This is a genomic window from Variovorax sp. GW821-FHT06D12, assembly GCF_059419205.1.
In genome coordinates, this window is sequence record NZ_JBWKRI010000010.1 from 110,551 (window position 1) to 168,221 (window position 57,671).

Genomic DNA, 57,671 nt, shown 5'->3' on the forward strand with positions numbered 1-57,671 from the left:
GACACCGTCGTGAGGTCGTCGAGTGTGAAGCTGCCGCTGAGCGAGGGGCTGGCGTTGGTGTAGGTGAAGTCGGCGCGAATCGTCGCCCTGTTGTTCGAGCCCAGCGGTGCCGTGGCGGGAATGAACTCCTGCACGATCACGCAGACCTTGCCCGCGAAGGCCACGGGCGTGGCCGCCGCGCTCGGCGGGTACAGCTGCGCCGCGCCGGGCTGCAGGCTGCCGGTGCAACCCACATCCGCGAAGACCTTCGTCGTCCAGCCGGTGATGGCCGGCGTGGCCGTCTCGCTCGCCACGCTGAAGCGCACCTGCCCTGCCGTGCCGGCCGTGAAGGTGTGGGCGTAGGTCACGGTGCTGCCCGGCAGGCCGGTCTTGGCGCCGTCGGTCGCGAAGGCGCTGTTGTCGACGTCGCCGAAGTTCAGGTTGGCATGGCCCGTGCCGTTCCAGCTGAAGGCGATGCGGTCGGGCGTGCCGGTGCGCGTGTAGGTGTAGGTGCCACCGGCCGCGGCCACCGCGGAGCCCGAGGGCAGCGCGACGTTGCCCACCGAGGCGCCGGTCGACACGCGCGTGCCGGGGTTGGTTTCTTCCACGCACATCGCCGAGCCCGTGGCCGTGCCGGCCGGCACGCTGAGGCTGTAGGCACCCGACGCGTCCGTGAGCGCGCTCGCGTACACGGCGGCGCCGCAGTTGGTCAGCCGCACGCTCACGCCCGACAGCGGGCCCTCGCCGCCGTTGACGATGCCGTCGTTGGCCGTGCCGCTGCCCACGCCGTTGTCCAGGAACACGCGGCCGCTCACGATGGCCGCGAGCGTGTTGGTGAAGGTACAGACCACCGCCGTGCCGTTCGTCAGTCCGGCCGCGGGCAGCGTGACGGTGCCCGCCACCAGGTCGACCGCCGCCGTCGCCCCGCCCGCCAGGCCCGTGCAGGTCGCGCCCGAGAACGCGAAGCCGCCGGGCATCGAGGCCGCGACTTCGGTCAGCACCGTCTGGGTGTTGGCCGTGGTGAGCGTCTTGATCGTGCCCACCACCGTCGAGCCCGACACCGAGACGTTGATGCTGTCCGAGCCGAAGCCGTTGGTGCCGCTGAACGCGAAGGTGCCCGTGCCGCCCAGCGCCTGCTTGCGGATCTGCACCGTCGGCAGGCGGTTGTTGCTGTAGGTACAGACGATGGCCTTGCCGGCGTCGCCCGCGCCGATCACCAGCGTGTTGCTGGCCTGGCCGTTGGTGCCGCTCAGTGCGTTGGCCGTGGCGCCGCCGTCGGCGGTACACGACAGCACGGTCGTGTAGTTGGCCAGCGTGCCGGTGGGCATCGTTTCCGCCGGGAAGGTGATGGTGTTGCCCACGGCCGCCACCACCGCCGCGCCGCTGTTGCCGGCCGTGGGTGCGGTCGCGGTGAACGCGGCCGTGTTGTTGGTCGCGCCCGTGGTCGCGCCGATGCTGGCGACGTTGCCCGCTTCGCTGTTCGCGCCCCAGGCCTTGCGCACCTGCAGGGTGACCGTCTTCTTCGCGTTGGTGTAGGTACAGACGATGGCCTTGCCGGCATCGCCCGCGGCAATCGCCAGCGTGTTGCTCGCCTGGCCGTTGGTGCCGCTCAGCGGGTTGGTGGTGGCGCCGCCGTCGGCGGTACACGCGAGCACGGTGCTGTAGTTCGCGAGCGAGCCCGTGGTCATCGTCTCGGCCGGCAGCGTGAGCGTGCCGCCGACGACCATCGACACCGCCGCGCCGCTGTTGCCGGCGGTGGGCGCGGTCGCGGTGAATGCCGCCGTGTTGCTGCTGCCGCCCGAGGTGGCGCCGATGCTGGCCACGTCACCGTTCGTGCTGTCCGCGCTCCAGGCCTTACGCAGCTGCACCGTCACGGTCTTGGGCGTGTTGGTGTAGGTACAGACGATGGCCTTGCCGGCGTCGCCCGCGCCGACCAGCAGCGTGTTGCTGTTCTGCCCGTTGGTACCGCTGAGCGCGTTGGCCGTGACGCCGCCGCCGGCCGTACAGGCCAGCACCGTGGTGTAGTTGGCGAGCGTGCCCGGCGCCATCGTCTCGGCCGGCAGCGTGATCGTGTTGCCGGCCTGCACGGTCACGGCCGTGCCGCTGTTGGCGCCCGTGGGCGCCGTCGCGGTGAAGGCCGTGGTGTTGCTCGATCCGCCCGCGCTCGCGCCGATGCTCGCGACGTTGCCGGCGATGCTGTTCGCGCCCCAGGCCTTGGTGATCTGCAGCGTCGCCGTCTTCGGCGTGTTGGTGTAGGTACAGACGATGGCCTTGCCCGCGTCGCCCGCGCCGACCACCAGCGTGTTGCTGGCCTGGCCGTTGGTGCCGCTCAGCGTGTTGGCCGTGGCGCCGGCATCGGCGGTACACGACAGCACGGTGGTGTAGTTGGCCAGCGTGCCCGTGGTCATCGTCTCGGCCGGGAAGGTGAGCGTGTCGCCCGCGGCCACCGACACCGCGGTGCCGCTGGTGCCCGCCGTCGGCGCCGTCGCCGTGAACGCGGCGGTGTTGTTCGCGCCGCCCGTGGTCGCGCCGATGCTCGCCACGTTGCCCGTGGTGCTGCCGGCGCTCCAGGCCTTGGACAGTTGCAGCGTCGCGGTCCTGCGCGTGTTGGTGTAGGCGCAGTTCACCGCGCTGTCCGACGGCATGGTGAAGGTGCGGCTCAGGCCGCTGCCGCTCACCGTCACCGCGCTGCCGTCCGACACCTTGGTACAGGCCAGCGTCGTGGTGTAGTTGGTCGCGTTGCCGGTGGTGAAGGCCTCGGCCAGCGTCACGGTGGCGCCGCTGGCCGCGGTGGCCGTGGCGTTGGTGGTGGTGGCCGGCGCGGTCGACGTGCCGGCGGTCGCGCCCGTCACTTCGGCGGCGCTGCCGCTGACCGTCAGGTTGACCTTGTCGCCGGCGATGGCGCCGCTCCAGCTCTTGGACAAGGTCACCGCCGCCGTCTTGCGCGTGTTGGCGTAGGTACAGACGATGGCCGTGTCGGCCGTGCCCACTGTCAGCGTGTTGCCCGACAGGCCGCTGGTGCCGGTGCAGCTCAGCGCGCTCGTGTAGTTGGCGGCGCTGCCGGTGGTGAAGCTCTCGGCCAGCGTGATGACGCTGCCCACGGGCACGGCCTGCGCAGCGCCGGTGTCGGTCTCGGCGGCCGTGTTGGCCACCGAGGCCAGCGCCGTGAGGCCCGTGCCGGTGACGCTCACCGCGTCGTTGACGATCGCGCCCGACCAGGTCTTGGCCAGCGCGACGGTCGCCGTCTTCGCGGTGTTGGTGATCTCGCAAATGATCGGCAGGCCCGCATCGGCGTTGCCCAGGGTCAGCAGGTTGCCGCTGAGCGAGCCGCCGCCGGTGCAGCTCCAGGCACTGGCGGTGTACGAGCCGGCGTTGGTGCCGAACGGCGTCTCCGACAGGGTCACGGTGTCGCCCACCGCCACGCGCTGCGCGCCGCCGGTGTCGGTCTCGTTGGGCGTGTTGGCCGTGGCCTGCAGGTTGAAGGCGTAGCCGATGTTGTGGTTCGGGTGCACCGTGCCCGAGGCGGTCAGCGTGAAGGCGTCGTTGACGAGCGCGTTGACCCACTTCTTGCGCAGCTGCACCGTCGGCGCCTTGGCGTTGGTGACGGTACAGACGATGTTCGAGCCCGCCACCGTTGCCGCTGCGTTCAGCGTGAACTGGTTCGTGTTCTGCGCAGTGCCGCGCGTCACCGTGCCGCCGCTGCCCATGCCGGTGCAGCTGACGTCGGTGATCACGTAGTCGGGCACGCCCGTGGCCGGCGTGTAGGTTTCGGTGAAGGTGGTCGCCGTGCCCGTCGCGGTCAGCGTCTGCAGCGGCCCGTTGACGGCCGTGCCGGCCACGGTGGTGGTGATGGTGTGCGCGGCCACGCCATTGGTGCCCGTGAAGTCGAAGCCCGCCACGCCGCCGAGCGAGCGCTTGGCGAGGGTCAGGGTCGCGGGCTTGCCGGTGTTGGTGTAGGTGCAGACGATGGCCTTGCCCGCGTCGGTCGCACCGATCAGCAGCGTGTTGCTGTTCTGCCCGTTGGTGCCGCTCAGCGCGTTGGCCGTGGCACCGCCCCCTGCCGTACACGACAGCACCGTGTTGTAGCTCGCGAGCGAGCCCGTGGGCATCGTCTCGGCCGGCAGCGTGATGGTGTTGCCCGCGACCACGTTCACCGTGCTGCTGTTGCCCGCCGTCGGCGCGGTCGCCGTGAACGCCGTGGTGTTGCTCGCGCCGCCCGTGCTCGCGCCGATGCTCGCCACGTTGCCGCTGATGGCGCCGGCGCCCCAGGACTTGGTGATCTGCAGCGTGGCCGTCTTCGGCGTGTTGGTGTAGGTACACAGGATCGCCTTGCCCGCATCGGCCGGGCCGATCAGCAAGGTGTTGGTGGCCTGCCCGTTGGTGCCGCTCAGCGCGTTGGCCGTGGCGCCGCCACCGGCCGTACACGCGAGCACCGTGTTGTAGTTCGCCAGCGTCCCCGTCGGCATCGTTTCCGCGGGGAAGGTGATGGTGTTGCCGGCGACCACGGTCACGGCCGCGCCGCTGTTGGCGCCCGTCGGCGCCGTCGCCGTGAAGGCGGCGGTGTTGTTCGCGCCGCCCGTGCTCGCGCCCAGGCTCGCCACGTTGCCGGCGATGCTGTTCGCACCCCAGGCCTTGCTGATCTGCAACGTGGCCGTCTTCGGCGTGTTGGTGTAGGTACAGACGATGGCCTTGCCCGCGTCGCCCGCGCCGACCAGCAGCGTGTTGCTGTTCTGTCCGTTGGTGCCACTGAGCGCATTGGCCGTGGCACCGCCGCCGGCCGTACACGCCAGCACCGTGTTGTAGTTCGCCAGCGTGCCCGGCGACATCGTCTCGGCCGGCAGCGTGATCGTGTTGCCCGTGGCCACGGTCACGGCGGTGCCGCTGTTCGCGCCCGTGGGGGCCGTCGCCGTGAACGCCGCAGTGTTGTTCGTGCCGCCCGTGGAGGCGGGAATGCTCGCCACGTTGCCCGTGAGGCTGTTGGCGCCCCACGACTTGACCAGCTGCAGCGTGGAGGTCTTCGGCGTGTTGGTGTAGGTACAGACGATGGCCTTGCCCGCGTCGGCCGCGCCGATCGTCAGCGTGTTGGTCGCCTGGCCATTGGTGCCGCTCAGGCTGTTGGCCGTCGCGCCGCCACCGGCGGTACACGACAGCACGGTCGTGTAGTTCGGCAGCACGCCGCCGTTCATGGTTTCCGCGGGGAAGGTGATCGTGTTGCCGGCCGCGACGGTCACGGTCGCGCTGGTGTTGGCCGTCGGCGCCGTCGACGAGAACGCCGCGGTGTTGGCCGCGCCGCCCGTGGTGGCGCCGATGTTCGCCACGTTGCCCGTCACGCTGATGGGGTTCCACGACTTGGCCAGCTGCAGGGTCGCGGTCTTGCGCGTGTTGGTGTAGGTACAGACGATGTCCTTGCCGATGTCGCCGAGGGCGATCGTCAGCGTGTTGCTCACCTGTCCGTTGGTGCCGCTGAGCGTGCTGGCCATGGCGCCGCCATTCGCGGTACACGACAGCACGGTGTTGTAGTTCGCCAGCGTGCCGGTGGTCAGTGTTTCGGCGGGCAGCGTGATGACGTTGCCGATGTTCACGCCCGCGACGGAGCTGGAAGCGGCAGTGGACGCCGTCGAGGTGAAGGCCGAGGTGTTGCTGGCGCCGAAGAAGTTGGTACCGCCCGTGGAGGCGGCAATGCTCGCCACGTCGCCGGTGTTGCTGCCGGCCGACCAGGCCTTCGCGAGCTGCAGCCTGACCACGTTGAACTGGATCACCACGAGACCGTTGCCGCCGGTGGAGCCGGTCAGCGAAGCGCGCGCTCCGCCCACGCCGACGCCGCCCTGGTAGAGCGTGTTGCCCTGGTTGGCCGGGTTGGAAGCCGCCGAGTAGCTGCCGTCGGCCCCGGCGGTGATCACGCCGCCGGTCACGCCCGTGCCGATGAAGCCCGAGCCGCCGCCGCCCGGTCCGTTGTAGGAACAGCCGACCGAGACGGGATTGGGCGTGTTGCTGCACTGGGCCATGCCGCCGCCGCCGCCGAACCAGCCGCCGCCGCCGCCGCCACCGCCCTCGTACTGGAGGGGGGTGCCACCGACCGCCGAGCACCCGGTGCCGCCCTGCAAGGCGCTGCCGTCAGTGCCGGCCGGACAGGTGGCCGCGACGGTCCCCGCACTCGGGGTGCCGCGCGCACCGCCAGCGGCCTGGGTACCGCCCCGTCCGCCCGTGCCGGTGGACGAGCCGCCGTTGGTGCCACCGCCGCCGCCCGGCACCGGGCTGCCGACGTCGGTCCAGAAGGCGCTGCCGCCGCCGCCGCCCGCGATCAGTCGCGCGGCGGCCGCCGAAAACTCCGTGCCGCCGTTCCACAGCGCACTCATGCCGCCGCCCGACGAACCGGCAACGCCCGCGTTCGCGCCATTGCCGCCGCCGCCCCCGCGGCCGTAGGTCGCGCCGGTGCCCCCGTTCTGCCCGCCCTGCCCCACCGTCACCGCCATGGCGGTGCCGGGCGTGACCGACACGGTGCCGTCGGCGAAGCCGCCGGCACCACCGTTGGCCGAGTTGCCGCCGGCCGCCGTGGAGCCGCCGCCGCCGGCGCCCCACATCGTGACGCGCACCGACGACACGCCCGCAGGCACCGTGAAGGTCTGCGCCGAGCCCGAATGGGTGAAGGTCACGCAGCTGTTGTAGCCCGACTGCGGCGTGCACGCAGCGGTTGCAGCCTGCGCACCCGGCATGGCAATGAGCCACAAGGCCGTCGCGGCAAGCACGCCCTTCAACACCCCGCCGAACCGCGCCATCCCGCCCGCTTCGTTTCTCGTTCTGCTTTGCATCATGGTCTCGTTCAGCGGGTTTCTTGCGCGGCCGCGGCGATCACGACCCAGCGGCTCTTGGCGCTGCTGTCATCGCCTGCGACAGGCTGCGTGTCTTCTTTGGTATCGGTGCGCAGGCGCAGCACGTCGACGCCGCGCCCGATCAGGTAGCTGCGCACGGCATTGGTCCGCTGCGCAATGAGCTGCATGCGGTCGTCAGCGCTGCCCTGTTGCGCATCGGCATGGCTGATGTGGATCACCACCTGCGCCTCGGTCGCCTTGATCTGCGCGGCCAGCGTGTTCAGCGTGTCGTGCGCCTGCGGCTTGATGAAGGACTTGGCGGGCTCAAACAGCGCCTCGGCCTGCAGCACCGTGCGCATCGGCAGCGGGGCCACTTCGGGCGCATCCGCAGCCACCTTCTCTGCCTTCTGTGCCTTCTGTGCCTTGGCCACGTTCGCATCGGCGCCCGTCGAAGCAAACCCCAGATGCGTCTCATCGAACTTGAAGCGCAGCCGCACATAGGCGCCCTTGCTCGTGTACTCGTTGGCCGTCAGGTCGCGGTCGTTCAGGCCCACGAAGTTGTAGCCCGCCGACACCCACATGTTCTTCTGCACCTGGTAGCCCACCTCGACGCCGAAGGTCTTCTGCAGCGCGCCGCCCTTGCCGTACAGCAGGCCGGCCTGCACGCCGAAGTCCCAGTCCTGGTTGATGTCCTGCGTGTAGCGCGCCTGCACCAGGTGCGCCCAGTACTTGCTGGCCAGCGTGCCGTCGTCGGCGCGGCTGAGCTTGAAGGCATAGCGCGCCATCACCGCCTTGCCCGGCTCGGGGTTGTAGTTGACGTGCGCCGAGACGATGTCCGCGCTGGTCTTGCCCGGCAGGCTGGCACCGTTGTCGGCGCCGAAGACGCTGCTGCCCTGCAGCGCACCGGCCGCATTGCCCGCGCCCACCACGCGCTCGGAGCGGCGCTCGTAGCGCGCCAGCGCATTCCAGGTGTCGTCGTCCACCGGCCGGTAGGCGATGCCGATCTGGTGGCGCTGCAGGTGGCGCTCGTTGCCCGCGTTGGCGCCCTGGCCTTCGCTGTCGCTCACGATGCTGCGCGCCAGCAGGCTCCAGGACGGATCGAGCTTGAAGCCGAAGCCGGCGCTGAACAGGCGCGTGTTCGCGTCGTCGCCGCGGCGCGCTTCGTACACGCCGCTGGCCTTGATCCGGTCGGTGATGTACTCGATGCCGCTGGTGATCGCGGTCGACTCGCCCAGCCCGCCCGCGTAGCCCGTGCCGGTGTTCTTGCTGTTGCTGTAGCCGCTCATGTCGCGCGTGTGCTCGATGCCCCCGGTCACGCGGATCTGCTCGTTGACCTTGAAGGTGTTGCGCACCCCGATGGCCGCCTGCACGCCGCGCCCTTCGGCGCCGTCGGCGATGCGGTACTCGTTGTACACGCGACCGCCTTCCATGTAGTTGCTCTCGATGCCGACGATGCCGGTGTTGTTGCGCTGCGTGCTGTCCAGCTCGTAGGGGCCGTTGAGCGTGGAGATCAGTTCGTAGCGGCCGTACACGCGCGTCTTGTCGGTGATGGCGTAGTTGCCGCCCACGGCCAGCACGTGGCGCTTGCCGTCCTTCAGGTCCTGCTCGCCTTCCACGAACACCTGCGCGCCGGCCACGCCGGGCACCTCGGTCGACAGGCGCCCGCGCACGGTCGTCTGGCTCTGCGTGTCCACGCCGGCGGCGGCGGCGGCCGCGCCCAGCGTGGTCACGCTGTTGGCGCCGATGCTGCTGCCCATCTGGCCGTTGTAGGTGGAGATCTGGCCGTAGTCGAAGCCCGAGCTGGAGCCCAGCGCGTTGTTGCTCTGGCCGTGGCGCAGGCCCACCTCGGCGACGGTCTTGTCGCTGAGCTTCTTCTGCACGCTCACCGTGGCGCCCTTGCGCTCGTCGACCTGGGCCGCGTCCTTGCTGTAGAGCACCTCGCCGCGCACGGCCAGGGTCGGGTCGACGCGGTACTCGGCGCGCGCCGAGGCTTCGGTGTGGCCGGCCGAGAAGCTGGCGCCGGGGTTGTCGAAGCCCTTGCTGGTCTTGGCCGCCAGGGCCACCACGGCCAGCTTCTCGTCCTGGTAGCGCGCTTCCACGCGCGCGCCGTGACCGTGGCCCTTGTCGTCGGAGTCGGTCTTGACCAGCTCGGCCGCCACGCTGGTGTTCTGGCCGATGCGCGCCACGCCCGTGAGCGCCTGCAGGTTGCGCTTGTTCTGCGGGTTCTGGTCGGTGGAAGCCACCACGCCCAGCTGCAGGTTCTCGCTGACCTTCACTTGCACGTCGGTGCCGGCCACGGTGAATTTGGGGCCGCCGCTGTCCACTTCGTAGGTCACGCGGATCGACTGCGGGTTCAGGTTCGCGTCGATGGAGGCGATGGCGTGCGTGAACAGGATGCGGCGCGTGAGCGGCTCCACCGTGTAGTCCACGAAGCGCGCCACGGCCGTGCGCTGCAGCACGATGTTGGGCTGGTTGCGGTCTCGCACCACGATCTCGATCTGCTCGCTGTTGTCCACGAACTCGCCGTTGCTGGCGCTCAGGTAGTACGGGCCCGAGGTGCCCAGCGCGCGGAACTCCTCCACCTGCTGCGTCTGCGCGGTGCGCGAGACATAGCTGGTGGCGCGCACGTTCTCGTCCTCGTACACGTGCTTCAGGCCCGTGAGCGAACGGTTGCTCTGGCTCAGGTTGCGCACCTCGGTGCTGCTGGCGGTGGTGAAGTCGCCGTACAGCAGGTAGGAGCGGTTCTTGTCGATGCGCACGTAGAGTTTCTGCGTGCTCTGGGCGTCGAAGCCCTTGACCGCGGAGTCGCCGTAGATCGGATAGAACTCGTCGGGGCGGATGTCGCGGAACAGACGGTCCTTGCGCGTCTTGTCGGAGTCGTAGGCGGCCGTGAGCAGGTACTCGCCCTTGACGGTGCCCTTGAAGAAGAAGGCGGCGCGACCGCTGGCGCGGCTGTTGGTGCCCTCGTCCTTCAGGCCCGAGAGTTCCGCCTCGAAGGCGGCGCCGGCGGGCATCGCGCCCAGGGGCAGCTTGCCGCGCTTGGTGAAGTCGAGCACGCCTTCGACGATGCCCACGCCGATCATGGGGCGCATCTCGGGCAACAGCGCCAGGCGCACTTCCTTGACGAAGGTGCCGGCGCTCACGCGCAGGCGCGCATCGCCGGGTTCGCCCGGGGGCATCAGCTGGAACTCTGCGGCGCCGCCATCCATGAAGACCTGGGTGCCCGGTTCGGTGGGGTTCAGGTCTTCGGCCAGCCAGCGGCCGCGGTCGGTCTCCAGCGTGAGCTGCGTGCGGGCGGTCACGGGCACGCCGGCCGCGTCGATCAGGCGCACCTTGACGACGACGGGCGTGCGCAGGTCGGCGCGGGCCACCTCGGGCAGGTCGACCTCGATGGCGCCGAGCTTGTCGGGGGCGACGACGGTGATCTCGTCGGCGCTGCCGCGCACGTTGCCGAAGCCGTCGACGGCTTCGAGCTTGAGGGTGTTGGTGCCGGGGCGCAGGGCCACGCCGATGTATTCCCAGGCGGCGATGTTCTTCGATGCCAGCTGGGTCTTCTTGCCGACGCGGCGCTCTTCCAATGCACTGCCGTTGACGCTCAGGCGCAACGAGGTGCCGGCCGTGCCCTTGACGCGCACGTTGATCGACTGGCCGGCGACGGTGTCGCGGTCCTTCAGGCCGATGAAGCCCAGCGTGTTGTTCTCGAGCTGGGGCAGTAGGGTTTCCAGCTCGATCGGGCTGGGAACTGCCTGGGGCAGCAGCGGGTTGGTGCGCGGCTCGAGCATCGCGCCGCCGGTGCCGATGGGGCGCATGGCCTGCGCGCCGACGCCGGTGGCCGAGCCGCTGGTGGTCGACGACGGCAGGCCCGAGGTGGGCACGCCGTTCAGCGGCGAGAACAGGCTGCCGGTGGGGATCGCGGGCTGCACGCCCAGCGTGCCGCCCATGCTGCCGCCACCGCCGCCGACGAAGCTGCTGGCGTTGGCCGGCGCCACGGGCAGCGCGATCAGCGGCGCCGAGGTGGGCTGCACGGCGCCCGTGCTGCCGCTGGCCAGTGCCTGGCCGGTGGCCGGCAGGCCGCGCACGTCGCCCACGGGCACGACCTTGCCCTCGGGGTCCAGGCGCAGGCGCACCTGCGCTTCGGCCTCGGTGTCGGGACGCGCGGCGATGGCGGCGCGGCGTGCGGCCACGTCGGCAATGACGCTCTTCTCGTCGCAGTTGGTGATGATGAAGTTGGCCTTGTGGAACTCGCCCTTCTTCAGATCGACGAAGCGGCTCTCGGGGGTGCCCGAGTTGCGGTTGTCGAGCACTTCGAGCTTGGCGCCCAGCGGCAGCGTGGTCTGGTCCAGGCGCAGCACGTGCGTGACGGGCTTGAGGCCGTACAGGCTCCACTTGCCTTCGATGTCGGTGACGACGTGGGTGCCGTCTTCCATGTACAGGCGCACGCCGGGCACGCCGATCTCGTCGGCGCCTTCCTGGCGGCCATCACGTTGGCCATCACGCTTGCAATCCAGATAGACCTTGCCGAAGGCGAAGGCGTCGTCGGAGAACACGCCGCCCGTCACGCGCACGGTCCAGTTGGCCAGGTTCGACTGGATGGGGCCCGAGGTGGCGCGCGCGCGGTTGATGGCGTCGCCGTTGGTGGGCGCGCCCACGCCGATGCGCACGCGGTAGCGCACCATGGCCGACTGGTCGGGGGCCACCACCAGCGTGGGGTAGTTGAAGATCAGGCCCGGGCCGGCGCCGCCGGCGGGGTTGGGCACCACTTGCCCGTTCAGGCGCACGCTGTTGGCCACGTACGCGAAGCCCGGGGGCAGCGTGTCGTTGAAGGTCAGGCCGGTGACGGGGAAGCCGGTCTTGTTGGTGACGGTGAGCGCGTAGTCGATGAAGTCGCCGAACTCGACCTGGCGCTTGCTGCCGTCCTTGCGCAGCACCAGGCCCAGGATGTTGCCCGGATCGAGCGGGATGTGGTTGTGCACGGCGTCGCACGGCGTGCCATCGGGCTTGGCGCCCGCCTGCACCTGGAAGTAATAGCTGGTCGGGTCGGCGTCCTTCGGGGGCACGGCGCTGGGCACGACGGCGCCGCAGCTGGTGAACGAGCCACCGGTCACGGGGATCAGCTGCGAGGGGTACACGTAGCCGCTGCCTGCCGGCGGCGTGACCGACAGCGCGTACGTGCACAGGCCCGTCACGGGCGGCGTCTGCAGGTAGAACTGGTAGGCGCCGTCGGCGCCGGTGGTCATCGAGATGCTGCCGTTGGGGTTGAGCGTGTAGGTGCCCGAATCGGCGCCGTAGATCTCTGCGACGGTGATGGGGCCGGCCGTGCCGCTGCTGCAGGACTGGCGCGTGTAGGTGACCAGCGCGCCGGCCACAGGTTGACGGGTCAGTGCGTTGTAGACCGTGCCCTGCGGATCGACCAGCAGCGCCTGCACCGAGGTGGCGGTGGCCGCCAGCAGCATGGTGGGCGTGACGTTGACGGTGTTCTGCTCGAAGGCGGCGGCCCAGGCCTTGTTGGTGAGCGACACGCGCCCGCCGATGGCGGCGGGCTTCTCGGTGATGCGCACGCTCAGGCGGATCTGTTCGCTCTGGCCGGGTGCCAGCGCGCGGGCGCCGTCGGTCAGGCTCAGCGCCACTTCGGTGGGCAGCTGGAAGGGGTCGGCGCTGTCCTGCGTGCTGCGGTTGCAGGTGGCGCGGCCGGTGAAGCCGGTGGCGGCGTTGAGGTTGCCGTTGGCGGCCTTGGGCGGGCCCAGCAGTTCCCACGAGGCGACCTGACCGCTCGACTTGTCCATGTCGAAGGTGCAGTTCAGGTTGTCGATCACGCGCACGTTGGGCGCGGCGACGGCGCCGGTGTTGGTGACCTTGAAGGTGTAGTCCAGCTCGTAGACGCCGGGCGACACGCGCCGGGCGATGGAGGCCTGCTTGGTCAGCGTGAGCGTGGGCAGTTGCGTGGAGACGGGCGTGGGCGAGGTGTCGTTGTTCGGGTTGCCGTCGCCGTCGGCGTCGGGGTTGTCGCCGTTGACCGAGTCGTCCAGGGCCACCGCCGGGCCGCCGGCATTGAGGGCGCCCGAGGCCTTGACGGTGTTCAGCAAGGTGCCGGTGCGGCCGGTGAAGTTGATGCGCGCATCGAACTGCACGGTGAACTGCCCGCCCACGGGCAGCACAGCGCCGTCGGCCAGCAGGTTCGAGGCGGCGGCGGTGCCCTTGAAGGCGGGGTTCGCTGCTGCAACCGTACCGCCGCTGGGTGCGGGCGCGATCACGATCGAGCCGGGCACGATGGTGTACTGGTTCGCGCCGGGCACTGCGGCTGCCGTGTAGGTGCCGAACTGGGTAGCGCCTGCGCCTTCCATCACGTCGGCGGCCTGAACGCCGTAGAGCCACGAGGTGCCGTAGTTGCGCACGTTGACGCTGAAGCGCACGGTGGCGGTGCCGTCGGTCTTGCCGTCGGCGCTGCGGTTCACGCGCGGGGTGGAGGCCGCCTTGGCCACGCCGATGCGCGCCTGGCTGGAGCTGATGACGATGGTGTTCGAAGGCACGGTGGCCGGGCCGGTGCCGTCGTTGTACTGGCTGTGCGCGGTGTTGCGGATCTCGCCCACCTGGTCGGCGTTGACCTTGACGGCGAACTGCATCGCGATGGACACGTTGCGCGCCACGGGCGTGGAGATGCCGATGGCCACTTCGACGGCCGAGGCGTCTTCGGCGGTGCGATAGCTGAACGCCGGATCGTTGGCCAGGCGGTACAGCTTGACGGCGTTGGCGGCCGTGGTGCGCAGGGTGCCGGGCACGTACTGGGTGCCGGCGGGCACGGGGTCGCGCACGAGGACCAACGCAGAGGGCGCGCCGTTCACGAGCAGCGGCGTGTTGGTGGGCGCGATGACGTTGGACGGCTGCGCGTCCTGCGCGCCGATGTTGGTGCCCGAGATGGAGAAGTCGATGCGCGTCTGGCCGGGGATGACGTTGCCGGGGTAGCTGGCCGACTTGACCAGTTGCAGCGCGGCGGCGTTGCCGACGGTGACGGTGTCGCGATTGATGGCGGTGAGGCCTTGCAGCGCGGTGGTGGCAGTCAGGCCCACGCAGGCCACGCCCGTCGCGGCCGTGGGGATCGTGCCCTGCACCAGCAGTGCAGCGGTCTCGCCGGGCTTCAAAGCAATGGCACCCGCCGCGTTGAGTTGCACCACCGGGTCGGCCGCATCGACCACGCCGTTGTTGTTGGTATCGCGCACCACGCGCAGTGCAGACAGATCGAGCGTGTCGGCCGCGCAGCCGCCGGCGTTGTTGGCCAGCGCCAGCGTGTAGGTGGAGGCGACGTTGCCGGTGTTGGTGAGCAGGTGGCTCAGCGTGACGATGCTCGCGGGCGGGCGCGACAGCGACTGGTCCTGCGTGAGCACCAAGGCCTCAACAGGCAGCACCGTGGCGATCACTTCGTTGGACGAGATGGTCTCGGTCTGCGCCAGGCCGTTGGGCACGTAGGTGCCCGTGGCGATGCTGCGGATCACGATGCCGGCGGGTGCCGGCGCGGCGTTCGCTTCCTGCACGGCACCACCCAGCAGCAGCGCCGCGCCAGCGGCGAGCGCGGCAGCCCATCCGCGCCACGATGGCCGGTGTGTGCTCCTGGGATTGAAAGTGAACAGCATGCCGCGAACCCTTGATCGATCACCGCGTGGGGATCAGAAGAAACGAAAGAACTTTTTCGTTTGCGCCCTCGCCTCGGAAACGAGAGAAGGCGCAAAGGAAAACGCACAGGCCTGTGTGCCCTGTGCGAGGGAGCCGACGGGCTTGCACCCGTCGGCTCCGCTTCACTCAGGTGAAGCTCAGTTGTTGACCTTCACGGAGAACAGCAGCGTGGCGGTGCCGCCAGGTGCCACGGTGTTGCTTGCGCTGCCGCAGGCCACGGTGGTGGCGGTGCTGCTGTAGGCCAGGGCCGTGCCGGTCACGCCAATGGACGTGCACTGGTTGGCGGCCGGAGGCTGCGTCGCACCGGTGAAGGAGGTGTAGGCCGGCACCGCGTCGTTGATCGACATGTTGGTGACCGGTGCCGCGCCTTCGTTGGTGGCAACGACGCGGTACACGATGCACTCACCGGGCTTGGCGACCAGCGGAGCCGACGAGGACGGGACCTCGGCGCCATCGCAGTTCGTGTCCAGTGCCTGCGTCTTCACGAGGCGCATCTGGCCCGTGATGACCGTGGTCACGTCGGTGGCCGAGGGCGTGCCGCACGAGGTGGCGCCTGCCGGGAAGGTCACCGTGACGGTGGCCGTGTCCACGGCACCTGCCGAAGCGCCGCCCGGTGCGAACACCTTGACGAGCAGCTTCTGCGTGCCGTTGGCCGCCAGCGGGCCCGGGATCGTGCCGGTCACCAGCGTGTCGCCGCTGCCGATCTGGCCGTCGCCGTCCACGTCGATGTACAGCGCGGTGGTCCAGCCAGCCGTCACGTCTGCCGCCGGCAGCGTGGCCGACACCGTGTACGGGCCTGCGCAGCTTTGCGTGCCGGTGTTGGTCAGCGTGTGGGCGTACACGACCGAGCCGCCGGGGGCGATCTGGCCGTTGTTGTTCGGCGTCAGCGTCGCACCGTAGGTCACGGCCTGGGTCACGGTCACCGCATCGGTCTTCGTGTCGATCGCCACGGCGCCCGTCGAAGTCACGATGGTGGAACGCACCTGGAAGTACACCAGCTGGCCGGTGACGGGCGTCTGCGAAGCAGGCGGCGTCACGCAGGCATCGACCGGCGTCTGCGCGTTGGCTGCAACGTCCACCGTGGTGATCGCCGCACCCGTGCAGGTGCCACCCGCCGCCACGAACTTGACGGTCCAGCCTGCGGGCAGGCTGCCCGGGAAGCTGTTGGTCTGGCTCGCCGCCAGGCTGTAGGTGTTGGCCACCGTGTCGTTGTTCTTGACGAACAGCGTGAAGATCGCGCCGGTGCCGGCAGCGGTCGTCTTCGTGGTGGTCGGCTGCGGGCTCGGGCCCGTGCCCACGTCGCCGTTGCCGGTGTTGCCTGCGGTGCCGTTACCGGTGGCCGTGTTGGTCAGGTCGACCAGCACGCCGATCATGGCGTTCAGGGTGTCGCGGGTGGATTCCGTCTTCGTGCTGTCGCCCGTCGAGGTACCCGTCACGATCGCGCTGAACGGACCGGTGGGCAGCGTGCCGGGAGACGGCAGCGTGGCGGCGAGCACGAACTGCACGCTGCCGTTGGCCGCGACCGGACCGGTGTCGGGAATGCCGTCGCTGTTGTTGTCGATCAACGGCGTGACACCGTCGGCGGCAAAGAACTTGAAGGTCGTTCCGGCCGGGAAGGTGCCCAGGGCGGCCGTGAGGTTCACGACGTCCGTGGCATTGCCCGTGTTGAACACCGTCTGCGTGAACTTCACCGTGGCGCCCATGGCCGCGCTGGCGACAGTCGTCGTGTCGGCTGCGGTCGTGTTGGGGTTGCCCACCGCCGTGTCCAGCGAGGTGGTCGGGCTGCCGGAAGCAGAACCGAGCACGATGCCGAAGGTGCCGATGACGTTGTAGCTCGCGGGGTTGGTCGGCGAGCCCGTCGTGCCCGGGTTGTCCGACGTGACCGTCGTCGGCACAGTCACGGGGTTGTACTTGGCCGTGTTGGTCGTGGTCGACGTGCCGATGGCCGCCGTGTTGTTGACCATCACGACGAAGCTCACCGTCTGCGTGACGTTCGGCGGCAGCGAGGCCACCACGAAGGCCAGCGTGTTGCCGGTCGCGGTGAAGTCGATGGCGTTACCAGCCACATCACCCTGCGGTGCGTCCGTGAGCGCCGTGCCCGGTGCATTGCTCCAGACGGCCGAACCCGGCACGTACGTGAAGCCTGCGGGCAACGTGTCGGTCATGACGAACCGGCCAGCCGCACCACCCGTGTTGTTGAACTTCAACGTATAGGTGGTGTAGACGCAGCCTGCTGCGGGTGCGCCAGCTGCCGTGGTGGTAGCCGCGCAACCTGCGACCGAGCGCGGACCGCTCACCGATGCCGCGGGCCAGGTGCCGCCATTGGCCGACCAGGCGACCGACGGAACGCTCAGGCTCTTGGTGGCGTTGAAGGCCGCCTGATCCGTGAGGTTCACGTTGTCGACGTCGGCCGCTTGCGTGTTACCCGCCGCGTACAGCGCCGGCGTGCCTGCGGTGGCCGTGATGGTCGCTGCGACCGGCGAGGTGAACGTCGACGACGAAGCGGTGCTCGGGATCGAGTACGCCACGACGAACGGGAACGTGCCGTTGCCACCCGCCACGGTCTGGGCCGGGACGTTACAGACCGCACCCGGAACGACCGAGCACAGCGCGGTCGTGCTGTCAGGCACGCCGTCGGCGTTCGCGTCGGCGAACACTTCGACCTTGGTGAAGCCGTTCGGGCTGGCCGGTGCGGCCACGCTCAGCGTGAACGTGTCGGTGCCGTTACCCGTGTTGGTCAGCACGTGCGGTGCATACACGGTCGTGCCCGCGGCGCCGGTCTTCGTGTTGACCACGTTGGTCGTCACGGTGGTGTAGGTGTCCAGGTTGAACGAGCCGACCTGCTGCACCGTCGTCTGCACGAGGTTGGAGGTGGCCAGCTGGCTGGCGCCGTTCGGGTCCAGGTAGGTGGCCGAAGCCTGATTACCGATGATGGTGTTGGCGGGTGGAGCCGCAGCGAGTGCGCCGGAACTTCCAAAAAGGAAGCTCAGCGTCAGGGCTGCTGCGCCCGCCCAGAGCGCGCGCGGCGCGGGGCCGGTGCGACGGGCAGACAAGGTAGGGATCACTTGGGTTTCTCCTCGGGGGTTGGGGTCAAAAAAGGTCAAAAAAAGGACGAACTCACCCCGGCCGGGGATTTCCGCGAACGGAAACCGGCAATGGAAAAACCAGCGGGGTTTTGAAGAAAAGAGAGAACCGGCCGTCAGCGCGGCTCAGGGCCGCCGACGGTCGTCGTCAGCGCGGGAAGCTCAGGGCGTGCTGCGCGCAACCTTCTGCGCGTCGGCGGCAGCGGCCACCGGCGCGGGCGGCACCACCACTTCGACCTTGGCGCGCGCGGTCACCGCGGCCGAGCCGTTGGCGGGCAGCTGGCCCAGCGTCCAGCGCAGCGAGCGGTACTCGTTGTACGGAACCGGCTCCGACTTGCCGTTGACGACGCGCGCCAGCGGCTCGGCGGCAAAGGCGCCGTCCTTGGTCGCGGCCTTGACCAGCGTCGCGCCGGGCTTGGCGGTCTTGGGCAGGTATTCCAGGCCTTCGGGGATCGGCAGGTTGGCCACCAGGCCAGTGACGGCCTTGCCGGTGTGGTTGGTGTAGGTGGCCGTGTACTCGAGCACGTCGCCCGGCTTGACCGAATCTGCCGCCAGCAGCTGCTCCTTGCCCTGCGCGTCCTTGACCACCTTGGCCTGCGTCAGCACGACCGCGACGGTCTTCTTCTGCGCGGCCTCGGTGGGCGCGGGCGCGGCCTTCGTGCCCTGCGCGGCGGCCAGGCCGCCCAGCCCCAGGGTCATGGCCACGCCGAGCCCCAGGCCGAGGCGAACGGTCAGCCGGACCACCGGCGACATGAATGAATTCACTTGAGACGAACTTCCGATAGACATAGACAACTCCTAAAAAACAACTTCAAAGCCAGACCGAGGCAACACGAAGATCAAACCGACTTGACCTGTGGCCTCGCGAATTGGCGTCGAAGCCATTTCCCAGCCACTTGCAGCACACCACTGACACACCGGCATCGGCGACGACCGCCTCCGATGCCCACTCTCGGCCTCACGCAAGCACGCCCTTTTCGAGCCGCTTCCATGAGCCATTTACCACGTTCATATTATTTTCCGAATGTTTACAAAAACAATCGAACGTCCGCGATCCGCCACTTGCAATGGCCGAGGGTTCCGTGAAAATGTCACGAGAGGCCCTCCAAAGTTAACAACTGTGAATACAGATGTAATCTGGACGTCTGCTTAGATTGTGAATAAACCTGCAATTGGAGTGTGATCAATTTCACAAGCGCATCGCCTCCAAGTTGTTGATGCATTTGAATAATTTCACTTTCACATCAACCCGCCGCCTCACGATTCCCCACTGTTTCAAGGGAGAAACTAGGCCCTTCGGCGGCCTCGGTCCAGCGCCTGGGGCCACTTCGAAACTAAATTTACAAATTCACAGACTGTGTAATCAGGCACCGTGAATTTCATGGACTGCATGCGCGACCTGTCCCCCAATGGTTTCAATCACGGGCAGCGTGAAATACGGCTTGATGAATTTTTCAAAATCCAATTCCATTCAAACAGGCACGGCTGCGCCATTGGCCTGAATTCAATTCAAGCCAATCCCAGCCGGCTCACTTCGCCGGAATTCATTCGTTGGTCTGCCGACACCCGGCCTCAATTCGGAGGCGAATGGGCGAGCGTCTTTTTTCAAGGTGACCTTGCGTCACCCCTTCGGATGCCGCGGGCGCTGCCCGCGAAAACTCACTTGCCGTGCCGGTTGTGCGCGCGCTCCAGCGTGTAGCCCACGCCGTAGAGCGAGCGCACGCGGAATTCGCCCGCCACGATCGATGCCAGCTTCTTGCGCACGCGCGACACCAGCGCATCGAGCGACCGGCTGGCGCCCAGCTCCCCGTTGCATCGGGGCCCCTGGGGCAGTTGCTGTCGCGACACGGGCGTGTCGAGGTGGCGCACCAGCACCCGGGCGATCTCGAATTCGCTCGGCGTCATGATGGCTTCGCGGCTCGCGTACTCGACCGCGAGGCGGCTGCGCACGAGCTGGAAACCGTACAGGCCATGCGGCTTCGCGTTCCGGCGCAGCGATTTCCTGCCGCACAGCGTCGACACGCGCGCCACGACCTCTTCCGCGTTCCAGGGGCTCACCAGGAAATCGTCGACGTCGAACACCGACACGCGGGGCGTTTCCAGCACGCCGCGCGACCGGGTCAGCACGACCACCGGCGCGGTGGCCGCACGGCTGGCGCCGATGCCGAACAGAATTTCCGGCAGCGCGCCCTCCATCGTCTCGCCCATCAGCAGGAACAGCCCGACGCCAGGCATCGAGGCGGCCTCCAGCAGGTCTTCCTCGTTGACCACACACAAGGGGCTGAAGCCGGCGTCCTTCAACCGGCCTCGCAGCCAGTCGATCTCTTCGCCGGAGTCCGTCAGCACCACCACACGACCGTTTTTCTGTTCCACCCTGTCCACCATCGCTTCCCTTTTCATCGCTCCCCGCATGCCTCTCACAATGGAGTGGAATGTATTAACGTTTATGTACAGTCGATAGGGAAAAGTGCCGATATTGACCAACGGAAACAGGTAGCCCTGTTCTTTTGTCATCGTGTGCAAACAAACTCACACTAATGGGGCGTCACCCCCTCGACACGGGCGAATGGAATCCCGGATCAGCCTTCCATTTCAAGAGGACCTGACGCTCAGGAAGCCCTCTGGGAAGTGGCCTCGGAAGGCTTTGCCGTCTTGCGCGCGGACAGCCTTTCGAGCAGCCCGACGAGCCAGCACATCGGGCAGCCGCGCAGCAGCAGCAGGGCGCCGACGACGGCAGGCGGCGCGATCCAGGGATGGGCGGACGACAGCAGCACCGCCAGCGCGATGAGCACAAGCGCTCCCGCGCCGCGAAGCAGATGCCAGGTGATGGAAACGGGACACATGGTGCAGGGCTCCTTGGGAATGGACACCTGCAAGAGAGGCGGCGAAACGCCGAAACGGTTCGCGCCCCCTCCTCACCCCCCGGCCGGTTCGAGCACGAACGCGAAGTCCAGCGTGTGGAACGGCCCGGCCTGCACGCTGCCGTCGGGCGCATGGCCCGGGGGATGCGCCGCGAAGTCGCCGATGAGCGAGCTGCGCACGCCGAACACCGCGTCGCTGTCGAGGTACGGATCGCCCTCGCGGAAGACGTGCGTGATCAGCGTCTCGTAGCCCGGCGCCTGCACCATGAAGTGCACATGCGCGGGCCGCCACGGATGGCGCCGGGTGGCGCGCAGCATGGCGCCCACCGGCCCGTCGGTGGGAATCGGATAGGCCACCGGCGCCACGCCGCGAAACCACAGCCGCCCTTGCGCGTCGGTGCGCAGCACCGCCCGCCCCTGCATGGGGTTGCCGGGCCGCTGCACGTCGTAAAAGCCTTCGGCGTCGGCCTCCCACACGTCGACCACCGCATCGGCGACGGGCTCGCCGTCGCGCCCGCGCACGGTGGCCTGCACGAACAGCGGCTCGCCCACCGCGCCAGCCGCGATGTCGCTGCCCAGCGGCAGCTGCGGCGCGCCGGCCACGTGGAAGGGGCCGAACACGGTGGCCTCGGTGGCCTGCGGGCTCTTGGCGTGGTTCATCGCCACCGTGAGCATCGACAGGCCCAGGGTGTCCGACAGCAGGATGAACTCCTGGCGCTGCGCGTCGCACTTCTGGCCCGTGGCGGTGAGGAAGTCGATGCCCGCGGCCCACTCGGCCTCGGTGAGTCGCACCTCGCGCGCGAAGTCGTGCAGGTGGCGCACCAGCGCCGACAGCACCTCCTTCAGCCGTGCGTCCTCGCAGCCGGCCATGCGCTCGAGCACGGCGGCGGTGATGGTGTGTTCATCGATGTTGCGCATGGGCGTCGGGCTCCAGGGGGGAAGAAGGCGCGTGCGCCGCCGCCAGGCGCCGCTGCGTCGGGAACAGGGACCAGGCCCAGCGCTGCTGCGCCCAGCCCCACAGCCCCTGCTTGAAGAAGATCGTGGCCACGATGGCCAGCAGCCCGAGGCCGAGCAGGTACCAGGTGCCGTAGTCGCTCAGGAACTTGTTCAGCGCCCAGAACACCAGCGCGCCCACCAGCGGCCCCTCGATGCGGCCGATGCCGCCGATCACGACCATGAAGATCGCGAAGGCGGTCCAGTTCGGCGCGAAGGCCGCGTCGGGGCTGATGCGCAGGTTGCCTACGAAGTACAGCGCGCCCGCCAGCCCGGCGCCGAAGGCCGCCACCACGTACACCGCGAGCTTCATGCGCGCCACCGGGATGCCCTGCGATTCGGCGGCCATCTCGTTGTCGCGGATCGCCAGCAGCGCCAGCCCGAAGCGGCTGCGCAGGAACAGGTAGACCAGCGACACCGCCGCCACCACGCAGCCCAGCGCCATCCAGTAGGTGACGCTCTCGCGCGTGGCGCGCTCGATGCCGCGCAGCGCCGTGAGCGTGGTGCCCGAGCCGCCGCCCACCGCCGACACGTTGGCGAAGCTGAGCCGGAACACCTCGGCGATCACCCAGGTGCCGATGGCGAAGTAGCCGCCCGACAGCCGGAACGCCACGAAGGACACCGGCACCGCGATCAGCGCCGCGGCCAGCGCCCCGAGCGGAATCGCCACGAACGGGTTGACACCCGCGAAGTTGCCCAGCATCAGCATCACGTAGCCGCCGAAGCCGAAGAAGGCCTGCTGCCCGATGCTGACCATGCCGCCGTAGCCGGCCAGCAGGTTCCACATCATCGCGAAGATGAAGTAGCAGGCGATCTCGACGAACTCGCGCATCCAGCTGGGCTCGCCCCAGAAGGGCAGCGTGGCGGCCACCGCCACCAGCGCGGCGGCGCTCCAGCCCGCGCGGCGGCTGCTGCCGGTGTCGATGGTGACGACGACGGAGGCCATGGCGCTCAGTCCAGCTGCAGCTGCACGCGCGCGGCCACCTGGCCCCAGCGCTGGTGCTCGGCGCGCAGGCGGCGCGCCGCTTCTTCGGGCGTGTTGGCCACCACCTCGAGGTCCATGGTGGCCAGCCGCTCGCGCAGCTCGGGCGCGGCCAGCGCCTTCGCCACTTCGGCCTGCAGGCGCGCCACCACGGCCGGCGGCGTGGCGCGCGGCATGGCCATCATCTCGGCGAAGCTGGCGTCGTAGCCCTGGATGCCCGTCTGCGCCACGGTCGGCACCGTGGGCTGGCTGCCCAGGCGCTTGCTGCCGGACACGGCGATGGCCACCAGCTTGCCGTCGCGGATGATCGGGCCGACCGTCGGCGAGGCCAGGAAGCCGCAGGGCACCATGCCGCCCATCACGTCCTGCATGGCCGGGCTCGGGCCGCGGTAGGGCACGTGCTGCATCTGCACGCCGGCGTCGGCCAGCAGCATCTCCATGGCCATGTGGCCGGGCACGCCGGGGCCGCCCGAGGCGTAGCTCATGGGCTTGGCCCGGGCCGCGGCCAGCAGCTCGGGCAGGGTCTTGATGCCGGCGCCGGGAAAGCACACCAGCTCCTGGCTGAACGCGGCCAGCTGGGTCACGGGCACCAGGTCTTCCATCGGACGGATGGCGAGCTTGCGGTACAGGTGCGGGTTGATGGTCAGCATGGTGTCGGGGCCGACCAGCACCGTGTGGCCGTCGGTGGCGCGCGCCACCTCCTGCATGCCGATGTTGCCGCCCGCGCCCGGCTTGTTGTCGACCACCACGGGCTGGCCCAGCGCCTTCTGCAGGGCCGGCTGCATCAGCCGCGACACGATGTCCCCTGGCGCACCAGCCGGGAAGGCCACCACCAGCCGCACGGGCTTGCTGGGCCAGGTGTCGGCGGCGTGGCTGGGAGCGAGGGTGGCGAGCACGGCGCCTGCCGCCATGCAGGCCGCGAGAGATCGGCGAAAAGCGTTCATGGGATGTCTCCTTTTTTTGAAATGGGGTGCGCGCTCGCCTACCAGGCGCCGATGAGGATGCCGGCCGCCAGCTCGCGCTCGTTCCAGCGCGCGATGTCCTCGGGCGCCACCGTGGGAAAGCGCCGCCGCTGGCGCAGCCAGTCGAACAGCAGGCCCAGCATCTGCTCGCGCACCGCGGCCAGGGCCGGGTCGCGGCCCAGGTCGACCAGCTCGTCGGGGTCGGCCTGCATGTCGAACAGCTGCGGCGGCAGGTCTTCGAAGTGCACGAACTTCCAGCGGCGCGTGCGCAGCATCGTCATGTGGCAACGCTCGACGGGTTGGGCCAGCGGCAGGCGCACCTCGTCGCGGAAGGCGAAGCTGTTCTCGCACACCACCACGTCCTTGCCGGCCGCGCCGGCGTGGCCGTGCAGCAGCGGGCGCAGCGATTGGCCTTCGAGCCATTCGGCCGGCTGCGGCAGGCCCAGCGCGTCGAGCATCGTCGGCACGAGGTCGATGCACTCGACCAGCGCGTCGCTCACCGTGCCGCGGAGCGCGTCGGCCTCGGCGCGCGGATCGACCACGATCAGCGGCACCTTCACGATCGGGTCGTGGAACAGCTCCTTCTCGCCCAGCCAGTGGTCGCCCAGGTAGTCGCCGTGGTCGCTGGTGAAGACCACCAGCGTGTCGCGGTCCAGCCCCTGCGCGGCCATGAAGGCGAAGAGCCGGCCGAGCTGGTCGTCGACCTGCTTCACGAGCCCCATGTAGGTCGGCACCACCATGTTGCGCACCTCGTCGCGGCTGAAGTTGCGACTCACGGTCTCGCGCCGGAAGCCTTCGACCACCGGGTGGGCGTCGATGCGCTCGGCCTCGCTGCGCACCACGGGCAACATGTCGTCGGGCCCGTACATCGCGTGGTACGGCGCGGGCGCCACGTAGGGCCAATGCGGTTTGATGTACGACAGGTGCAGCACCCAGGGCGCGTCGCCGGCCTCGCGCATGAAGTCGATCGCGCGCTCGGTCGTGTAGGGCGTCTCGCTGTGCGCGCCGGCGATGTGCGCGGGCCGGTCGGCCCAGCGCATCTGCCAGCCGCTCAGGAGCTCGCCGTCGGGGCCGCGGCCCGAGTTGGCGAAGTCGTGCCAGGGGTTGTCGGAGTCGTAGCCCTGCGCGCGCAGCCAGTCGCAGTAGGCATTGCCCGTGACCTTGAACCCCGGCGGCCAGATGCCGTCGTCGCGCGCATAGGGCTCGAAACCGCCTTCCATCGCCAGCCGGCCCGCGCCCTGCGTCGGGTCGATGCCCAGGCGGCGCGCGCCCCCGGTGTCGGCCTCGACGTGCGTCTTGCCGACCAGCGCGCAGCGCACGCCGTGCGGGCGCAGATGGTCGCCCAGCGTCTTCTGCCCCACCGACAGCGGCACGAAGTTCCACATCGTCCCGTGGCTGCTGACATAGCGCCCGGTGTAGGTCGACATGCGCGACGCGCCGCAGACCGCGCCCTGCGCATAGGCATGGCTGAAGCGCACGCCGCGCGCGGCCAGCGCATCGATGTGCGGCGTCTGCAGGCGCGGATGGCCGTAGCACGAGAGGTGGTCGGCGCGCAGCTGGTCGCACATGATGAACAGCACATGCTTGAGCGGCGCGGGGGAGGTCTTGTCGGTCATGTCAGCAGGTCAGCGGGTCTTGGGGAACAGTCCCTGCGGCCGCAGCACCAGCACCGCGAGGAACACGAGATGGCCGAACCAGATGCCCCAGCCCGGATCGATGCGAAAGCCGATCTGCTGCGCGATGCCCAGGATCATGGCGCCGGCCAGCGTGCCCCAGAACGAGCCCATGCCGCCGATGATCACGGCCTCGAAGGCAAAGAGCAGCAGCAGCGGGCCGTCCGACGGCGACACCGTGGTGCGCATGCCCTGCAGCGCGCCGGCGATGGCGATCAGCACGAAGGCGATGCCCGTGGCCAGCGCATACACCTGCTTGGCTTTCAGCCCCATCAGCTCGGCGATCTCGCGGTCATCGGAGACCGCGCGGAAGGTGCGCCCCAGCGGCGTGCGCGTGAACATCCACTGCATCGCGCCCGTGGCCGCCACCGCGACCGCCAGGATCACCAGCGGCAGCGCCCCCAGCGCCAGCGTGTCGCCCAGCGGCACCGACGCGGTGGCCAGCGCGCCGACCTCGATGGCGCGCGGGTCGGCCGAGAACAGCTCCAGCAGCAGGTTCTGGATCACGATCGACAGGCCGAAGGTCACGACCAGCGAGGGCAGCGGGTCCTTGCCCAGCGTGCCGTTGAGCACGTGGCGCTGCAGCAGGTAGCCGAAGCCGAAGGCCAGCGGCAGCACCGCGAGCACCACCGCCCACGGCACGGCGGCGCCGGTCATCGAGACACCGGCGATCACCGCGAAGGCGCCCAGGATGATGAAGTCGCCCTGCGCCGTGTTGGTGAGTCGCATGACGCCGAACATCAGCGACTGGCCGAGCGCGAACAGCGTGTAGAGGCCGCCGAGCAGCACGCCCTGGAGCAGGGTTTCAAGCATGGGATTCCTCGATGCCGAAATAGGCTTGCGAGATCTGCTCGGGCGTGAGTTCGTCCGAGCGCCCCGTGAGCGACACGCGCCCGTCCTGAAAGCAGTACACGCGCTGCGACACCTGCCGCGCCATGCGCACGTCCTGCTCCACGATCACGACCGTCATGCCCTCCCCCGTGATGGCCGGCATGGCCGCATAGATCTCGCGGATGACGACCGGCGCCAGGCCGAGCGAGAGCTCGTCGCACAGCAGCAGCTCGGGGTTGCTCATGAGCGCGCGGCCCAGCGCCACCATCTGCTGCTGCCCGCCCGACAGCGAGGTGGCGGGCTGGCGCCGCTTCTCGGCCAGGATCGGGAACAGGCCGTACAGGCGCTGCAGGTTCCACGGCCCCGCGCGGCGCGGCGTCGCGCCCATCAACAGGTTCTCTTCCACGCTCAGGCTCGGGAACAGGCGCCGGCCTTCCGGCACCATCGCCAGGCCGCGCCGCACGATCTCGCCGGGCGGCAGGCCGCCGATGGGCTCGCCCTTGAAGCGGATCGCGTCGGACGGCGCGCGCAGCAGCCCCGTAAGGCTTTTCAGAAAGGTCGACTTGCCCGCGCCGTTGGCGCCGATGACCGCCACCAGCTCGCCCGCCGACAGCGTGAAGTCGATGCCGAACAGCGCCTGCGCATCGCCGTAGAAGGCCTGCAGGCCGTGGGTGTCGAGCAGCGCGTTCATGCCTCGATCCCCATGTACACGCGCCGCACCTCGGGGTCGTTCATCACCGCGCGCGGCGCGCCTTCCGCCAGCTGCTGCCCGAAGTTGATGACGAACAGCCGGTCGGCCAGCGACAGCAGCGCATGCACGACGTGCTCGATCCAGATCATGGTCACGCCGCGCGCCTTGATGCGTTTCAGTTCCGCCACCAGCACCGCCGCCTCGGGCTCGGTGAGCCCGCCCGCGATCTCGTCGAGCAGCAGCAGGCGCGGCTTGGTCGCGAGCGCGCGCGCCAGCTCCAGCCGCTTGCGGTCGAGCAGCGTGAGCCCGCCGGCCGGCTTGTTGGCGTGCGGCGCCAGACCGGTCTGGGCCAGCACCTCGTGCGCCGTCTCCCAGGCCTCGCGCTCGGCCTGCTGGCCGCCGAAGCAGGCGGCGGTGACGAGGTTCTCGAACACGCTCATGTGGCCGAAGGGCTGCGGCACCTGGTAGCTGCGGCCGATGCCGGCGCGGCAGCGCTGGTGCGGGCGCAGCCGCGTCACGTCGCGGCCCGCGTATTCCACGCGGCCGGCGTCGACGCGCGCATCGCCCGAGATCAGGTTGAACAGCGTGGTCTTGCCCGCGCCGTTGGGCCCGAGGATGCCCAGCGTCTCGCCCTCGGCCACCGCCAGCGTGATGCCGTCGGTGACCTTGAGCGCCCCGTAGGACTTGCTCACGCCGTGCAAGGCCAGCAACGTCATGGCAGCCGTCACTCAGAGCAGGCGCAGCGCGCCGCCGGTGGGGATCGCCTTCGCGGCCTCGTTGTTCACCAGCGTCAGCTCCACCTTGCGCTGCTTGCCCTTGCCCCACTGGCCGAGCACCAGCGGTGTCTTGCTGACGTTCTTGAACGGACCCTGCCCGCCCCACTTCACGGGGCCGACCACGGAGTTGATCGAGGTCGCGGCCACGGCGTCGCGCACGTCGCCGGCCTTGAGCGACTTCGATCGCGACAGCGCGTTCGCCGCCACCTCGAACAGCGCATGCGCGAAGCCGATGGGCTGCGTCCACTGCTTCTTCGTGCTGGCCTCGTAAGCCTCGGCCAGCGCCTTGGCGCTTTGCTGCGTGAGGCTGGAGCTGAACGGGTGCGACGGGCTCCACCACACCTCGGTCGACAGGCCCTCGCCGAGGTCGCCCAGCGCCTCGATGGCGCCCGGGAACAACAGCGCCTTGCCCAGCGTGATCACCTTGGGCTTGAAGCCCTGCTGGCGCGCCTGCGTGAGGAAGGTCTTGGCGTCGGGCGGGATCACCACGCCGGTGACGATCTCGACGTTGTCGCGCTTGAAGGCCGCGATCTGCGCGCTGAAGTCCTGTGTGCCGTTCTGGAAGCGGCCGGGGTCGGTGAGCGTGAAGCCCATCTGCGCGAGCGGCTTGGGAAAGCCCAGCTCCTTGTCGCCCCAGGCATTGCCGTCGCCGTCGTTGGGGAACAGGCCGCCGACCTTCTTGTTGGTGGCCACGGTCTTCCAGCCGTTGGTGAAGGTGGCGATGACGTCCTCGAGCCCCCAGAACAGGTGGTAGGTCCAGTTGAAGCCCTTGGCCGGGTCGCCCTTGCGGCCGAAGAACCAGGGCTGCCACGGCACCACGCTGGAGATGCAGGGCACCTCGTTGAGCTCGCAGGCGTCGCTCACCGGGTTGGCGGTTTCGGGCGTGCCGGCCGTGAGCACCAGCGCGACCTTGTCCTTCAGGATCAGGTCGTTGGCCACCTCGCCCGCGCGGTTGGGGTTCGACTGGCTGTCCTTGAGCACGATCTGCACGGCGTACTTCTTGCCGCCCACGCTGATGCCGTCCTTGAAGGCGGCCTTCATCTGCTCGATCACCCACTTGTCGGCCTCACCGAAGGGCGCGAGCGGCCCGGTCTGCGGCGACACGTAGCCGATCTTGAGCGTGTCGGCGGCGAACACCCGCGGCGCGGCGCCCGTGGCGGCGAGCGCGGCGGCGGCCTGCGTGAACTGTCTGCGGTTGAATGTCATGGCTGTCTCCTTCGTTGTTCGTGTGTGTCTTCGATGCCTGCGCTGCGCCTAGCCCGGCGGCTCGCCGTCGAAGGCGCGTTGCAGCAGCGCGCGGATCGCGTCGCGCTCGGCCGGGCCGAAGGGCCGCGGGTTCCAGTACGGGTTGGCGACGGCGATGTCGGCCGCGCGGTCGAGGTCGGCGGCGCGCATGCCGATGTCCTTCAGCGCCACCGGCGCGCCGTTGTCGCGCGCCAGCGCATAGACCGCCGCCGGCGTCGACACGCCGCCGAGCGCGCGCGCGATGCGCGCCATGGCACGCGGCGCGGCCTGTGCGTTGAACGCGAGCGCATGCGGCAGCACCACCGTGTGCACCTCGGCGTGCGGCAGGTTGAAGCTGCCGCCCAGCGTGTGGCACAGCTTGTGGTGCAGGGCCATGCCCACCGCGCCGAGCACGCCACCGCAGAGCCAGGTGCCGTACAGCGCGTCGGAGCGTGCGGCCAGGTCGTCGGGCTGCAGACGGATCGCCGGCAGTGCACGTGCAAGCGCAGCAATGCCTTCTTCGGCCATCAGGTCCATCACCGGGTTGCTGTCCTGCGCGTACAGGCCTTCGGCCGCGTGTGCGATGGCGTTGATGCCGCTGGTCACGCTCAGGCCCACGGGCAGCGTGCGCGACAGTTCGGGGTCGTAGATCACGGTGCGCGGCAGCACGCGCGGGTCCTTGCCGGTCTTCTTCAGGCCGTTCTCGGTGAGGCCGTAGATCGGCGTCATCTCGCTGCCCGCGTAGGTGGTGGGAATGGCGACGATCGGCAACCCGGACTCCAGTGCGATGGCCTTGCCCAGCCCCGTGGTGGAGCCGCCGCCCAGCGCCACGGCGCAGTCGGCGCCGAGCCGGCGCGCCAGGTCGCGGGCCTCGCGCGCCGTTTCCACGGGCACGTGCATCACGGCGCGGTCGAACAGGCCGGCCGCCTGCGCACCGAGCGAGGCCGCCACGCGCTCGGCCTGCGGGCGCTGTTCGGGCGTGCACAGCACCAGCGCCTTTTTCGCGCCCAGCGCATCGATCTCGCGCGCCAGGTGGCGCAGCGAACCGGCGCCGAACACCACGCGCTGCGGATGGGTGGTGTGGATGAAGTCGTGCATGGCGCGCTCCTTTTCTTTCCGGTTATTCGAGGCTCAGGCGGCGCTCGCGCACCAGCCGGGCCCACTTGTCCTGCTCGGTGCGCAGCACGGCGGCGAACTGCTCGGGCGTGTTGGCGATGCCCGTCAGGCCCTGTTCGCGCAGCCGCTGCTGGAACGCGGGCTCGGTCACGACCTTGCGCACCTCGACCTGCAGCCGGTCGACCACGGCGCGCGGCGTGCCGGCCGGGGCCAGCAGGCCGACCCACGAGTTCACCTCGAAGCCGGGGTAGCCGCTCTCGGCCACGGTCGGCACGTCGGCATAGGCGGCCACGCGCTGCGCGCCGGTCTGGGCCAGGGCGCGCAGCCGGCCCGCGTTGACATGCGGCTGGGCCAGCACGGCCGAGAGGAACATCATCTCGACCTGCCCGCCCAGCAGGTCCTGCTGGGCCGGACCGCCACCGCGATAGGGGATGTGCGTGACGAAGGTGCCGCTCACGGCCTTGAAGTATTCGGCCGTGAGGTGGTTGCTCGAGCCCGGCCCGACGCTGGCGTAGTTCAGGCGCCCCGGCTGCGCCTTGAGCAGGCCGACGAAGCGCACGAAGTCCTTGGCCTCGACCTTCGGGTTGACCACCAGCACCAGCGGGTTACTCGCCACCTGCGTCACGGGCTGCAGGTCTTTCGCGATGTCGAAGCTCAGCTTCGGATAGACCAGCGGGTAGGTCGCGTAGCTGTCGAACACCATCAGCAGCGTGTGGCCGTCGGGCGCCGCGCGGGCCACCTCGGCCCCCGCCAGCGTGCCGCCGGCGCCGCTGCGGTTGTCCACGATCACGGTCTGGCCGAGCGCGGCCTGCAGGCGCGGCTGCAACTGGCGCGCGACGGTGTCGACGATGCCGCCCGGCGGAAAGCCCACGACCAGCCGCACCGGCTTGGTCGGCCAGGCCGGCGCCTGGGCCTGCGCGGCCATGCCCCACAGCAAGGTGCAGGCGACCAGGGCCCGGGAGAGGATCGAGAAAGACATCGTGTGCGCCCGTCGGGTTGGAAAGAAAAATGGAAAACGTCAGCGCACGAAGTGCGGCGGAATCTGCGCGTCGACGTTGACCCACACGCTTTTCACCTGCGTGTACTCGCGCATCGCATCGAAGCCCATCTCGCGGCCGTAGCCGCTCTGGCCCACGCCGCCGAAGGGCGAGCCGGGGTTCACGCGCTTGTAGCTGTTGATCCAGACCATGCCGGCGTGCAGGTCGCGCGCCACCTTGTGGGCGCGCTGCAGGTCGCGGGTCCACAGGCCGCTGCCCAGGCCGTAGTCGGTGCCGTTGGCGATCTGCATCGCCTCTTCGTCGCTCTTGAAGGTGAGCACGGTGACGAAGGGGCCGAACACCTCTTCCTGCGCCACGCGGTCCTGGTACGAGCGGGCACGCACCACGGTCGGCTGCACATAGCAGCCCTGCGCCAGGTCGCCGCCGGGCGCGCCGCCGCCCGCCAGCACCTCGCCGCCCTGCGCCTGCGCGACCTCGACATAGCTCAGCACGCGGTCGCGGTGCTGGGCGCTGGTGAGCGGGCCCATCTCGGTGGCCTCGTCGAGCGGGTTGCCCAGGCGGATGGATTGGGCCAGCGGAATGAACTGGTCGAGGAAGGCATCGGCGATCTTCTCGTGCAGCATCAGCCGCGAGCCCGCGATGCAGGCCTGGCCCTGGTTGTGGAAGATGGCCCAGGCGCTGCCGTTCACGGCGGCCTGCAGGTTGGCGTCCTCGAACACGATGTTGGGGCCCTTGCCGCCGAGCTCGAGCTGCACCTTCTTCAGGTTGCCCGCGCTGGCCTGCACGATGCGCCGGCCGGTGGCGGTGCTGCCGGTGAAGGCGATCTTGGCGATCTCGGGATGCTCGGCGATGTACTGGCCCGCCACGCTGCCCAGGCCCGGCAGCATGTTGACCACGCCGGGCGGCACGCCGGCCTCGGCCATCAGCTCGGCGATGCGCAGCGAGGTGAGCGGCGTGATCTCGGCCGGTTTCATCACGATGCAGTTGCCGGCCGCCAGCGCGGGCGCCATCTTCCAGCTCGTGAACATGAGCGGGAAGTTCCACGGCACCACCTGGCCGACGATGCCCACGGGCTCGCGCAGCGTGTAGTTGAGAAAGCCCTCTTCCACCGGAATGGTCTCGCCCTGGAACTTGTCGGCCATGCCGCCGAAGTAGCGAAAGCACGCGGCGGTGCGTGGCACGTCGAGCCGGCGCGAGTCGCGGATCGGGTGGCCGGTGTCCAGCGATTCGAGCCGCGCGAGCTCTTCGCCGTTGGCCTCGATGAGGTCGGCCAGCTTCAGCAGGATGCGACCGCGGTCGGCGGCGGCCATGCGGCTCCACTTCGGGAGCGCGCGCTTGGCGGCGGCCACGGCCTTGTCGACGTCGGCCTTGCCGGCCAGCGCGACCTGGGCGATGGGCGTGTTGTCGTGCGGATTCAGCGTGGCGAGCGTCTCGCCGGATTCGGCGTCGACGAAACGGCCGTCGATGAAAAGCTGGTGGCGGATGGAAAGAGCAGGCATGGGTTCTCCTCGCCCTCCCCGCGCGGGGAGGACTGGATGGATGGGAGGCGGGAAGAAAGAAGCGGCGGCGGGCCGGCCGGTCAGAACTCGACCGGGATCTCGGGCGACTCGCCCTTCTGGATCTCGTAGACCAGGCTGGGCGAGCCGTTCTCCCACACCAGCAGCATCGAACGCTTGGGGCTGAAGCCCTGGTGGCGGCAGTAGGCGGGCATGGCGGCCATGTCGCCGGCCTTCATGATCACGCGCGCCATGGGCTTGCCGGTGTTCTTGTCGCCGCAGTCCCAGTGGATCTCGTCGGTCATCTGGAAGAACCACTCGACGCGGTCGTTGCCGTGGATGATCGGCAGGATGTGCTCCTCGGTCGTCGGGCACATGTAGCTGTGCTTCACCACCGAGGTGAAGCTCGGGTTCCACGTGACCTGCGAGCGGCTCAGGAAGCCGAAGAGGTTGAAGGCGTGCACCTCGTTCTCGAAGCCCGGCTCGGGGTGCAGCTCGGGCTGGCCCTGCGGCACGTCGGCAAAAGCGCGGTTGACCGGCGCGCCGCGCGCGTCGCTGCGCAGGTCGAGGTCGCCCTTCAGGCCCACGCAGCGCTTGGCCAGCTCGCGCGCCCGGGTGATCTTGGCGGTGTTGTTGCCGCTCTTGCGGCCGTAGGGCGAGCCGGTTTCCTGCGGCGCGGCGAAGGGGTCGAAGGCCTCGTTGGTCCAGTCGTCGAGCATGGCCTCGAAGGTGGCGCGGATCTGCGCCGTGGGGAAGTTCTCGAGCAGGTCGATGCCCGCGTCCTTCATCGTGCCGTTGAAGCTGCCGGCGTACAGGTCGACCGAGTCGTAGTGGTTGATGGTGCCGAACACGTTGTCGAAGTTGACCCAGCCGTAGAAGAAGCCCCAGGCCACGTCGCGCATCAGCGCACGCAGGTAGTTGCCGGCGTCCATGGTGTGGCTCATGGGACGGCCGTCCCGGGTCTTCCAGGTGATGTGGGCAAAGTACTCGTCGCGGCGGAAGCCGAAGCTGCCGAGCGAAAAATCCTTGTAGCCGAGCGTGGCATCGGGCTGCGATGCGATGACCTTGGCGAGTTCTGCGGGTGCGTTCATGGTGTGGCTCCTGGATGGCGGGTTCAGTGCGTCTGGCAGATGTCGGCCCACTTCTCGATGGAGAGGTCGCCCTTGCAGGTCTGCAGCACGATCACGCCGGGGTCGCCGGCCACGCGGAACTGGTAGGCCGTGTTCTTGGGCAGCAGGCCCTGGTGGCCACGCGAGAGCTTCATCCAGCCCATCTTCTTGCCCTGCGGCTCGCCCTCTACGCGCACGGCGCCGTTCTTCTCGGTGTCGGCCACGGCCTGGGCCGCATCGAGCTGCACGAGGTGCACTTCGACGTCGCCATCCATCGCCAGCGCGAACTCGTCGTGGGCGCAGGTGAACCAGGGCGAGGTGCCTTCGGCGCGCAGCGTTTCCAGCACGTAGATCTGGTTCTGGCCGAACACGACCTTCTCGTACGGTGCGCTGATGCTGGCGATCTCGAAGCAGTTGGAGAACGCGTAGTGGCGCACGTCGTCGTCGATGGGCTCGACGTGGCCTTTCTCGAAGTGCTTGAGGGACCCGAAGCGGGTCTGGTATGCGACGGTCATGGGTGTCTCCTGAGGTGCCGGACGATGCAGCGTGGTGGCTGCGATGTGTGCACTGTAGGAAACGGGGCGCGCGAGCGGTAGGCCCGAAACGCGGGCCGCATTGTTCGGCAAATCCGTTCAATGCACAGGGTTTACCCCGGAACGGACCGTGCTCGCGTCAGGCGTCCCAGATCAGGCCCGGCGGTAGCAGGCCGCGTTCGATCATGGCGGCGTCCCACGGCGGCACCTTCGAGAACGCCTGGGTCAGGTGCTCGATGAACAGGCGCAGCTTGAAGGCATTGCGCGAGGTGCCCGCGTACACCGCGCTCAGCGAGAACGACGACAGCTGGTGCGCCGGCAGCACCACCTCCAGGTCGCCGCGCAGGATCGCCTCGCCGGCCACCAGCGTCGGCAGGCAGACGATGCCGGCGTGCTCCATGGCGTACTCGCGCAGCAGGTGGACGCTGTTGGTGAGCAGCGCCGCGCTCATGTACAGCGTGACCTGTTCACCGGCGTGATGGAAGGTCCAGCGGTCGCGCGTGGGGTAGCCCGAGTACAGGCCGAGCGTGTGCTTGTGCAGCTCGCGCGGGCTCGCCGGCCGGCCGTGCGCGCGCAGGTACTCGGGCGTGGCGCAGAACACGCGGCGCACCGGGAACAGCGGGCGCGACACCAGCTCGGTCGACGCCGCCGGAAAGATCTGCAGCGCGCAATCGACGCCCGCCTTCACCGGGTCGACCACCGCGTCGCTCACGATGAGCTCCAGGTGGATGTCCGGAAAGCTCACCTGAAAGGCGCGCAGCAGCGTCGCGAAATGCCCCAGCACGAAGCCCGTGAGCGCATGCACGCGCAGCGTGCCGGTGGGCCCGTCCTTGGCGTCGCGCATCTGGTCCATGATGTCGTTGGCCCGCCCGACCAGCTCGACGCAGTCGCGCAGGAAGGCCTGCCCCACGTCGCTGAGCCGGACCACGCGCGTGCTGCGGTGGAACAGCGGCGCGCCGACGTGGTCCTCGAGCTGCTTCACGCGGCTGGTCACCACCGATTTCGACACCCGCAGCTGGCGCGCGGCCTCGGCGAAGCTCTGGGTCTGTGCGACCCGCACGAAGGTCTCTATGTTCTCGAGGCGGTCCATGGGGCATGCAATGTAGCGGTTGCGCGGCGGCGGCCGGTCGGCCGCACGGGTGTGAAGTACTGCGCAATCCCGCTCGGAGATTGACCGCACCCTTCTCAATTCGCCCACAAATGTGAGCATTTCCCTGTGAGATTGTTAATACGGCAACTATTGTCCTGCCCCGAAGCACCCGAGGTGCACAAGAAATCGAAGCAGGGAGTTCCCATGACCAAATCCACGATCACCGTGATGCTCGCGCTGGCGGCATCCGTTCTCATGAGCGCCTGCGCGCACCATCACGCGCCGCCGCCGCGTGCGGAGCCCGGGCCGGCGCACAAGGGCGGCAACTTCTGCCCGCCGGGCCAGGCCAAGAAGGGCAACTGCTGATCGCCCGCCATGCTGAACCCGTTCCTGCGTGACATGACGCCCGACGAAATGCCGACCGGCACCGCGCGGCCGGCCTACATCGCACTGCTGCCCGTGCTGGCCTATGTGCTCGTCGCCATCGCGTTCCTGAGCATGTCGGTGGTCGTGCCGAGCCTGCTCGTGGCCTGCCTGTTCGCGACTGCGGCGGCCATGTCGCTGGGCGCGGGCGTGGTGCTCGGCATGAGCATCTGGATCTTTCCGCAGCTGTCGAGCTGAGGACCGCACGCGATGAGTACTTCGAACGCTTCCGTCTTCCGCGTCCAGAGCTGGCGCACGACCCTGCTGGCGGCCTCCGTGGTGCTGCTGATCGTGATGGCGCTGCTCATGAAGTGGCTGGTCGAGCTGCAGGTGGAAACCGCGCAGGAACGCCAGCTGCGCGAAGCCGTCGCCCGCGAGGCCGACGCCCGCTGCTTCGTGCTGCCCACGCGCCAGGAGGTCGACACCTGCCGGGCCGTCAACGCGGCGGGCCTGACGCCCTGACCTAGGCGCCGCTCAACCGAAAGTGAACGCGTAGGCCTGCGCGCCGGGGTCGACAAACTCGATCTCGAACAGGCGCTCCCTGCCGCTGCCCGCCGACTGCCGCACCAGCTGGTACAGCTTCTGCGCATCGACCACGCCGTGGCCCTGGGCATCGGTGTCGGCGCCGTGATCCGCCAGCGGCGGCTGGCCGTCCACCCGCACCGTGAAACGCACCGGCTTGCCGTCGGCCATCGGCCCGAGCACCAGGTGCAGGTCGCGCGCCTTGAAGCGGTAGGCGATGCGGCCATTGGCCTGGTTCAGCACGGCCCGCTCGCCCTCCACCGTCCAGTCGCCGCCCAGCGACCACTGGTTGGTGCGCAATGAGGAAGCCATGGGCTCGTAGGCCTTGGCACGGTCGCGCGCGATGCCGCCGGGCGACGCGAAGCCGTGCGCCCGCGCATGGCCCAGGTAGGTTTCGCCGGACTGCGCCGGCTCGGCGCCGGGCGCGGCCTGGGTGCCCTGCCCCTGCGGCGCGACCAGCCCGTCGGCGACCCGGGCCTGCCCGGCTTCGGCCAGCAGTTGCTGGATCACCTGCTCGGCCTTGTCGTAGCGGTTCTCGCCGAACTGGTGATGGCGGATGCGCCCCTGCGCGTCGACGAAATAGAACGCGGGCCAGGCCTGGTTGTCGAAGCCGCGCCAGATCGAAAAGTCGTTGTCCAGTGCCACCGGGAACCCGATGCCCAGGTCTTTCACGGCCTTGCGCACGTTGGCCGGGTTCTTCTCGAACGCGAACTCCGGCGCATGCACGCCGAGGACGACCAGGCCCGCATCCTTGTACTTCTCGGCCCAGGCGCGCACGTAGGGCAGCGTGCGCAGGCAGTTGATGCACGAGTAGGTCCAGAAATCGACCAGCACGACCTTGCCGCGCAAGGCCTCGGGCGTGAGCGGCGCCGAGTTGATCCATTCGGTCGCGCCCGCCAGCGACGGCAGCCGGCCTTCGACGCGGAGCTCGCGCGCGGGCACCGGGGCCGGGCGGGTGTCCGCGACGCGCACGAAGCCGGCGTCTGCGCGCTGCGCCTGCGGCGCGTCTTGGCGCAGCGTGTCTACCAGCGCCTGCTCCAGCGTCGACGTGGTGCCCAGCGACAGGCGCGCGAGCCAGCCGGTGTCCAGCCCCAGCGCGATGGCGCCCACGCCGGCCAGCACCGCGGCACCGGCGATGCGCCGCACGCCGTCGCCGGTCGGCAGCGTGCGCTTCAGCGCCGAGAGCAGCCGGCCGCCGGACAGCAGCGCCACCGCGAGCGAGGTGCACGCGCCGGCCGCATAGGCGAGAAGCAGCAGCGAGGTGCCGACGCTCGCGCCATTGAGCGCCGCACCCGTCAGGATCAGCCCGAGGATCGGCCCCGCGCACGGCGCCCAGAGCAGGCCCGTGCCCACGCCCAGCCACAGCGGAGAAAACACCGAGGCCTGCGGCGCATCGGAGATGCGCAGGCCCAGCGCCACCAGCGGCCGGCTCAGGCGCTCGGCCACGCGCGGGAACAGCAGCGTCCCACCGAACAGCGCGAGCAAGGCCATGGCCGCGTAGCGCCCGTATTCGTTGAGCGTGACGATCCAGCCGCCGCCCACCGCCGCCAGCGTGGCGACCACGGCGAAGGCCAGCGCCATGCCCACGAGCATCGGCAGGCCGTGCGAGCGGAACGGCCGGTCGGCGCGCGCGAACACGAAGGGCAGCACCGGCAGGATGCAGGGGCTCAGGATCGTGAGCACCCCGCCCAGGTAGGCGATGAAGAGGATGAGCATGGGGATGTGAAAGATGGGGGGTCGGGTTCAGCGAGCGGGCGCGGCGGCCAAGGCCAGCCGCGCCTCGAGCCCGCCTTCGGGGCGGTTGTGCAGCGTGAGCTCGGCGCCCATCGCCATGGCCAGCTGGTGCGCGATGGCCAGGCCCAGGCCGGTGCCGCCGGTGCTGCGGTTGCGCGAGCTTTCGACGCGGTAGAAGGGCTTGAGCACCGCGTCGAGCTCGTCGGGGGGAATGCCCGGGCCGTTGTCGAGCACGCTCACCACGAGGCGGCCGCCCTCGCCTTCGGCCTGCACGCGCAGCGTCACGTCGGAGCCGAACTTCAGCGCGTTGTCGATCAGGTTCATCAGGATGCGGCGCAGCGCGTTCGGGCGGCTCACGATCGGCGCGCCGGCCCGGCCGTCGAGCCGCACCTGCTGGCCCACGTCTTCGTAGTCGGCCACCATGCTCTCGAACAGCGCGTCGGCGTCGATGCGCAGCGGCGGCTCGGTGGCGCCGTGCAGCGTGCGCGCATAGGTCACGCCTTCGCGCACCAGTGCGTTCATCGCGTCCAGGTCCTGGCGGAATTTCTCGCGGTCGTGCGTGTCGTCCATCAGGTCGGTGCGCAGGCGCATCCGCGTGATGGGCGTCTGCAGGTCGTGCGAGATGGCCGCCAGGATTTCGACGCGCTCCGCCATGTAGCCCGCGATGCGCTGCTGCATGGCGTTGAAGGCGCGCGCCGCGTGCGCCACTTCGGTGGGGCCGTCTTCCGCGAGCGTGCGCCCCTTCAGGTCGGGCCCGAGCTGGTCGGCCGCCGCGGACAGCTGCGCGAGCGGCCGTGTCACCAGCCGCACCGCGACCCAGGCGCACACGGCCAGCACCAGCAGCTGGCCCGCCAGCAGCCACATCACCCAACCCGACACCGGCATGCCCACGCGCATGGCATGCACGACCACGGACGAGCCGTCGCCCAGCCGCACCTCGATCTGCAGGCCCTCGGGCGGCCAGGCCACCTCGCCGACCTTGACGACCGGGAACGGGCGCATCGCATCGACGATGGCCGCGGCAAACTGCTGCGAGGCCTCCGAGGCCGGCGCGCTGCCCTGCGCGCTGCCGCCCAGCACGAAGCGGTAGTTGCGCCGTTCCAGCCGGTCGAGCCAGCCGGCGCGCTCCGCCCCGGGGAGCCGGTCGAGGATGGCGACCGAGCTTGCGATGTCGCGCTCGATGCCGATCATCATCAGCTCGCGAAGCGCCATGTTCCGCTCGTAGCGGATCGCCGCGAAGGTGAGCAGCTGCGCGATCGCCAGACCCACCACGATGATCAGCGTCACGCGGGAGAACAGCGAGCCGGGCAGCAGCCGGCGCCAGCGCGGCGCGGTACCGCTCGGATTCGCAACGGGATTCGCGGAAGTGGACATGGACAGCTTCTTCGGTCAGGCGGCGTGGCGATGCGTCATCGGCGCAGCGGGCTCACACCAGGTGGATGGCAACGTCGATGTTGCCTCGGGTCGCCTTGGAATAGGGGCAGGTCTGGTGCGCGGCCTCGGTGAGGGCCTGCGCCACCTCGCGGTCCAGGCCCGGCAGGCTCACGTTCAGGCGCGCCTGCAGGAAGTACTCGCCGCCGGCGGTGCCCAGGTCGACCTCGGCATCGACGGCCAGGTCGGGCGGCAGCGCGACCTTCATCTTGCCGGCCGCCTTGCCCATCGCGCCGATGAAGCAGGCCGACCAGCCGGCCGCGAACAGCTGCTCGGGGTTGGTGCCGGTGCCGGCGCTGCCGGGCGACGAGAGCTTGATGTCCAGGCGGCCGTCGGAGCTGCGCGCCTCGCCGTCGCGGCCTCCCGAGGAGGTGCGGGTCTTGCCGGTGTAGAGGACTTTGTCGATGCGGGTCATGAGGGTTCCTTGGATGCAGGGTGGTTGGAAAACGCACGGATTGTTGGGCCGACCACCCCCTGCCGGATCGCCTTCTGTATGCCTGTGTATCTGGGCCGTACATCCACACACTACGTTTCCACGGCCACCCCCGGCGCGCCGCCGGAACGCTACATTGCGGCTGCGGCGCCGTGCCGCCAATGCATCCCCTGCCATGACGCCCAAGACCTCCGACCACATCCTCATCGTCGACGACGACCGGGACATCCGCGAACTGCTCACCACCTACCTGGTGAAGAACGGCTTGCGCGTGGTCGCGGTGCCCACGGGGCGCCACATGCGCGCCGCGCTCGAGGCGTCGGGGCCCTTCGACCTGATCATCCTGGACCTGATGCTGCCCGGCGAAGACGGGCTCACGCTGTGCCGCGACCTGCGCACCGGCAAGTACAAGGCAACGCCCATCCTCATGCTGACCGCGCGCAGCGAGGAAGCCGACCGCATCCTGGGCCTGGAGATGGGCGCCGACGACTACCTGGCCAAGCCCTTTTCCGCGCGCGAGCTGCTGGCGCGCATCCGCGCCGTGATGCGGCGCACGCGCATGCTGCCGCCCAACATGGGCACCGTCGAGCCCTCGCAGAAGCTGGGGTTCGGCGAGTGGCAGGTCGACACGGTGGCGCGCCACCTGATCGACGACGCCGGCGTGATGGTGGCGCTGAGCGGCGCCGAGTACCGGCTGCTGCGCGTGTTCCTGGACCACCCGCAGAAGGTGCTCAGCCGCGACCAGCTGCTGAGCCTGACGCAGGGGCGCGAGGCCGAGCTCTTCGAGCGCTCCATCGACCTGCTCGTGAGCCGGCTGCGCCAGCGCCTGCGCGACGATGCGCGCGAGCCGCGCTACATCAAGACCGTGCGCAGCGAAGGCTACGTGCTCGCTTCGGCGGTCGAAGCGAGAGACTGACCGACGCCACGCTCTGGCACTGGGTCGGGTGGCGCGCCTCGTGCGCCAGCCCGCCCGCGAAGAACAGCAGCGCGAACCAGAGCTTCTTGAATCCGCGAGGGCGCGTCATGGGGATTTCCTTCGGGCGATGAGTGGATGACGGGCGGATTGTTGGCCGCCTTCTCACCGTGCAACGGGCATTGCGTATGCCTGTGTATCCCGGCCCGACATCGACACACCACGTTTCGTTGAGGCCGCTTCGCACGCCCGCGTTTGAAATTTAGTGTGGCCGGAACCGGCGCGGATACAGAGGCATACACAAGCCGATCAGCAGCTGGGTTTCCCCCCGAACAATCGCGCCGTCCCCCTTCGCATCCCAGGAGATTTCCATGACCGCCTCCCCCTCGCTGCCGCGCCGTTCGTTCCTCGGCAAGGCCGCACTCGGCCTCGCCGCCACGCAGCTGACATCGATCGTTCCCGCCTTCGCCCAGACCGCCAGCACAGGCAGCGCCCGGCGCCTCGAACCCCTCAAAAGCATCGACGCCGGCAGCCTGCGCATCGGGTACCACGAGGCCGGCCCGGCCGACGGCGCGCCGGTGATCCTTCTGCACGGCTGGCCCTACGACATTCACATGTTCGTCGACGTCGCGCCGCAGCTGGCCGCCGCGGGCTTTCGCGTGATCGTGCCGTACCTGCGCGGCTACGGCACCACCCGCTTCCTGTCGGCCGACACGCCGCGCAACGGGCAGCAGTCGGCGGTGGCCGTCGACATCATTGCGCTGATGGATGCGCTGAAGATCCCCGTCGCCACCGTGGCCGGCTGCGACTGGGGCGCGCGCACCGCCTGCATCATGGCTGCGCTGTGGCCCGAGCGCGTGAAGGCGCTGGTGTCGGTCAGCGGCTACCTCATCGGCAGCCAGGAGGCAGGCAAGGCGCCGCTGCCGCCGCAGGCCGAGCTGCAGTGGTGGTACCAGTACTACTTCGCGACCGAGCGCGGCCGCGCGGGCTACGAGAAGAACCGCCACGATTTCGCCAGGCTCATCTGGCAGCTCGCCTCGCCGAAGTGGAACTTCGATGCCGCCACCTTCGAGCGCAGCGCCGTCGCCTTCGAGAACCCCGACCACGTGGCGATCACGATGCACAACTACCGCTGGCGCCTCGGCCTGGCCGAGGGCGAGGCGAAGTACCAGGCGCTGGAGAACCGGCTCGCCCAGGCGCCGGTGATCGGCGTGCCGACCATCACGCTCGAAGGCGACGCCAACGGCGCGCCGCACCCGGAGCCCAGTGCGTATGCGAAGAAGTTCTCGGGGCGCTACGAGCACCGGCTGGTCAGCGGCGGCATCGGCCACAACCTGCCACAGGAGGCGCCCGAGGCGTTTGCGAAGGCGGTGATCGACGTGGCGCGCGGGTAGCCGCGCGGCCCCTCAGTCGGCGGTGAGCGCCTGCGCCAGCGGCTCGGCGTCGAAGCGCTCGAACCCGCAGTAGCACAGGAAGTGGCGGTTGGCCGCGCGGCCGAACAAGGTCATGCCGAGCTGGGTGGCCAGCTCGTGCCCCATCGCGGTGACGCCGTTGCGCGAGACGACGATCGGCACGCCCATGTGGGCCGACTTCATCACCATCTCGCTCGTCAGGCGGCCCGTGGTGTAGAAGACCTTGTCGCCGCCGTCGATGCCGTGCACCGCCATCCAGCCGGCGATGGTGTCGATGGCGTTGTGCCGTCCGACGTCTTCCGCAAACACCAGCATCTCGGTGCCACGGAACAACGCGCATCCGTGCACCGACCCGGCGTGCCGGTGCACGCTGTTGCGCGATTTCATCTGCTCGAGGATGCGTGCCAGCGTGCCCTGCGCGATGCGCGCCGACTGCGCGGCCGGCAGCCGCACGGCGCCGATCTGCGCCATGGCGTCGCCGAAGACGGTGCCTTGTCCGCAGCCCGTGGTCACGACCCGGTGCGCGGTTTTCTCGGCGAGGTTCGCGATGCCGCGGTGGGTCTTCACGGCGGCCGCCTCCACGCTCCAGTCGACGTCGATGCTCTCGACCTCGTCGGCGCGCCGCACCAGGTCCTGGTTGAGCAGGTAGCCCAGCACCAGCAGCTCGGGCGCGGCGCCCAGGGTCATCAGCGTCACGAGTTCGCGCTTGTCGACGAAGACGGTCAACGGCCGCTCCGCCGGGATGTCGATGTCGCGGCGCTCGCCGTGCTGGTCGACGATCTCGATGCGGCGCAGCAGCGGGCCGCGCGCCGGGTTCAGGCGCGGCGCGCCGGCGCGCCGGGGCAGCGGGACCGCATCGAAAGCCAGCGGTGTCTCGTCTTCTGCGTCGTCTTCACGTGGGGCCATGCGGAATCCTACGCCACCGCTGCGAGCGGAGCTCGAAGGGGTACTGCTCGCGAACGGGCGCGCCATCGGCTATGGTTCGTTCATGCCTTCTTCGGACACTCCCGCGACCGCGCCCACGGGCCGCCCGACGCTCGACGTCGCGGTGGTCATGCGCCGCGAACGCCTGCACGGCCCCTCGAGCCACTGGCAGCCCTGGCGCTGGACGCTCGACAGCGTGCTGCCCGACGAGCCCGGCTTCGGCACCGAGCCGCGCCTCCTGCGCGACGACGACGGCGAGCAGCACTGGCTGCACCCCGGCTTCCAGGTCGAGCTGTACCGCGACGAGGCCGAGGGCTACCACCTCAACGCGATCACGCCGACCCCGTGCTGGTTCGTGCTGTGGCGCATGGACGAAGAGCCCACGCTCGCGCCGCTGCCCATTCCGCGCCCGGTCGTGGTCACGCTCAGCTACTACGAGGCCGGCCGCTGGCTCGATGCGCAGGAAACCGTGGAACAGGTGCCCGCGCCCGCGGAGGTGGTCGACTGGGTGCGCGCTTTCGTCGACGAGCACTACGTGGTCGAGCCCAAGCGCCGCCGCCGGCCCGAGAGCTTCCGCTCGCTGGTCGACCGCTTCGGCAACGCCGCGAGCGTGACGACCGAGAAAAAGCGCGGACGGGGTGCGGGCGATGTCTGAGGGTTTCCTGGGACGCTGGTCGCGCCGCAAGCAGGAAGTGCGCGCGGCCGAGGCTGTGGAAGAAAAGACCCTGCCGGCCGTGGAACTCGTCGCGGCGCCAGCGCCTGCCCCTCTCGCCGAAGCCCCTGCCGCCGAAGGCGATCAGGACACCGCGCCGCCGTTGACGCTCGCGGACGTGGACGCGCTCGACATCGGGTCCGACTTCAAGCCCTTCCTCACGAAGGAGGTCGCGCCCGAGGTCAAGAACGCGGCCTTCCGCAAGCTTTTTGCCGATCCGCATTTCAATGTGATGGACGGCCTGGACACCTACGTCGACGACTACTCCCAGTCCACGCCCGTGCCCGAGAGCGTGCTGCGCCAGATGGCCAGCGCCAAGTTCCTCAAGCTCTTCGACGAGACCCCCGAAGACATTCCCCCGGAAACCCCCGAGGACGCCGAAACGTCGGACGTGGCACAGTCCCAGGGTTCCGAAACGCTTCCCAGCCCGCCGGTTGCCGCGATGCAACCCGCCAGCCAAGAAACCGATGACCACCACGCTGATTTGCGACTGCAACCAGACGATGCCGCTCGAGCCGAAGACGCTCGGCGCGGCACTGGCTGAAACCCTCCCGCTGCATTCGTCGCTGTGCCGCCGCGAGGCGACCTCCTTCCAGCGCGCCATCCAGTCCGGCGACGACGTCGTGGTCGCCTGCACCCAGGAAAAACGGCTGTTCGGCGAACTCGCCACGCAGACGCCCAACGCCACCTCGCCGATCCGCTTCATCAACATCCGCGAGACGGGCGGCTGGAGCCGCGACGCGAAAAGCGCGATGCCGAAGATCGCGGCGCTGCTGGCCGCCGCCAGCCTGCCCGAGCCCGACCCCGTCTCGACCGTGAGCTACACCAGCCAGGGCCGGCTGCTGATCATCGGCCCGCTCGACGCGGCCGAGCGCGCCGCGGCGCTGGTCGGCGACACGCTCGACGTCACCCTGCTCGCGCAGGGCCCCGGTGCAGACGGTGGCGCCCAGGCGCGCCGCTGGCCGGTGATCGCCGGGCGCATCGATGCGCTCACCGGCTGGCTCGGCGCCTTCACGCTGCGCTGGACGCGCGACAACGCGATCGACCTCGACCTGTGCACCCGCTGCAACGCCTGCGTGGTCGCCTGCCCCGAGCAGGCCATCGGGCTGGACTACCAGATCGACAACGCGCGCTGCACCTCGCACCGCGACTGCGAGCGCGCCTGCAGCGTGGCCGGCGCCATCAACTTCAGCCGCGCGCCGCAGGCGCTCGACGCGGCCTTCGATCTCGTGCTCGACCTCGGCGCCGCGCCGCAGATCGACTGGCACGCGCCGCCGCAGGGCTACTTCCACCTGCCCGGCGGCGTCGCGCAGGCCCAGGGCCTGCAGACGCTGCTGCGCCTGCGCGAGCTGGTGGGCGAATTCGAGAAGCCCAAGTTCTTCGACTACAAGCAGAAGCTGTGCGCGCACAGCCGCAACGAGGTGGTCGGCTGCAACGCCTGCGTCGAGGTGTGCTCGGCCCATGCCGTGAGCAGCGACCCGCAACGCCAGCGCATCGTGGTCAACCCGAACCTGTGCGTCGGCTGCGGCGCCTGCACCACGGTGTGCCCGACGGGCGCGCTGGGCTACACCTACCCGCGCGCGCCCGACCAGGGGCTGAAGCTGCGCAAGCTGCTCAGCACCTATGCCGCGGCGGGCGGGCGCGATGCGGCCCTGCTGCTGCACAGCCAGGAAGGCGGCCAGGCGCTGCTCGAACAGCTCGGCCGGCAGGCGCAGTTGGGCAAGGCCCAGGGCGTGCCGGCGCGCGTGATGCCGGTCGACCTCTTTCATGCGGCCAGCACCGGCATCGACCTGTGGCTGAGCGCCGTCGCCTTCGGCGCCTCGCAGGTCGCGGTGCTGTGCACCGGCGAAGAGGCGCCGCAGTACCTCGCGGCGCTCAAGCAACAGAGGGACGTCGCGCAGGCGCTGCTGCTGGGCCTGGGCTATACCGGCACGCACTTCCACGTGATCGAGGCCGATTCGCCCGCCGCGCTGGACGCCGCGCTGGCCGGCCTGCGCACGACCACGCAGCGCGTGCCGGCCACGGCGGCGCGCTTCGCCGTCGGCGCCGACAAGCGTGACCGGCTCGAGATGGCGCTGGACCATCTGATGGGCGCGGCCCCGGCCCTGCAGGCCCCGGCCGAGGCCCCGCTGGCCTTCGCGCTGCCGGCCGGATCGCCGCTGGGCGCCGTCGCGGTCGACAAGGACAAGTGCACGCTGTGCCTGGCCTGCGTCAGCGCCTGCCCGTCGGGCGCGCTGCTGGACAGCCAGAGCGCGCCGCAGCTGCGCTTCATCGAGAAGAACTGCGTGCAATGCGGCCTGTGCGAAACCACCTGTCCCGAGGACGCCGTCTCGCTCGTGCCGCGCCTGCTGGCCGCGCCCGAGCGCAAGCAGCAGGTGCTGCTGAACGAGGCCAAGCCCTGGGCCTGCATCCGCTGCAGCAAGCCCTTCGGCACGCAAAAGGCCATCGAGGCCATGCTCGGCAAGCTGGCCGGGCATGCCATGTTCCAGGGCGAAGCGCTGGAGCGCCTCAAGATGTGCAGCGACTGCCGCGTCATCGACCTGTACAGCGCCACCAACGAAGTGAAGATCGCCCCGCTATGAGCCAGACCTTTCCCGCCACTTCCGCGCTCGACGAGGAGGTGGCCCGGGCCGAGCTCTACGGCCTGCTCGCGCGCCTGTGGTACGCCGCGCCCGATGCCGAACTGCTGGAAGCCTTCCAGGTCGCGCCCACCGAGGCGCCGGCCGCGGGCGCCTTCCTGGAAGAACCGTGGCGCCAGCTGGTCGGCATCGCGCGCGACACCGACGCCGCCGCCGCGCACGAGGAATACGACGCGCTCTTCGGCGGCATCGGCAAGCCCGAGGTGTTCCTGTTCGGCTCGCACTACCTGAGCGGCTTTCTCAACGACAAGCCGCTCGTGCAGCTGCGCCACGACCTCGACGAGCTGGGCCTGGCGCGCACCGAGACCACCTACGAGACCGAGGACCACATCGCCTGCCTGTTCGAGGTCATGCGCTACCTGATCGCCGGCGAGGACGTGGCGGTGGCCAACCTCACGCAACAGCAGGCGATGTTCTCCAGACACGTCCAGCCGTGGCTGCCCGCCTTGTGCGATGCTGTGTTGCAGCATCCGAAGGCGCGGTTCTACGCGGCGCTCGCCGCCTTCACGCGCGCGTTCGGCGATGTCGAGGCGCAGGCCTTCGACATGCTGGACTGAAGCGAACGAATGCGAGGGGTATTCGGGTTGCTCACACCTTGTTGCTGGTCTAGTATCCACAAGGCCGACCGGGTTTCCCCTCTCTCGTCGCGCCCAGCCACTCCTGGAGTCAATATGCAGGACAGCCAAAACACCGGCATCAAGCCGGCCTCCCGCCGCGGATTCTTTCTCGGTGCCGCCACCGCCGGCGCCGCTGCGGTGGCCGTCACCGCGCTGCCGAAGGTGGCGACCGAAGCGCCCGTCGCCGTCGCCACGCCTTCCCTGCCGCCCCCGCCCGAAAACGGCGGCGGCTATTCCCTGAGCGAACACGTCAAGCGTTACTACGCCACCACGTCAGCCTGAGGAGACCCCGTGCTTCTGACCAGAAAATCCCCAGGCACCGCGAGCTCGCGGACCTCCGACGCGTCGCCCTTCGTTCACAGCCTGCGGCGCGGTCTCGCGAACGCCTTGCCGACCATGGACCGGCGCGCCTTCCTGCGGCGCTCCGGCCTGGGCGTCGGCGTGGGCCTGGCGGCCAGCCAGCTCACGCTGATCCAGAAGGCCAAGGCTGCCGACGGCCGGCCCACGGCCATCGGCGCCGGCAAGATCGAGGTGAAGCGCACCGTGTGCTCGCACTGCTCGGTCGGCTGCGCGTCCGACGCGGTGGTCGAGAACGGCGTGTGGGTGCGCCAGGAGCCGGTGTTCGACTCGCCCATCAACCTCGGCGCCCACTGCGCCAAGGGTGCGGCGCTGCGCGAGCACGGCCACGGCGAGTACCGCCTGCGCTACCCGATGAAGCTCGTGAACGGCAAGTACGAGCGCATCAGCTGGGACACCGCGCTCGACGAGATCACCGCCAAGCTGAAGGAACTCACCAAGGCCAGCGGCCCCGACGCGATCTACTGGATCGGCTCGAGCAAGCACAGCAACGAGCAGGCTTACCTGCTGCGCAAGTTCGTGAGCTTCTTCGGCAGCAACAACTGCGACCACCAGGCGCGCATCTGCCACTCGACCACGGTCGCGGGCGTGGCGAACACATGGGGCTACGGCGCCATGACCAATTCGTACAACGACATGCGCAACGCGAAGATCGCGATGTACATCGGCTCGAACGCGGCCGAGGCGCACCCCGTGAGCATGCTGCACATGCTGCATGCCAAGGAGAACGGCTGCAAGATGATCGTGGTCGACCCGCGCTTCACGCGCACGGCGGCCAAGGCCCACGAGTACGTGCGCATCCGCTCGGGCTCGGACATCGCGTTCCTGTTCGGCATCCTGCACCACATCTTCAAGAACGGCTGGGAAGACAAGCGCTACCTCAACGACCGCGTCTACGGCATGGAAGAAGTGCGCGCGGAAGTGATGAGCAAGTGGACGCCCGACAAGGTCGAGGAGGCCTGCGGCGTGAACGAGGCGCAGGTGCTGAAGGTCGCGACCATGCTGCACGAGCACCGCCCCGGCACCGTGGTGTGGTGCATGGGCCAGACGCAGCACAGCATCGGCAACGCCATCGTGCGGGCCTCGTGCATCCTGCAGCTGGCGCTGGGCAACGTGGGCACCTCGGGCGGCGGCACCAACATCTTCCGCGGCCACGACAACGTGCAGGGCGCGACCGACGTCGGCCCCAACCCCGATTCGCTGCCGGGCTACTACGGCCTGGTCGAAGGCTCGTGGAAGCACTTCGCCGCCACCTGGGGCGTGGACTTCGAATGGATCAAGGGCCGCTTCGCCTCGCCCGCGATGATGAGCAAGCCCGGCATCACGGTGTCGCGCTGGATCGACGGCGTGCTCGAGAAGAACGAGCTCATCGACCAGGACTCGAACCTGCGCGGCGTCTTCTACTGGGGCCATGCGCCCAACTCGCAGACGCGCGGCCTCGAGATGAAGCGGGCCATGGACAAGCTCGACCTGCTGGTCGTGGTCGACCCGTACCCCTCGGCCACGGCCGCCATGGCCGCGATGCCGGGCCGGCCCGAGGACGCCAACGCGAACCGCGCGGTGTACCTGCTGCCCGCGTGCACGCAGTTCGAGACCAGCGGCTCGGTGACGGCGTCGAACCGCTCGATCCAGTGGCGCGAGAAGGTCATCGAGCCGCTGTGGGAAAGCCGCACCGACCACATGATCATGCAGCAGTTCGCCGACCGCCTGGGCTTCGGCAAGGAGCTCAGCAAGAACTACAAGATGCAGAAGGTCAAAGGCATGGACGAGCCCGTGCCCGACGACATCCTGCGCGAGATCAACAAGTGCTGCTGGGCCGTCGGCTACTCGGGCCAGAGCCCCGAGCGGCTGCAGGCGCACATGCGCAACATGGCCGCCTTCGACGTGCGCACGCTGCGGGCCAAGGGGGCGGTCAAGGACAAGGTCAACGGTTACGACATCTCGGGCGACTACTTCGGCCTGCCCTGGCCCTGCTACGGCACGCCCGAGCTCAAGCACCCCGGCTCGCCGAACCTGTACGACCCGTCCAAGCACGTGATGGACGGCGGCGGCAACTTCCGCGCGAACTTCGGCGTGGAGCGCAACGGCAAGAACCTGCTGGCCGAGGACGGCTCCCACTCGCTGGGCGCCGACATCACCACCGGCTACCCCGAGCTCGACCACCTGCTGCTCAAGAAGCTCGGCTGGTGGGACGAACTCACGGAGGCCGAGAAGCCCAAGGCCGAGGGCAAGAACTGGAAGACCGACAGCTCGGGCGGCATGATCCGCGTGTTCATGAAGAACCACGGCTGCCACCCCTTCGGCAACGCCAAGGCGCGCGCGGTGGTGTGGAACTTCCCCGACGCGATCCCGCAGCACCGCGAGCCGATCTACGGCACGCGCCCCGACCTCGTCGCCAAGTACCCGACGCACGACGACAAGATGGCCTTCTGGCGCATGCCCACGCTCTACAAGACGGTGCAGCAGAAGAACATCGCAGACAAGATCGCCGAGAAGTTCCCCTACATCATGACCTCGGGACGGCTCGTGGAGTACGAGGGCGGCGGCGAGGAAACCCGCTCCAACCCCTGGCTGGCCGAGCTGCAGCAGGAGATGTTCATCGAGATCAACCCGAAGGTGGCGGCCGAGAAGAACATCCGCAACGGTGAGCGCGCCTGGGTGCACACGCCCACCGGCGCCAAGCTCAACGTGCAGGCCCTCGTGACCGAGCGCGTGGGGCCCGACACGGTGTTCATGCCCTTCCACTTCTCGGGCCGCTGGCAGGGCGAAGACCTGCTGGCCTACTACCCCAAGGGCGCGGCGCCCATCGTGCGCGGCGAGGCCATCAACACGGCCACCACCTACGGCTACGACAGCGTCACCATGATGCAAGAGACCAAGACCACGGTCTGCAACATCGAGAAAGCATAAGGAATCACCATGGCAAGAATGAAGTTCGTCTGCGATTCCGAGCGCTGCATCGAGTGCAACGGCTGCGTCACGGCCTGCAAGAACGAGAACGAGGTGCCCTGGGGCGTGAACCGCCGCCGCGTGGTCACGCTCAATGATGGCCTGCCGGGCGAGAAATCGATCTCGGTGGCCTGCATGCACTGCTCCGACGCGCCCTGCATGGCGGTGTGCCCCGTGCAATGCTTCTACCGCACCGACGAAGGCGTGGTGCTGCACGACAAGGACGTGTGCATCGGCTGCGGCTACTGCTCGTACGCCTGCCCGTTCGGCGCGCCGCAGTTCCCGTCGCAGGGCACCTTCGGTGCGCGCGGCAAGATGGACAAGTGCACCTTCTGCGCCGGCGGTCCCGAAGCCAACGGTTCCGAAGCCGAGTTCGAGAAGTACGGCCGCAACCGCCTGGCCGAAGGCAAGCTGCCGGCCTGCGCCGAGATGTGCTCGACCAAGGCCCTGCTGGCCGGCGACGGCGACGTGGTGGCCGACATCTTCCGCACCCGCGTCGTGCACCGCGGCACGGGCGCCGAAGTCTGGGGCTGGGGCACGGCCTACGGCTCGCAGCAGGCCGGCACGCCGCCCACCGGAGGCACCAAGTGAAGCGCGCGGTCGTGATGCTCGTCGCGCTCGCCTCGGGCGCGATGCTGCTGGCGGCCTGCAGCGAAAAGCCGCAGACGAACGCCGAGGGCGTCAAGCACGACGCGGTGCCCTGGAGCGGCACGGGCACGCAGGCCAACACCGGCACCGCCTTCACCGCGCCCGGCTGGAAGGTGGGCGACAAGACGGCGTGGGAGCAGCAGATCAAGACGCGCTCCAACGGCCAGAACGAGTACACCCGAGAAAACTGAACCGGAGGCCGCATGAGCGTCACCATTCGCACCAGGCACGCGCTCCACGCGCTGCTGGCGACCGCGCTCCTGGGCTGGGCGGCGGTGGCGCCGGCCCAGGAGGCCAAACCGGCCGCGAGCGGCGCCGTGACCGCGGCGCCCGCCCCTGCTTCGCCTGCCGCTGCCGGAACCACCGCTGCGGCTCCGAAGGCCGAGGGCGGCATCCGCAGCCAGAACATCTTCGACGTCAAGCCCGAGGCCAGCGCCGATCCCAACTACCTCAACCAGACCAACGGCGAGCGCAACAAGGTCCAGCCCGGCAACAACGCGCCGATGTGGCGCCAGGTGAGCGGCGGCGTCACCGGCTACAGCAGCCTGCCGGTGAGCCAGGCGCCCGAGGCCGGCAACCTGATCCAGCGCTTCGTGCAGTACCCGGGTTCGCGCTTCACCAACGCAGGCGAGGCCTGGCGGCAGGTGCGCAACGACTGGATCATTCCGTACGGCGCGGCGCTGCTCTTCGTCACGCTGCTGGCACTGGCCATCTTCTATTTCACGCGCGGGCCGATCCGCCTGCACGGCACCGAAACCGGCCGCAAGATCGAGCGCTTCACGCCCTTCGAGCGCGCCACGCACTGGTCGAACGCGCTGGCCTTCGTCACGCTCGCGATCTCGGGCATCGTGATGGCCTTCGGCAAGTTCTTCCTGCTGCCGGTGCTGGGCAGCACGCTGTTCGGCTGGCTCGCCTACGTGCTCAAGACCGTGCACAACTTCGTGGGGCCGCTGTTCGTGGTGACCACGCTGTTCATGATCTTCACCTTCATCCGCAGCAACTGGCCGAGCAAGGACGACTTCACCTGGCTGCGGCACGGCGGTGGCCTGTTCGGCGGCAAGGAGCCCGCGTCGCACCGCTTCAACGCCGGCGAGAAGGCGGTGTTCTGGGGCGGCGTGCTGTTCCTGGGCAGCATCGTCATCGCCTCCGGCCTGTTCCTGGACAAGCTGCTGCCCGGCTTCGTCTACACGCGCGGCGAGATGCAGGTCGCGCACATGGTGCATGCGGTGGCCACGCTGCTCATGATGGCGATGATCATGGGCCACATCTACATCGGCACGCTGGGCATGGACGGCGCCTACAAGGCGATGCGCGAAGGCTATGTCGACGAGGCCTGGGCGCGCGAGCACCACAAGCTCTGGTACGACGACATCCAGGCCGGCAAGATCCCCGCGCAGCGCTCGCAACCGGCCGGCGCATCCGAGCCCGCACGGCCGGCGACGGCGCAGCAAGGAACCTCCGCATGAAGCACACGCTGACCCTTCTCCTGTGCGCACTCGCTGCGACCTCCGCTGTCGCCAAGCTCCCCCCGCCCACGCCGGAAGCGCAGGCCAAGGCCGCCGAGGCCGCGGCCCGCACCGCGTGGAGCGCCAAGACCGACGGCTACCTGCTGTGCAAGTCACAGGACCAGGTCGCCGCCAAGTACCGCGCGAGCGCGCAGGCCGCCGGCAAGCCGGCACCGGCCACGGTGGCCACGCCGCCCTGCGTGGACCCGGGGCCTTACGCCGCCGCCCCCAAGGTTGAAACCAAGCCCATCGAGGCATCGGGCGCCCACTCCCCGGCCCCCACGGCCGCGTCGCCGCCGAGTTCGAACCAGACCTCGGCGCAGACGAATCCCGCACCCAAGAAGTAAGCCGGCGACGCACCGCGCGTGCGCGGACGCGGCTGAAGAAAAACGACCGCAAATGGCCCGCCGGCAAGACCCGGCACGGCCGCCTTGTGCATGGCTGTCGGGTGCCATGCCCGACCACGCCGGCGACCTCCAACTTCTATACTGGCCCCGATGCCCACACCCGAACGAACTGCCTCGACCGATGTGCGTATGCGCGGCTTTACGCAGCGCGCCGAGGTGCCCACCGCCCTCGCCTGGATCGATGCTCACACGCCCTTGCTGCCCGGTGAATCCGTGGCCGTCGACGAGGCCACGGGGCGGGTGCTGCTGCAGGAGGTGATCGCGCCCATCGCGGTGCCCGAGTTCGACCGCGCGGCCATGGACGGCTATGCGCTGCGCGGCGGCGAGACCACGGGGGCCGGCGAATACAACCCGCTCGAGTTTCCAATCGCGGGCCACGCCTGGCCCGGCCGCCCCTTCGACGGCGAGGTGCCCGCGGGCGCCGCCATCCGCATCATGACCGGCGCCCCGGTGCCGCGCGGGCTCGATGCCGTGATGCCCGCCGAGTACGCGAGCGAGCAGGACGGGCGCCTGGCCATCACGCGCGCCGTCGCGCCGGGCCAGCACGTGGGCCATGTCGGCGAGGACATCGCGCGTGGCAGCACGGCGCTGCCCGCGGGCCGCCGCCTGCGCCCGCAGGACGCAGGGCTGGCAGCGTCGCTCGGCCTGGCGCAGTTGCAGGTGGTGCGCCGGCCGCGCGTGCGGCTGCTCGTCACCGGCAACGAGGTGCGCGCACCCGGCACGCCCAAGGGCCCGAGCGAGATCTACGACGCCAACTCCGTGACCTTGCGCGGTCTCGTGGCGCGCGACGGCGGCCTGCTCGAGTCGCACCAGCGCCTGGGCGACGACCCGCAGATCATCTCGCAGGCCCTGGCCGCGCCCGGCGCCGACGTGGTGCTCATCTCCGGCGGCTCCAGCGTGGGCGCCGAGGACCACGCGCCGCGCCTGCTGGCCGAACTCGGCGAGCTGGCGATCCACGGCATCGCGATGCGACCTTCCAGCCCGGCCGGCATGGGGCGCATCGGCGAGACGCTGGTGTTCCTGCTGCCGGGCAACCCCGTCTCCTGCCTGTGCGCCTACGACTTCTTTGCCGGGCGCGCGATCCGCCTGCTCGGCGGCCGGCCCGCCGACTGGCCCTACCCGCGCACGCGCGCCACCGTGGCGCGCAAGATCGTCTCGCAGGTGGGGCGCGTCGACTACGTGCGCGTGAAGATCGGCGCCGACGGCGTGGAGCCGCTCGCGCTCTCGGGCGCCTCGGTGCTGAGCTCGACCACACGCGCCGACGGCTTCGTGATCGCCCCCGCCGAAAGCGAAGGCTTCGGGCCCGGGACCGACGTCACTGTTCATCTGTACGAGTGCCTGTGAAAGCCCAATCGCAATTTCTCGATGTCGTCACGCGGGACGAGGCCGAGCGCCGCTTCCGCGAACACCTGAGCCTCGCGCCGCTGGGCCGCGAGACCGTTCCCCTGCACGCGGCGCTGGGCCGGGTGCTTGCCGACGACGCGGTCGCCGCCATCGACGTGCCCGGCTTCGACCGCTCCAACGTCGACGGCTTTGCCGTGCAGGCCGCCGACACCTGGGGCGCGACGGAAGAACAGGTTCGCGCGCTGACCCTCGTGGGCGAGACGCTCGCACCCGGCATCGTGCCGCAGCGCGAAGTGACGCCCGGCCACGCCACGGCGATCGCCACCGGCGGCATGCTGCCGCGCGGCGCCGACGCGGTGGTGATGGTGGAACACACCGACCTCGACGGCGGCAACGTGCAGGTGCGCCGCGCCGCCACGGCCGGCGAGAACGTCAGCTACGCCGGCACCGACATCGCGCGCGGCGAGACCGTGCTGCGCGCCGGCCAGGTGCTGAGCTCGCGCGAGATCGGCGTGCTCGCGGCGCTGGGCCTGGCCGAGGTCGGCGTGTGGCGCAAGCCGCGCATCGCCATCTTCTCCACCGGCAACGAGATCGTCGCGCCCGGTGCGCCGCTGCCCATGGGCGCGGTGTACGACTCCAACGCCGCCATCATCGGCGCCGCGGTCGAGGAACTGGGCGGCGAGCCGGTGCGCCTGGGCGTGATCCCCGACGACGAGGCCCTGCTGTCGGCCGCGCTCGCGCGGGGCCTCGCATGCGATGCGGTGGTCTTCTCGGGCGGCACGTCCAAAGGCGAAGGCGACCTGTCGTACCGCGTGGTGGCCGCCCTCGGCGATCCGGGCGTGGTGGCGCACGGCGTGGCGCTCAAGCCCGGCAAGCCGGTGTGCCTGGCGGTCACGGGCGGCAAGCCGGTCGTGATCCTGCCGGGCTTTCCGACCTCGGCGGTCTTCACCTTCCACGAGTTCCTGGCGCCCGTGATCCGCGCCTTCGCGGGCCGGCCGCCGCAGCGGCACGCGCACGTGGCGGCCACGCTGCCGATGCGCGTGAACTCCGAGCGCGGCCGCACCGAATACCTGCTGGTGGGCCTGGTGCCCACCGACGACGGCGTGGCCGCCTACCCGATGGGCAAGGGCTCGGGCTCGGTCACCACCTTCAGCAGCGCCGACGGCTTCATCACCATCGGCCAGCACACCGAGATCGTCGATGCCGGCGCCCCCGTGCAGGTGCAGCTGCTGGGCCAGGGGCTGGACGCCGCGGACCTGATCTTCATCGGCAGCCATTGCGTGGGCCTGGACTGGCTGGCCGGCGAGCTGATGCGCCAGGGCATCCGCATCAAGGCCATGAACGTGGGCAGCACCGGCGGGCTGATGGCCGCCAGGCGCGGCGAATGCGACGTGGCCGGCATCCACCTGATGGACCCGGCGACGGGCGTCTACAACCGGCCGCTGCTCACGCCGGGTCTCGAACTGGTGACGGGCTACGGCCGCATGCAGGGCGTGGTCCATCGCCCCGGCGACACGCGCTTCGAGGGCCTGGACGCCGCCGCGGCCATCGCCGCGGCGACCGCGCAGCCCGGCTGCACCATGGTCAACCGCAACGCCGGCAGCGGCACGCGCATCCTCATCGACCGCCTGCTCGGCGGCTCGCAGCCGCCCGGCTACGGCGTGCAGACCAAGTCGCACAACGCGGTGGCGGTGGCCGTGGCGCAGCAGCGCGCCGACTGGGGCCTGGCCATCGACACGGTCGCGCGGCAGTACGGGCTGGGCTTCATTCCCGTGCAGGAGGAGCGCTACGACTTCGTGGTGCCCCAGGCACGGCTTGGGCGCGCGCCGGTGCAGGCCTTCATTGCGTTGCTGCAATCGGCCGCGGCGCGCGAGGCGCTGGGCCGGCTGGGCTTTCGCGTCGATGCCGCCGCTTGATGGCCGAACCGCTTCTTTCTTTCACTCTCGAGGACTGACACGATGACGATGGCTTCGCGCAGACGCTTCACCCTTCTCGCCCTCGCCGGCGCGCTGCTCGCGCCGATGGCGCACGCACAGGACAAGTTCATCGTGCTGGCCTCGACCACCTCGACGGAACAGTCGGGCCTGTTCAAGCACCTGCTGCCTCAGTTCACCAAGGCATCGGGCACCGAGGTGCGCGTGGTGGCGGTGGGCACGGGCCAGGCGCTGGACATGGCGCGCCGCGGCGACGCCGACGCGCTGTTCGTGCACGACCAGCCCGCCGAAGAGAAGTTCGTCGCCGAAGGCTTCGGCCTGCCGCGCCGCCCGGTCATGTACAACGACTTCGTGCTGATCGGACCCAAGTCCGATCCGGCCGCCGTGCGCGGCAACGACATCGCGGCCGCGCTCAAGCGGCTGGGCACCACGGGCGGCGCCTTCGTCTCGCGCGGCGACAAGAGCGGCACCCATGCGGCCGAGCTGCGCCAGTGGAAGCTGGCCGGCATCGACCTGGCCGCCGCCAAGCCGGCCGGCTACAAGGAGTGCGGCTGCGGCATGGGCCAGGCGCTCAACATCGCGGCGTCGACGAATGCCTACGTGCTGTCCGACCGCGGCACCTGGCTCAACTTCAAGAACCGCGCCGACTTGGGCATCGTGGTCGAGGGCGACAAGCAGCTGTTCAACCAGTACGGCGTGATCGTCGTGAACCCGGCCAGACACCCGCACGTGAAGAAGGACCTGGCGCAAGGCTTCTCCGACTGGGTCGTGTCGCGCGACGGGCAGGCCGCCATCGCCGCGTACAAGATCGGCGGCGAGCAGCTCTTCTTCCCGAACGCGGGCCAGTGAACGGCGCGCCGGTCGATGACGGGGCCGGGCCGCGCGATGCGCACGGCCTCGCGGTGGCGATGAAAGCCGTCCTTCGATGAACACCGTGACCGAAGGCTGGGCGCTGGCCTGGCGCCTCATCACCGGCGCCGACCCCGAACTCGTGCGCATCACGGCGCTGTCGCTGCAGGTGAGCGCCACGGCCTGCCTGATCGGCGCGCTGTTCGGCCTGCTGCTGGGCGCCTGGCTCGCGGTGGCGCGGTTCCCGGGGCATGCGCTGGCCGTGTGGCTGGTGAACACGCTGCTGGCCCTGCCCGCCGTGGTCGTGGGCCTGCTGGTGTACCTGCTGCTCTCGCGCTCGGGGCCGCTGGGCGAACTGGGCATCCTGTTCACGCCGTCGGCGATGGTGGTGGCGCAGAGCGTGCTCGTCACGCCGCTGATCGCCGCGCTGTCTCGCCGGCTCGTGATGGCGGCGCTGGCCGACGGCGGCGACCAGCTGCGCTCGCTGGGCGCCGGGCCGCTCGCCACCGCTTTGCTGATGCTGGTGCACGACCGGATGGGCGTGGCCACCGTGCTGCTCACGGCCTTCGCGCGGGCCATCGCCGAGGTGGGGGCCGTGATGATCGTCGGCGGCAACATCGCCGGCGTCACGCGCGTGATGACCACCACCATCGCGCTGGAGACCAGCAAGGGCGACCTCGCGCTGGCCCTGGCGCTGGGCATCGTGCTGCTGGCGGTGGTCGGCGCGGTCAACGGCGCCATCGGGTTGCTGCAATGGCTGGCCACGCGTCCGCTGAGCACCGCCCCGCCGGCGAAGCCGCGTGCGATGCGCCGCGCGCTCGCCCCGCACACGCCGGCCGTGGCCGGCACGGTGCCGCTGATCCGGCTCGAGCGCGCCACGGTGCGCTTCGGCGCGCTGGTCGCGCTGGACGAGGCCTCGCTGACCCTGCACCGGGGCGACCGGCTCGTGCTCGTGGGCGCCAACGGCTCGGGCAAGACCACGCTGCTGCGGCTGCTGCACGGCCTGCTGCCCTGCGAAGGTCGCTGCGAGCGCCTGCCGCTGCGGCC

General features: G+C 69.7%; 43 protein-coding genes (2 of these 43 only partly in view). 19 read left to right on the plus strand and 24 right to left on the minus strand.

Annotation, left to right across the window (positions count from 1 at the left end; genetic code table 11):
* From AC07SQ_RS27445 to AC07SQ_RS27540, 20 genes are all read right to left on the minus strand, one after another.
* Positions 1 to 6,788 carry the 5' portion of a prealbumin-like fold domain-containing protein gene (locus AC07SQ_RS27445; protein WP_495273290.1) on the minus strand. 382 nt of this gene lie to the left of the window's left edge, so only the first 6,788 of its 7,170 coding nucleotides appear in the window; its start codon is at positions 6,786 to 6,788; its stop codon lies beyond the left edge, outside the window.
* An 11-nt stretch (positions 6,789 to 6,799) separates the two neighbouring features.
* Complete coding sequence (locus tag AC07SQ_RS27450; protein WP_495273289.1) at positions 6,800 to 14,413, minus strand: OmpA family protein; 7,614 nt, start codon at positions 14,411 to 14,413, stop codon at positions 6,800 to 6,802.
* Between the two features lie 177 nt (positions 14,414 to 14,590).
* Complete coding sequence (locus AC07SQ_RS27455) at positions 14,591 to 17,518, minus strand: beta strand repeat-containing protein (RefSeq protein WP_495313015.1); 2,928 nt, start codon at positions 17,516 to 17,518, stop codon at positions 14,591 to 14,593.
* A 180-nt stretch (positions 17,519 to 17,698) separates the two neighbouring features.
* Positions 17,699 to 18,289 carry a DUF11 domain-containing protein gene (locus AC07SQ_RS27460; RefSeq protein WP_159275150.1) on the minus strand — a complete coding sequence of 197 codons (591 nt, stop codon included), beginning with the start codon at positions 18,287 to 18,289 and terminating at the stop codon, positions 17,699 to 17,701.
* A gap of 906 nt (positions 18,290 to 19,195) precedes the next feature.
* Entirely contained in the window at positions 19,196 to 20,050 is an 855-nt protein-coding gene (locus AC07SQ_RS27465) for a response regulator transcription factor (protein ID WP_492738361.1), read from the minus strand.
* Positions 20,051 to 20,145: 95 nt separating this feature from the next.
* Positions 20,146 to 20,379: a hypothetical protein gene (locus tag AC07SQ_RS27470; protein ID WP_495273287.1), complete on the minus strand. Its 234-nt coding sequence runs from the start codon at positions 20,377 to 20,379 to the stop codon at positions 20,146 to 20,148.
* A 72-nt stretch (positions 20,380 to 20,451) separates the two neighbouring features.
* A complete protein-coding gene (locus AC07SQ_RS27475; RefSeq protein ID WP_495273286.1) occupies positions 20,452 to 21,315 on the minus strand; it encodes an intradiol ring-cleavage dioxygenase in 864 nt (287 codons plus the stop codon).
* Positions 21,299 to 22,336 carry a branched-chain amino acid ABC transporter permease gene (locus AC07SQ_RS27480; protein WP_492738367.1) on the minus strand — a complete coding sequence of 346 codons (1,038 nt, stop codon included), beginning with the start codon at positions 22,334 to 22,336 and terminating at the stop codon, positions 21,299 to 21,301. Before AC07SQ_RS27480 ends, AC07SQ_RS27475 begins: the two co-directional genes overlap by 17 nt.
* 5 nt (positions 22,337 to 22,341) lie before the next feature.
* The gene (locus tag AC07SQ_RS27485; RefSeq protein WP_495273285.1) at positions 22,342 to 23,316 is read right to left on the minus strand and encodes a Bug family tripartite tricarboxylate transporter substrate binding protein; all 975 of its coding nucleotides are present in this window, start codon (positions 23,314 to 23,316) and stop codon (positions 22,342 to 22,344) included.
* A 38-nt stretch (positions 23,317 to 23,354) separates the two neighbouring features.
* Complete coding sequence (locus AC07SQ_RS27490) at positions 23,355 to 24,950, minus strand: sulfatase-like hydrolase/transferase (RefSeq protein ID WP_495273284.1); 1,596 nt, start codon at positions 24,948 to 24,950, stop codon at positions 23,355 to 23,357.
* 9 nt (positions 24,951 to 24,959) lie between these two features.
* Entirely contained in the window at positions 24,960 to 25,820 is an 861-nt protein-coding gene (locus AC07SQ_RS27495) for a branched-chain amino acid ABC transporter permease (protein ID WP_495273283.1), read from the minus strand.
* Positions 25,813 to 26,529: an ABC transporter ATP-binding protein gene (locus AC07SQ_RS27500; RefSeq protein ID WP_495273282.1), complete on the minus strand. Its 717-nt coding sequence runs from the start codon at positions 26,527 to 26,529 to the stop codon at positions 25,813 to 25,815. Before AC07SQ_RS27500 ends, AC07SQ_RS27495 begins: the two co-directional genes overlap by 8 nt.
* A complete protein-coding gene (locus AC07SQ_RS27505) occupies positions 26,526 to 27,245 on the minus strand; it encodes an ABC transporter ATP-binding protein (RefSeq protein WP_062479592.1) in 720 nt (239 codons plus the stop codon). Before AC07SQ_RS27505 ends, AC07SQ_RS27500 begins: the two co-directional genes overlap by 4 nt.
* Positions 27,246 to 27,257: 12 nt before the next feature.
* The gene (locus tag AC07SQ_RS27510; protein WP_495273281.1) at positions 27,258 to 28,511 is read right to left on the minus strand and encodes an ABC transporter substrate-binding protein; all 1,254 of its coding nucleotides are present in this window, start codon (positions 28,509 to 28,511) and stop codon (positions 27,258 to 27,260) included.
* A gap of 48 nt (positions 28,512 to 28,559) precedes the next feature.
* Complete coding sequence (locus AC07SQ_RS27515; protein ID WP_495273280.1) at positions 28,560 to 29,627, minus strand: maleylacetate reductase; 1,068 nt, start codon at positions 29,625 to 29,627, stop codon at positions 28,560 to 28,562.
* Positions 29,628 to 29,649: 22 nt separating this feature from the next.
* Complete coding sequence (locus tag AC07SQ_RS27520; RefSeq protein ID WP_495273279.1) at positions 29,650 to 30,624, minus strand: tripartite tricarboxylate transporter substrate binding protein; 975 nt, start codon at positions 30,622 to 30,624, stop codon at positions 29,650 to 29,652.
* 39 nt (positions 30,625 to 30,663) lie between these two features.
* Positions 30,664 to 32,127 (minus strand): aldehyde dehydrogenase family protein, encoded by a 1,464-nt coding sequence (locus AC07SQ_RS27525; protein ID WP_495273356.1) that lies wholly within the window; start codon positions 32,125 to 32,127, stop codon positions 30,664 to 30,666.
* Between the two features lie 95 nt (positions 32,128 to 32,222).
* Entirely contained in the window at positions 32,223 to 33,230 is a 1,008-nt protein-coding gene (locus tag AC07SQ_RS27530; RefSeq protein ID WP_070059783.1) for a hydroxyquinol 1,2-dioxygenase, read from the minus strand.
* Between the two features lie 23 nt (positions 33,231 to 33,253).
* Positions 33,254 to 33,763, minus strand: a complete 510-nt coding sequence (locus AC07SQ_RS27535; protein ID WP_495273278.1) for a cupin domain-containing protein — start codon at positions 33,761 to 33,763, stop codon at positions 33,254 to 33,256.
* Between the two features lie 157 nt (positions 33,764 to 33,920).
* On the minus strand, positions 33,921 to 34,871 hold the full coding sequence (locus tag AC07SQ_RS27540; RefSeq protein ID WP_062479604.1) for a LysR family transcriptional regulator: 951 nt from the start codon (positions 34,869 to 34,871) through the stop codon (positions 33,921 to 33,923).
* Positions 34,872 to 35,075: 204 nt separating this feature from the next.
* On the opposite strand from AC07SQ_RS27540, the gene AC07SQ_RS27545 reads away from it, so the two are divergent.
* From AC07SQ_RS27545 to AC07SQ_RS27555, 3 genes are read left to right on the plus strand one after another with little or no spacing between them, the layout of a single operon-like run.
* Complete coding sequence (locus AC07SQ_RS27545; RefSeq protein WP_495273277.1) at positions 35,076 to 35,237, plus strand: hypothetical protein; 162 nt, start codon at positions 35,076 to 35,078, stop codon at positions 35,235 to 35,237.
* Between the two features lie 9 nt (positions 35,238 to 35,246).
* Positions 35,247 to 35,492: a hypothetical protein gene (locus AC07SQ_RS27550; protein WP_495273276.1), complete on the plus strand. Its 246-nt coding sequence runs from the start codon at positions 35,247 to 35,249 to the stop codon at positions 35,490 to 35,492.
* Between the two features lie 12 nt (positions 35,493 to 35,504).
* Complete coding sequence (locus AC07SQ_RS27555; RefSeq protein WP_062479609.1) at positions 35,505 to 35,756, plus strand: hypothetical protein; 252 nt, start codon at positions 35,505 to 35,507, stop codon at positions 35,754 to 35,756.
* Positions 35,757 to 35,768: 12 nt separating this feature from the next.
* On the opposite strand, the gene AC07SQ_RS27560 is transcribed toward AC07SQ_RS27555, so the two are convergent.
* The 3 genes from AC07SQ_RS27560 to AC07SQ_RS27570 are packed head-to-tail and all read right to left on the minus strand — an operon-like array spanning position 35,769 to position 39,396.
* Positions 35,769 to 37,532 carry a cytochrome c biogenesis protein DipZ gene (locus AC07SQ_RS27560; protein WP_495273275.1) on the minus strand — a complete coding sequence of 588 codons (1,764 nt, stop codon included), beginning with the start codon at positions 37,530 to 37,532 and terminating at the stop codon, positions 35,769 to 35,771.
* A gap of 27 nt (positions 37,533 to 37,559) precedes the next feature.
* On the minus strand, positions 37,560 to 38,924 hold the full coding sequence (locus tag AC07SQ_RS27565) for an ATP-binding protein (RefSeq protein WP_495273274.1): 1,365 nt from the start codon (positions 38,922 to 38,924) through the stop codon (positions 37,560 to 37,562).
* A gap of 52 nt (positions 38,925 to 38,976) precedes the next feature.
* Complete coding sequence (locus AC07SQ_RS27570; RefSeq protein ID WP_307589588.1) at positions 38,977 to 39,396, minus strand: organic hydroperoxide resistance protein; 420 nt, start codon at positions 39,394 to 39,396, stop codon at positions 38,977 to 38,979.
* Positions 39,397 to 39,589: 193 nt separating this feature from the next.
* On the opposite strand from AC07SQ_RS27570, the gene AC07SQ_RS27575 reads away from it, so the two are divergent.
* Complete coding sequence (locus AC07SQ_RS27575) at positions 39,590 to 40,330, plus strand: response regulator (protein WP_062470956.1); 741 nt, start codon at positions 39,590 to 39,592, stop codon at positions 40,328 to 40,330.
* A 368-nt stretch (positions 40,331 to 40,698) separates the two neighbouring features.
* Entirely contained in the window at positions 40,699 to 41,721 is a 1,023-nt protein-coding gene (locus AC07SQ_RS27580) for an alpha/beta fold hydrolase (RefSeq protein ID WP_495273273.1), read from the plus strand.
* Positions 41,722 to 41,733: 12 nt separating this feature from the next.
* Here AC07SQ_RS27580 and AC07SQ_RS27585 read toward each other — a convergent pair whose 3' ends face one another.
* A complete protein-coding gene (locus AC07SQ_RS27585) occupies positions 41,734 to 42,645 on the minus strand; it encodes a formate dehydrogenase accessory sulfurtransferase FdhD (protein WP_493192974.1) in 912 nt (303 codons plus the stop codon).
* A gap of 82 nt (positions 42,646 to 42,727) precedes the next feature.
* On the opposite strand from AC07SQ_RS27585, the gene AC07SQ_RS27590 reads away from it, so the two are divergent.
* The 14 genes from AC07SQ_RS27590 to AC07SQ_RS27655 all read left to right on the plus strand — a co-directional run.
* Positions 42,728 to 43,318 (plus strand): DUF3305 domain-containing protein, encoded by a 591-nt coding sequence (locus AC07SQ_RS27590; protein WP_095744485.1) that lies wholly within the window; start codon positions 42,728 to 42,730, stop codon positions 43,316 to 43,318.
* Positions 43,311 to 43,919 (plus strand): DUF3306 domain-containing protein, encoded by a 609-nt coding sequence (locus AC07SQ_RS27595; protein WP_495273272.1) that lies wholly within the window; start codon positions 43,311 to 43,313, stop codon positions 43,917 to 43,919. Before AC07SQ_RS27590 ends, AC07SQ_RS27595 begins: the two co-directional genes overlap by 8 nt.
* Positions 43,879 to 45,957, plus strand: a complete 2,079-nt coding sequence (locus AC07SQ_RS27600; protein ID WP_495273355.1) for a 4Fe-4S dicluster domain-containing protein — start codon at positions 43,879 to 43,881, stop codon at positions 45,955 to 45,957. Before AC07SQ_RS27595 ends, AC07SQ_RS27600 begins: the two co-directional genes overlap by 41 nt.
* Positions 45,954 to 46,571, plus strand: coding sequence for a TorD/DmsD family molecular chaperone (locus AC07SQ_RS27605; protein ID WP_495273271.1), 618 nt, complete (start codon positions 45,954 to 45,956; stop codon positions 46,569 to 46,571). The genes AC07SQ_RS27600 and AC07SQ_RS27605 overlap by 4 nt, the downstream gene beginning before the upstream one ends.
* Positions 46,572 to 46,685: 114 nt before the next feature.
* A complete protein-coding gene (locus AC07SQ_RS27610; protein ID WP_495273270.1) occupies positions 46,686 to 46,913 on the plus strand; it encodes a formate dehydrogenase in 228 nt (75 codons plus the stop codon).
* Between the two features lie 9 nt (positions 46,914 to 46,922).
* Complete coding sequence (locus AC07SQ_RS27615; protein WP_495276268.1) at positions 46,923 to 49,898, plus strand: formate dehydrogenase subunit alpha; 2,976 nt, start codon at positions 46,923 to 46,925, stop codon at positions 49,896 to 49,898.
* 9 nt (positions 49,899 to 49,907) lie between these two features.
* Positions 49,908 to 50,528, plus strand: a complete 621-nt coding sequence (gene fdh3B / locus AC07SQ_RS27620; protein ID WP_062470938.1) for a formate dehydrogenase FDH3 subunit beta — start codon at positions 49,908 to 49,910, stop codon at positions 50,526 to 50,528.
* On the plus strand, positions 50,525 to 50,776 hold the full coding sequence (locus AC07SQ_RS27625) for a hypothetical protein (protein WP_082817975.1): 252 nt from the start codon (positions 50,525 to 50,527) through the stop codon (positions 50,774 to 50,776). Before fdh3B ends, AC07SQ_RS27625 begins: the two co-directional genes overlap by 4 nt.
* 12 nt (positions 50,777 to 50,788) lie before the next feature.
* Positions 50,789 to 52,051, plus strand: coding sequence for a formate dehydrogenase subunit gamma (locus AC07SQ_RS27630; RefSeq protein ID WP_495273551.1), 1,263 nt, complete (start codon positions 50,789 to 50,791; stop codon positions 52,049 to 52,051).
* The gene (locus AC07SQ_RS27635) at positions 52,048 to 52,437 is read left to right on the plus strand and encodes a hypothetical protein (protein ID WP_495273552.1); all 390 of its coding nucleotides are present in this window, start codon (positions 52,048 to 52,050) and stop codon (positions 52,435 to 52,437) included. Before AC07SQ_RS27630 ends, AC07SQ_RS27635 begins: the two co-directional genes overlap by 4 nt.
* A gap of 150 nt (positions 52,438 to 52,587) precedes the next feature.
* Positions 52,588 to 53,841 carry a molybdopterin molybdotransferase MoeA gene (locus AC07SQ_RS27640; protein WP_495273553.1) on the plus strand — a complete coding sequence of 418 codons (1,254 nt, stop codon included), beginning with the start codon at positions 52,588 to 52,590 and terminating at the stop codon, positions 53,839 to 53,841.
* On the plus strand, positions 53,832 to 55,757 hold the full coding sequence (locus AC07SQ_RS27645; protein ID WP_495273554.1) for a molybdopterin biosynthesis protein: 1,926 nt from the start codon (positions 53,832 to 53,834) through the stop codon (positions 55,755 to 55,757). Before AC07SQ_RS27640 ends, AC07SQ_RS27645 begins: the two co-directional genes overlap by 10 nt.
* A 48-nt stretch (positions 55,758 to 55,805) precedes the next feature.
* Complete coding sequence (locus AC07SQ_RS27650; RefSeq protein ID WP_495273598.1) at positions 55,806 to 56,624, plus strand: ABC transporter substrate-binding protein; 819 nt, start codon at positions 55,806 to 55,808, stop codon at positions 56,622 to 56,624.
* 76 nt (positions 56,625 to 56,700) lie between these two features.
* Positions 56,701 to 57,671: the 5' portion of an ABC transporter permease gene (locus AC07SQ_RS27655; RefSeq protein WP_495273555.1), read on the plus strand. The gene runs 523 nt beyond the window's last position; only the first 971 of its 1,494 coding nucleotides appear in the window; the start codon lies at positions 56,701 to 56,703; the stop codon falls past the right edge of the window.

What these genes read in the sequence shown, in the direction of transcription:
- AC07SQ_RS27450 (WP_495273289.1), bottom strand. Translation starts at nt 14,413, where the DNA reads ATGCTGTTCACTTTCAATCCCAGGAGCACACACCGGCCATCGTGGCGC.
- AC07SQ_RS27460 (WP_159275150.1), bottom strand. Translation starts at nt 18,289, where the DNA reads ATGTCGCCGGTGGTCCGGCTGACCGTTCGCCTCGGCCTGGGGCTCGGC.
- AC07SQ_RS27465 (WP_492738361.1), bottom strand. Translation starts at nt 20,050, where the DNA reads ATGACAAAAGAACAGGGCTACCTGTTTCCGTTGGTCAATATCGGCACT.
- AC07SQ_RS27470 (WP_495273287.1), bottom strand. Translation starts at nt 20,379, where the DNA reads ATGTGTCCCGTTTCCATCACCTGGCATCTGCTTCGCGGCGCGGGAGCG.
- AC07SQ_RS27475 (WP_495273286.1), bottom strand. Translation starts at nt 21,315, where the DNA reads ATGCGCAACATCGATGAACACACCATCACCGCCGCCGTGCTCGAGCGC.
- AC07SQ_RS27480 (WP_492738367.1), bottom strand. Translation starts at nt 22,336, where the DNA reads ATGGCCTCCGTCGTCGTCACCATCGACACCGGCAGCAGCCGCCGCGCG.
- AC07SQ_RS27485 (WP_495273285.1), bottom strand. Translation starts at nt 23,316, where the DNA reads ATGAACGCTTTTCGCCGATCTCTCGCGGCCTGCATGGCGGCAGGCGCC.
- AC07SQ_RS27490 (WP_495273284.1), bottom strand. Translation starts at nt 24,950, where the DNA reads ATGACCGACAAGACCTCCCCCGCGCCGCTCAAGCATGTGCTGTTCATC.
- AC07SQ_RS27495 (WP_495273283.1), bottom strand. Translation starts at nt 25,820, where the DNA reads ATGCTTGAAACCCTGCTCCAGGGCGTGCTGCTCGGCGGCCTCTACACG.
- AC07SQ_RS27500 (WP_495273282.1), bottom strand. Translation starts at nt 26,529, where the DNA reads ATGAACGCGCTGCTCGACACCCACGGCCTGCAGGCCTTCTACGGCGAT.
- AC07SQ_RS27505 (WP_062479592.1), bottom strand. Translation starts at nt 27,245, where the DNA reads ATGACGTTGCTGGCCTTGCACGGCGTGAGCAAGTCCTACGGGGCGCTC.
- AC07SQ_RS27510 (WP_495273281.1), bottom strand. Translation starts at nt 28,511, where the DNA reads ATGACATTCAACCGCAGACAGTTCACGCAGGCCGCCGCCGCGCTCGCC.
- AC07SQ_RS27515 (WP_495273280.1), bottom strand. Translation starts at nt 29,627, where the DNA reads ATGCACGACTTCATCCACACCACCCATCCGCAGCGCGTGGTGTTCGGC.
- AC07SQ_RS27520 (WP_495273279.1), bottom strand. Translation starts at nt 30,624, where the DNA reads ATGTCTTTCTCGATCCTCTCCCGGGCCCTGGTCGCCTGCACCTTGCTG.
- AC07SQ_RS27530 (WP_070059783.1), bottom strand. Translation starts at nt 33,230, where the DNA reads ATGAACGCACCCGCAGAACTCGCCAAGGTCATCGCATCGCAGCCCGAT.
- AC07SQ_RS27535 (WP_495273278.1), bottom strand. Translation starts at nt 33,763, where the DNA reads ATGACCGTCGCATACCAGACCCGCTTCGGGTCCCTCAAGCACTTCGAG.
- AC07SQ_RS27540 (WP_062479604.1), bottom strand. Translation starts at nt 34,871, where the DNA reads ATGGACCGCCTCGAGAACATAGAGACCTTCGTGCGGGTCGCACAGACC.
- AC07SQ_RS27545 (WP_495273277.1), top strand. Translation starts at nt 35,076, where the DNA reads ATGACCAAATCCACGATCACCGTGATGCTCGCGCTGGCGGCATCCGTT.
- AC07SQ_RS27550 (WP_495273276.1), top strand. Translation starts at nt 35,247, where the DNA reads ATGCTGAACCCGTTCCTGCGTGACATGACGCCCGACGAAATGCCGACC.
- AC07SQ_RS27555 (WP_062479609.1), top strand. Translation starts at nt 35,505, where the DNA reads ATGAGTACTTCGAACGCTTCCGTCTTCCGCGTCCAGAGCTGGCGCACG.
- AC07SQ_RS27560 (WP_495273275.1), bottom strand. Translation starts at nt 37,532, where the DNA reads ATGCTCATCCTCTTCATCGCCTACCTGGGCGGGGTGCTCACGATCCTG.
- AC07SQ_RS27565 (WP_495273274.1), bottom strand. Translation starts at nt 38,924, where the DNA reads ATGTCCACTTCCGCGAATCCCGTTGCGAATCCGAGCGGTACCGCGCCG.
- AC07SQ_RS27570 (WP_307589588.1), bottom strand. Translation starts at nt 39,396, where the DNA reads ATGACCCGCATCGACAAAGTCCTCTACACCGGCAAGACCCGCACCTCC.
- AC07SQ_RS27575 (WP_062470956.1), top strand. Translation starts at nt 39,590, where the DNA reads ATGACGCCCAAGACCTCCGACCACATCCTCATCGTCGACGACGACCGG.
- AC07SQ_RS27580 (WP_495273273.1), top strand. Translation starts at nt 40,699, where the DNA reads ATGACCGCCTCCCCCTCGCTGCCGCGCCGTTCGTTCCTCGGCAAGGCC.
- AC07SQ_RS27585 (WP_493192974.1), bottom strand. Translation starts at nt 42,645, where the DNA reads ATGGCCCCACGTGAAGACGACGCAGAAGACGAGACACCGCTGGCTTTC.
- AC07SQ_RS27590 (WP_095744485.1), top strand. Translation starts at nt 42,728, where the DNA reads ATGCCTTCTTCGGACACTCCCGCGACCGCGCCCACGGGCCGCCCGACG.
- AC07SQ_RS27595 (WP_495273272.1), top strand. Translation starts at nt 43,311, where the DNA reads ATGTCTGAGGGTTTCCTGGGACGCTGGTCGCGCCGCAAGCAGGAAGTG.
- AC07SQ_RS27600 (WP_495273355.1), top strand. Translation starts at nt 43,879, where the DNA reads ATGCCGCTCGAGCCGAAGACGCTCGGCGCGGCACTGGCTGAAACCCTC.
- AC07SQ_RS27605 (WP_495273271.1), top strand. Translation starts at nt 45,954, where the DNA reads ATGAGCCAGACCTTTCCCGCCACTTCCGCGCTCGACGAGGAGGTGGCC.
- AC07SQ_RS27610 (WP_495273270.1), top strand. Translation starts at nt 46,686, where the DNA reads ATGCAGGACAGCCAAAACACCGGCATCAAGCCGGCCTCCCGCCGCGGA.
- fdh3B (WP_062470938.1), top strand. Translation starts at nt 49,908, where the DNA reads ATGGCAAGAATGAAGTTCGTCTGCGATTCCGAGCGCTGCATCGAGTGC.
- AC07SQ_RS27630 (WP_495273551.1), top strand. Translation starts at nt 50,789, where the DNA reads ATGAGCGTCACCATTCGCACCAGGCACGCGCTCCACGCGCTGCTGGCG.
- AC07SQ_RS27635 (WP_495273552.1), top strand. Translation starts at nt 52,048, where the DNA reads ATGAAGCACACGCTGACCCTTCTCCTGTGCGCACTCGCTGCGACCTCC.
- AC07SQ_RS27640 (WP_495273553.1), top strand. Translation starts at nt 52,588, where the DNA reads ATGCCCACACCCGAACGAACTGCCTCGACCGATGTGCGTATGCGCGGC.
- AC07SQ_RS27650 (WP_495273598.1), top strand. Translation starts at nt 55,806, where the DNA reads ATGGCTTCGCGCAGACGCTTCACCCTTCTCGCCCTCGCCGGCGCGCTG.